This window comes from Desulfocicer niacini, assembly GCF_054657595.1.
This window is the reverse complement of record NZ_BAAHYK010000008.1, coordinates 115,344-160,481: the sequence shown is the minus strand read 5'-3', so window position 1 is coordinate 160,481 and position 45,138 is coordinate 115,344. Positions and strand designations below refer to the sequence as shown.

The window sequence follows — 45,138 nt, the reverse complement described above, 5'->3', positions numbered from 1 at the left end:
TGCCATTTGGCTCCGCGTCTACAACCCTATCTTCGTTGTGTCCGACAGGACATGTGGGTTATATGAAACAGCAGGTGCTGGGGGGTAACACAAATGGCTTTTCCGGGCTTGGTTAGAAGATGCAGCCATCAGGACCGGAGGCGATCTCTTGAAAAATAAACGCCTTCACTGAAGGAAGAAGCCGTCAAGCGGGATTCAGTGAAGGCGGTGCGTAAGGAAAACTGTTTTGCAGCACTCCTTGACAGCCCGTATCATATATCAGTAAATTCAAGCAGGGTCAACGTGAAGGGGTGCGAAAACCACAATTGTTCCTGTCGGTGGCAGGGGTGATGATAAAAAATAAATTTGATTTTGGGTCTGTGGGCGTTTTTATGCCCTCCCCACTGTGCCGGTGCATAGGAAATACATGGAAAGAAATCGTTCAATTATTCAGCTGTTTGATGTCTCAAAACAATATGGGGTAAGGTATGCGCTCAAGGATATAACCCTGGCCGTGAAAACCGGAGAGCTGGTGTTTATCACCGGAGCTTCCGGGGCCGGTAAAAGTACCTTGCTTAATCTTCTGTATATGGCAACCCCGGTCAGCCAGGGACAGATTATTGTGGGGGGGATGAACCTGGCCCGCTTGTCTTCGAAAAAAATTCCCTATCTCCGGCGGCGCATCGGTGTGGTTTTCCAGGACTTTAAACTTATTCCCCACAGAAGTGTCTATGATAACATCTCCCTGGTTCTGGAAGCCGCCGGTCAGCCTCCGGGGGTGATCCGCAAAAAGGTGACCCGGGTACTGGAACGAACGGGGATGATGAAATACATGGGGGCGCTGCCCCCCTCCCTTTCCGGCGGGGAACAGCAGAAGGTGGCCGTGGCAAGGGCGGTGGTGGGGGACCCGGATATTATCCTGGCAGACGAGCCCACCGGAAGCCTTGATGCCTGCTCGGCCGAGGTGATTACCCGCTATCTTATGGAGTACCGGGAAAGAGGGACCACCATTATTATTGCCAGTCATAACACAGAATTGATTAATCGCACGGGCTTTGATTCTCTTTATACCCTTGATGCAGGCACATTAAAACCGCGTGGGGAAAACGCAGGCCCTGGCATGAAAAATATCTCCGGCTCCACCTGCATGGAAGGAGGACATATCCTTTCATGATCTCCTATCTGAAACGGGCCCTGGCAAATATGGCAGCCAATGTGTTCCTGACATTTACAACCCTTTTCACCATTGCCCTTTCTGTGTTGATGGCCGGTTCGTTTTTTCTTTTTTCCGAAAATTTTGTCCGGGTGGCATACAATTGGAATCAGGGAATCCGGGTCATGGCCTACCTGGATCCGGCATTTACCCCGGATGATCTGCCCCGGGTGCTGGCGGATATGGAAACCATGCAGGCTGTGACAAAAATTCGTTTTATTTCCCGACAGATGGCCCTGGAGGGGTTGGAGAAAGATCTTAAATCAAGTGGAGTTGTTTTGTCCAGTCTGCGGGAAAACCCCCTTCCCCATGCCCTTGAGATAGTACTTTCTTCCTCCCTTGACACCCTAGAGCAGGTGGAGGCCTTTGTGGCGGATGCTGAAAAAAAGCCCCATGTTCAGGAGGTGGTGTATGGCCATCGCTGGGTGGAGGGCATGCTGCCCATGCTCAATACATTGAAAATGGCTGCCCTGGGGGTGGGAAGTCTTTTTGTTATAACCGCACTTTTTGTGTCTGCCAATACCGTACGCCTGGCATTTTGTGCTAAACAGGAAGAAATTGAAATCATGCGTCTTGTGGGGGCCACCGAGGCCTTTGTGAACACCCCTTTTTATTTAGAGGGAATCATCCAGGGATGCCTGGGGGGAAGCACCGGCATCATGGTGCTGTTTTTGCTGTTCCGGTGGGTGAAGGGGGCTATCCCACCGGAGATGGCTTTCCTGTCACCGGCAAGCATTGAATTTCTTTCTCCGGCAATGGCGGGGGGAATCATGGGGGTAAGTATTTTTCTGGGATGGCTGGGATGTTTTATCTCATTAAAGCAGCATTGAAAAAAATGCCGGTTTGCTGTGGGTGTCTTGTGTTTTGCCTGATTTCGGGGAGAATCACAGACGCGTTCACCGGGGCAGATGCCCTTGCCGCAGAGCAGATTGTGTCTCATAAACTGTCTTTGAAAAAAAAGACCCGCAATGAAGACCTGGTGGAGACCTCCCGGCTTGAAGCGCATATCCGTCATCTGGAAAAGGATGCGCATGACTTAACCCGGGTGCAGACAGATACCTTGCGAAAACTGGATGAGGCCAACCACGAGATCAATCAAAGGCAATTGCGGATTTCTATTCTTTCCCAGGAAATCAATGAACTGGTGGATAAGATAGCAGGCCTTGATCAGCGACGTCAAATCCTGATGGATGGCCTTGAAATCAGGCGTTCCCATGTCAATGAACGCCTTGTTGCCCTTTATCGCATCAAGGGCACCGGTTATTGGCAGCTGTTTTCCAGACCCGGGTCTGTTTTTGATTTCTGGAAACGTCAACAGGCACTTACAAGAATTATTCGATGCGATGTTCGCCTTCTAGAAGAACAGACGATAGCCATTAAGGCCCTGGAAGAAACGGGTCTTTTGATAGCCGGGGAAACCGGAGAAAAAAAGCTTCTGGAGGCCAATTTGGTTCTGGAAATTGAAAATCTTGAAATAGAGCAGAAAAAACGTCGGAAGCTGCTGGATGGTGTCCGGGAAAAAACAGCCCTGACCCTGGCGGCCATGGCCTCTGCCAGAAAGGCCCTGGAACAGACACTGAAGAAACTTGAATCCCGTCCTGAAACCTCTGTGTCAGCGCAGAAAAAGACCGGGAACACAGGCAGTATCTCCTTTGCAAAAAATGAATTTTTATCCAGTAAAGGTGATTTGGCCATGCCGGTGAAGGGCTCGGTGATTTCAAAATTTGGCAGTCGCACCGGTACGGACGACAACACCTTCACTTTTCAAACGGGAATTGATATAAAGGCCGAAAGGGGGGAGCCGGTGCGGTGTGTGTTCAGGGGCGAAGTCCTTTATGCAGACTGGCTCAAAGGCTATGGCAATCTGATTATTATTAACCATGGTGATAACTATTATACCCTGTATGCCCATATGGAAGAATTTTTCAAAAAAAAGGGAGACGTGGTGGAAGATCACGAGGTAATTGCCACGGCAGGCGATACGGGATCCATCCGAGGTCCGTCGCTTCACTTTGAAGTCAGACACCATGGAAAGCCAGTTGATCCCCTTAAATGGTTGAAAAAAGGAGTGTAAAATGAGAATGCGTTTTGCAGGAGGACCCGTCCGAACCTGGCTGGTATTAATGTCAGTGACCCTGGTCCTGATACTAGCCGATGGTTTCGGTGCCCACCTGATGGCGGAAAAGGAGCAGACCTATGAGTCATTAAAGCTTTTTTCAGACGTACTGCAGGAAATAGAAGAAAACTACGTGGATGAGGTGGATGTAAAGGCCCTGATCCAGGATGCCATAAAGGGCATGGTGGATAATCTTGATCCCCACTCCAGTTTCATGCCCCCGGAGGCCTTTGATGAACTCCAGGACGACACCAAAGGAGAATTTGGCGGTGTGGGGATTGTCATTTCCATGAAAAAGGGTGTCCTTACGGTGGTGTCTCCCATTGAAGGTACACCGGCATATCGGGCCGGAATTATGGCAGGTGATATTATTGTCCGCATTGACGGCAAGGATACTGCAGAGCTTGCCCTGTGGGAATGCGTTAACAGAATGCGGGGGGCCAGGGGTGACACCGTGGAGTTGACCATTGTTCGAAAGGGCCATGAAGTCCCCCTTGTATTTACCCTGAAAAGAGATATCATCCCCATGACAAGTGTGCGAAGCACCACACTTAAGCCGGGGTATGGGTATCTGTGGGTAACCAACTTCAGAAACAATACCGCAGATGAAATGATCGAAGCTTTGAAAAAACTCGAATCCGCAGAGGTACCCCTGAGGGGGTTGATCATGGATTTAAGGAATAACCCCGGGGGACTTTTGAACCAGGCTGTGTCGGTGTCGGATGCCTTCCTTGACCAGGGAATCATCGTTTCCATCAAAGGACGTCAGGCCAGTCACACCGAAGTATTTGAGGCCCATTCCAATGGTATGAAACGAAAGTATCCCATGGTGGTGCTCATAAATGGAGGCAGTGCCAGTGCCGCAGAAATCGTTGCCGGAGCCCTGCAGGATCATAAGCGGGCCATTATTCTGGGAACCACCTCCTTTGGCAAGGGCTCTGTGCAGACAGTTAAGCCCCTCAAAGATGGTTTTGGGCTTAAATATACCATTGCCCGATATTATACGCCCAATGGTCGTTCCATCCAGGCCCAGGGCATCACCCCGGACATTGAGGTGATTCTGCAGCCCCTGGCTGAAAAAACAGAAAAGGAGGATGAACAAAGCGATGTCATGGGGCGCATGCTCCGGGAAAAGGATTTGAAAAATCACCTTGAACCGGAAAAGGCGGTTCAGGATCAATCGGTCAGTCCGGCAGATAAAAAAGAAAAAATGTTTTCACCGGGGGGGCCCATCGGTCTTGAAGGCCTTGCCAAGGATTCCCAGGTCCAGGGAGCCCTTGACATCCTCATGGGCTATACCCTGTTGAGCCATGGCAGGGAAAACAGATAATCGGATGGTGTCATGGCAGTAAAAAAGAAAAAAAAAGGGGAGCCTGCATCCCCCGGGCCAAAAAAGGCCAAGGTTAGAAAAAAAAGGCGAAAAAAAACAGAAAACCTCTCGAAGGAGGCAGGGCCTTCCATTGCCTTTGAATTGAAAAAGGCCGTGGTTGTTATCCTTGTTCTTGTTTGTTTTATTGCATCGGCAGCCATGCTGGCGGATTTTTATCTGGGGGATCGGGGGCGGTCAATATCATCAAGTGCCCCTGAAACCATGGATTCCACCCTGGGTCTTAATACCCCGAACCCGCCTTTGGTACCCCCGCCCGAAACCTCCTTTGACCCTGGGACCGACATGCCAGCCAAAAGGCCCCTGCAGGGTTTACGGCAAAAGTCGGTGGAGGGAAGTCAATATCCGGTGGATACGCCTCCCGGAGTTTTTGAGGAAATCCACCTACGGCCCGTTGTCGGGAAGGCCCGTGTGCATACGGCAGGGCAGGGGGATAAACCGTTGTATGAGGTGTTTGATCAGGAGCATGGCATCTCCCCGGGCCGGGCGGATGCCCCATCAACCCCGGGTGGGGATGGCTTGCCACTGGTGGCCATTATCATCGATGACTTGGGTTTTGACAAGGCCATGGCCATGGCCTTTGCAACCCTTGATCCACACATCACCATGGCCATACTGCCGGGATCTCCCTTTGGAAAGGTCATTGCCAACCGGCTTTATGTCAGAGACATTGAGATCATGCTGCATCTGCCCATGGAGCCCGTGCAGTACCCGGAGGTGGACCCGGGACCCGGAGCCCTCATGGAAGGCATGTCACCGGACTTGCTTCTGGCAACCCTGCGGCGCAATCTGGACAGCATACCCTACATAAAGGGGGTGAATAATCACATGGGCTCCCGGTTGACGACCTTGTCTGATCAGATGCGCCAGGTGTTCACCGTGTTGAAGAAAAGAGATTTGTTTTTCATTGACAGTGTCACGGCAGTTCATTCCATGTGTGGGCCTTCGGCCCGTCTGTTTAAACTTGCCTTTGCCCGGCGGGATGTCTTTCTGGACAATGTCCAGGAGCAGGATTATATCACCGGGCAATTCCAGGAGTTGATCCGCATCAGTCAGCGCCATGGCACGGCCATTGGTATCGGGCATCCCTATCCGGCCACGCTTAAAACCTTTAAGGTCGTCTTGCCTGAGCTTCGCAAGAAGGTTCGCATTGTCAGGGCATCTGAACTGGTTAGGGCATCGGGTTAAGGGCGCAGATGGCAACCCATTCGCCTTCTTCCCGGACTTCCGTGAGGGTGAATCCATGCTGTAGGAGTTTTTCCACGATGCTCTGTTTTTTTCCCGTGATGATGCCGGACAAAATGACAATGCCGCCGGGCTTCACCCGTTTTTTTATGTCCCCGATGATGTCTGAAATAATTTCGGCAATGATATTGGCCACCACCAGATCAAAGGAGCCGCTGCCCTGATCTTTGTATTGATCCAGGGTTGTTTGTTCCAGATGATAAATACCAGGGGAGATGTTGTTTTTTTCAAGGTTTTCACCGGCCACCTGCACTGCCACTTCGTCGGTGTCAATGCCTGCCATGGTGGCGGCCCCCAGAAGTCCGGCGGCAATCATGAGAATTCCGGATCCGGTGCCCACATCCAGCAGGGTCTGCCCCGGCTTTAAGTAATCTTCAATCAGGGCAATGCACATGGCCGTGGTGGGATGGGTGCCCGTTCCAAAGGCCATGCCAGGATCAATGTGGATTATCAGATCGTCACGGCCAGCCTCAAATTCCCGCCATGCCGGTTTGATGATGATGCGGTCGGTGATGCGGGTGACAAAGAAAAATTCCTTCCAGGATTCCGCCCAGTCCTCCTGATCCACCAGATCCGTGGTAATGATGACGCGGATACCAGCGGCTGCAAGTTTCCGGCCCTGTTGTTCAATGGCTGTTACAAGTGGCCGGGAGGCATCGGTGTCAGGGATATACCCGGAGATGGCGGATTCCTCCGACAGAGGCAGGGCATCACTGCCAAACCCCTCAGCAGGCGGTGGCAGAGGTACTTCGCACACCACGCCTTTTAATCCAAGGTTTAAAAAAATGTCGGTGACCAGTTCTTCCGCCAGCTCGGGATCATCGCCGGTGAAGGCGGCTTTAACATGTATCCATTTCATGGGTTTCTTCTTTTTTTATATGGTGTTTTATATGAAATTGCGTATAAACGACTGCAATGGTTAGGGTTTTGTTCTTTGTTGTGCCAGGTGCTTACTGGCACGTATGTTATATGAATATGGGACAGCATGGAAGGCATGGCCGAGGTCATGCACATTCCCAAAGGTGAATCCATGATTAAATACCATGGAAAATGGCGTTGGTACAACCTGGAAAAAGGTATGGCTCTTATTTTATTGTGACCGCGGCATTTGAGCCTTGTGGGGGGGGCTTTCCCATGCGCCTGGAGATGGGATTCAATATGAGGTCCAGGGCATTAGTATGCGCACAGACCTTCCCATGCGCCCGGGATAATTTTGCGTGCTTGCACTTTTGCTGGAATTTTGCTTTAACTCCATGCATTTAAACACATGGCAAGAACAAGGGGTTTGGCATAACATGGGCCATCCGTCCCAATTGATGGCCAGCGGGGTCAGGCTATGGGGTGGCAAACCGGAGAATTTATGACTGACAAAATAAAAAAGAATAATACATATTCCAGGAGGTAAGTTTTTTGTCCAACCCTTATGAATACCTTTACATTTATTATCTGGAGGGCATTCCCACCAGTCTTTCCCCGGTAATGGAAAAAAGTACCTTCATCGGCAACTGGGAGGAGGATGGATTTTCCTTTTTGTTTTTTTCCTACCCCCATGATGATTTGGTGGCACAGATGGTGGACCGCGACGATCATCTTAAGATGATTGATAAATATGAAATGACCAGTGACCAATGGCACGGAGATAAGATTGAATCTTACACCGCCGGCAGTCTTGTGATCTCTCCCCCCTGGAAAATTGCCTTTGTAAATGCACCGGGAATGAAGCATATTCTGCTGGATCCCGGTGTGGTGTTCGGCACAGGCCGTCACCAGACCACCGAAGATTGTCTGGGGTACATGGAATACCTGTGCTGCAAAGAGAAGATTTCAACGGTGGTGGACATCGGCACCGGCACCGGCATATTGGCCCTGGGAGCAGCGGCCCTGGGGTGTGAGCGGGTGCTGGCCCTGGATTTTAATCTTTTGGCAGTTCGCACCACCCTGAAAAATATCCGTTTGAATCATTTTGATGACAGCATTCTGGCCTTCCAGGCCCGGGGGGAGGACTTCATGGATGTACCGGCCCAGCTGGTGGTTGCCAATATCCATTATGATGTCATGAAAACCCTCATTGAAGCCCCGGCATTTGTGGAAAAGCCATGGCTGATTTTGTCAGGGCTTTTAAAAAGCGAGGCGGATAAGGTGTGTGGTCGCCTGGAGGAAAAGCCGGTGACCTTGGTGGAGCGTATCAGCCCTGACGGAGTGTGGAACACTCTGCTGGTAAAAGGGGCAGCGCCCCCAGGTCAATCTACCTCACCGGAGGATTGAAATATCCGTGGATGAGACGGGGAAATAGACGTGTAAGCTCCTGGATGATGAATTCCATGCCCAGGGCCGGACTTTTTCCCCCGGCAGTTTCCATGACTTTAAAATAGCCCAGGGGATCATAATTCAGATTTCGCCACTGGATCATGTGTACCTGGTGCGTGGATAAAAATTGAATCAAGGCTTCAAATTCCAGCTCAGAATCGGTAACGCCGGGGCAGTTCAGGTAATTGATGGAGATGAATTTGTCTTTTGATGCGGCAGTTTCAAAGCTTTGAATTACATCTGCAAAGGTGTAGTTCCTGGGCCTGAAATAGGTGGTGTAGCAGATTTTTCGGACGGAATTCATGCTCACCCGCATGGAATCAAGGCCGGCATCAAATAGCTTTTCCAGCCGACGGGGTATGCCGGCATTGGTGTTCATGTTGATGGTGCCCTGGTCGGTGGCCTGTCGTACCTGGCGGATGGCAGGTTCAATGACATCAAAAGCCGTCAGGGGATCTCCTTCACATCCCTGGCCAAAGCTCACCACGCTTTTTTTCACCTTGGGAATATGTTCCAGGCACACCTGGGCGATTTCATTGGGGGATGGCGTAAAGGAAATGCGGTCCTGGCAGGCTGCAAGGTTATCGGTTTTCTGAAGGGAGATGCAGCCCATGCAGTTGGCGTTGCAGACCTGGGAGGTGGGAAGGGGCGCTTCAAACCTGCCTAGAAAAAAGTTTTTTGCCGCTGGGCAGCCGTATACCAGAGCGCATTTTTCCAGGTGGCGCATGAGGCGGTTATCGGGATATTTTTTCTGCATGGCCTTGACCCCGGCCACAATACCTTTTCGGGGCATGAGGCGTAAGTCCTGACGTCTTTCCTTGTCCACGAGCAGGGCCGCGGACCGGAATCCCCCCTTTCCCCAGCCCGTGGCCCCATAGGAAAAGAGAGGCAGAAGGGCACCTTCAACGGCACTTTCATAGGCGGCAACATATCTGTTCACGTACCCTGGCGAATTGAATACTGAAACGGCATGGATCGGTTCTCCGGGGTTGTAGGGGTTTGTTTTAAGGGTTTCAAAGCAGAACTTGTCAAAGTTAAATACAATGGGAAACCGATCCGGCAGCATCATCATTTCACTACCATGGGGTATTTCCACGGTTTCACCCTGGGTGAGCAGCACCGGTTGATCGCCAGCCATGGCGGCGGCACCAAATCCTTCAAGTTCAAAGATTTCCCCTTTTTTATTGGCCACCACCGGTGTCAGGGGGGCTTTACTTATGGCTTTTGTCTTGGGTCTGTGCGGTTTTGATTTTTTCATGGGTTTTTTCCCTTAGGGCTTGATCATGCCATTGGCATCCCGGAACAATGGCGCCGGGGGGGCAGGTGGTAGTTTAAGGTCTGGCTGTGCTGCGGGCCATTTTGTCAGGGGCAGGCACTGGTACCAGGCCAGATTCATCAACGACGACGAGTGACCCAAATTATGACCAAGCCCCATCCATTAAAGCAGGGGCGGTTATAGCAGAAAAACTCCATGCTGTCATTATTTACATTCCAGTGTCGACATGTTAGGTTCTTTGGGCTTGATCGCAACGTGGGGCACAGGTCACTGTTATGACCAGGCCAGATTATTTGCGTTGATTGCCCTGTTGGTTTTGAAAAAGAATTACGGCATATTGTGGGACCTGACATGGGAATGTCAGGGCAAAAAATTTTTGATTCAGACAGGCCTGTTTCAGAGGTGTTATTGTCAAAAAGCAGCATTTGAGGGGAAGCCTATGTCATCAGCGGTTCATCATTTCGGCGTTCAGGTTTATTACGAGGACACCGATCACTCAGGCGTGGTGTATCATGCCAATTATCTTAAATATTTAGAAAGGGCCAGGGAGGATGTCATCGGTATCGGGGAATTGTCCCGGCTATGGCATGAAGAGGGCGTGGGGTTTGCCGTTTACCGGGCAGATCTATGCTTCCATGAAGGTGCCATATTCGGTGACTGCCTGGATATCCGAACCCGCTGGGATAAAGAAAGTCTTTACCGGGTCATCTGGCACCAGGAAGTGTGGCGGCCCGGTGGGGAAAAGCCCGCCGTTACGGGAGAAATTCATCTGGTGTGCCTTGATAAAAATAAAAAACTAAGACCCCTTCCGGAGATTTCCCCCCGTTAAACCTCCAGGGTGCAGGGGAATGTAAGACCCTGGTGATCTGGCTCAGGAAAACGCCTGTTTTGCTTGCCGCTCTCATGCCATTTCAGTCGTTCCACTTCATATCGTCCCATGTCTGAAATTGCATATTCTGTAATCATTGCCCTGTGATTATCCACAGGGCTGATGTGATTTGCATAATCGTGTTGTTGTATGCGCACATTGATCCAGGCGTGTTTCTGGGTCTTTAAAACCATTTTAAGCATGCACATGAAGGGATATAGATAGGTTCTGTGAAGGAAGTCTGCTACATTTCTTCCCGGGAGGAGAACTCCGTCCAAGGGGTTTGTCACTGTGGATTGCAAAATGATGCCCTCCCGAGACAGCAGATGGTGGAAACATTCTTTTTTTATTTTTTTAAAATGTTGCTTTACCTGCTGATATTTTTCCCTTGACGTTTTAGGGGCATCGTTGAAAAGCCATGATTCCCCCTGGAAAATTGAGTGAAAGGCCCTTTGCTCGTGGGCAAGGGGGCTGGCATTGGTTTGCCACAGTTTCTTTGCCATTAATCCATCGGAAGGGTTTAACACAATGGCTGCGCGGTGGTAAAGATTTTGGCGCTGAAGCATAAGATACTCACTGGCTTTTTTGATATCCTGTGGGTCGATGCTGCTGAAATCAACCCCCTGGTAATCAATTAAAACACGAATTCCGGGAACGTAGCGATGATGAGAGGCAATATTGACGACCATATCAATGAATTCTTCTGCATGGAGGGGGCCCATGTGTTTTACGTAGGCAAGACAAAGATGGGTATCAATGATAATCATTTTTTCCCTTATACAACACAATATTAGTGTATTATTGTTACATCAGAATCTTTTAGTACATGTTGCGCTGTCTGTCAATGAAAAAGTGTAAAAAGTACCAGCAATTCAGGCATGATCCCATTGCACCAGAAATGATGATGGCGACCTGTGCCATGTCACCGGCACTTCATTGTTGACTCATGTGGTCTGCAACTGTAGTATGGTTGGGTGTATGTCCTTTATCATGCAGGTACCTTGATTGCCCTGATAATGGGCCTGATTCTCACTTCGGCTACTTGGAGATGGATGAAAATATGTGCCTTGCAGTTCCTGCAAAAATTGTTGAAATAAAAGATTTGCTGGCAACAGTGGATGTGGATGGCGTTCGGCGGGAGGCCAGTCTCATGCTCCTTGAGGATGTCAATATCGGGGATTATGTCATTATTCATGCCGGTTTTGCCATAAGCAAAGTGGATGAAGACATTGCACAGCAGGCCCTTGTGGATATGCGCAACATGCTGGATGCGGCAGATGATTTTTATGATAAAATGGCTTGACGTTCCGGCATGGACATCAATACCAGGATTTCAGCCAGGCATATTGATATCACCGGTGTGGTACAGGGGGTGGGGTTTCGCCCGTTTGTGTATCAGCTGGCGCGTTATTATGGCTTGAATGGCCAGGTGTCCAATACCGGCCAGGGGGTTCGCCTGCTGGTGGAGGGGCCGGAAGAAAAAATAGCTGCCTTCAGCCGGGACATCTCCGAAAAAGCTCCCCCCCTTTCCAGTATCACTGCCTTGCAATCGAGGCTGTCGCCGGTGCAGGGATTTGATGATTTTACCATCTGCATGAGCAGTGGGGCAGGCCAGCGCCGGGCACTTATCTCTGCGGATGTATCCGTCTGTACCCATTGTCTGGCAGAAATGCATGATTCTGCTAACCGACGATTTGCCTATCCTTTTATCAACTGTACCCATTGCGGTCCCCGGTACACCATCATTAAGGATATCCCCTATGATCGTGCCAAGACCGCCATGGCAGGGTTTTCCCTTTGTCCAGATTGTCAAAAGGAGTACGATGATCCCCTGGACAGGCGGTTCCATGCCCAGCCCAATGCCTGCCCGGTGTGCGGCCCCAGGGTATTTCTGGTGGATGCCCGGAAAAATTGCGTGGACAATGACCCCGGGGATGCCCTGAAAAAAGCGGCGTTGATGTTAAAAAAAGGACACATTGTTGCCGTCAAGGGCCTGGGGGGATTTCATCTGGCCGTGGATGCCAGCTGCCATGATGCGGTGACCCGCCTGAGAACGGCCAAGAAAAGACCGGATAAACCCTTTGCCCTCATGGCCCGGACCCTCTCATATGCCGCCCGGCATGTGCATATAAGCCCCGAGGAAGAAACCCTTTTAATGTCCCGCCACCGTCCCATTGTACTTTTAAGAAAACGGTTTTTTGCCCGGGAAAAGGATTCCAAGTCATTGACCGGCACCCAGGTCCTTGGAAAACTGGACGATCAGGATTTTCTGAGTGATGCCATTGCTCCGGGCAATCCCCTGCTTGGCATCATGCTACCCTATACCCCCCTTCATTATCTGTTGCTGGAACAAGGTCCCCCGGTGCTTGTGATGACCAGTGGCAACCCCAGCGGGGAGCCCCTTTCCATTGACAATGACAAGGCTTTTACCGATTTTTCTCACATGGCTGATTATTTTCTTTTTCACAACAGGGATATCTATTTCCGGGCCGATGATTCTATTTTGCAGGTACAGGAGAAAATTCCCCGTTTTTTAAGGCGTTCCCGAGGGTATGCCCCTCTGCCGGTATTTTTGAAGAATCCCCTTCCCCAGGTCCTTGCCTGCGGGGGGGGGGTAAAGAGCACCGTATGCCTCACCCGGGAAGACAAAGCCTTTTTAAGCCAGCATATCGGAGATCTTGACAACGAAAAGGTATTTGAATTTTACCGCTCCACCGTGGATCATCTAAAGAAAATTCTGGATATCCGCCCGGGTATAATTGCCCACGATCTCCATTCGGGATATCTTAGTACCACTTGGGCACTGGCACAAGAGGACGTGACCAAAGTGGCGGTTCAGCACCACCATGCCCATGCGGTTTCCTGCATGGCGGAAAATCATGTGCTGGACCCTGTGATTGCCATCACCCTTGACGGTACGGGCCTTGGCACAGATGGGTCCATATGGGGCGGGGAGGTTTTAACCTGTACCCTGACGGATTTTAAACGTTGTGCCCATCTTAAATATACACCCATGCCCGGGGGGGATGCCGCCGTGCGGGAACCTTGGCGCATGGCAGCTGCTCATCTGTGGCAGGTGTGGGGGGATGATTTTGTGGATCTGGACCTTCCCTTGATACACCGGGTGGGACAAGATCGCCTCCGATTTGTGGCTACAATGATGAAAAGGAAGATTAACTCACCCCTGACATCCAGCTGTGGTAGGCTCTTTGATGCCGTGGCAAGCCTTTGCGGTATCCGAGACAATATGACCTTTGAAGGCCAGGCGGCCATGGATCTCCAGGCGGTGAGTCAGCGAAATGAACAGAGAGCCTATGCCATGGATTTCAAGGAAATCCATGACGAAGAAGGTAATACCCTGGTGGAGATGGACACCAGGCCTGCCATGATGGAAATGGTTGAAGATGTGCAAAAAGGTCTGGCTCCGGGGGAGATCGGCACCCGATTCCATGAAACCATTGTACGGGGATTTACCCATGTGGCCCTGGGGGTGAGTGATGAAACAGGTATTGATAAGGTGGTTCTCACCGGCGGGGTTTTTAATAACGGCATTATTGTGTCTGGGCTTTTAAAACGCCTTGAACATCATGGTTTGAGGGTTTATACCCATACAAGAGTGCCTGCAGGTGATGGTGGCATCAGTCTGGGCCAGGCGGTGATTGCAGGCAGTGTTGCCAGGTAAACATAAATTACTCGTCAGTCATGAGTCCTGTGAATTGCCCAATACCCCTCAATGGAAACCATGGGGTTTGGTCACAGCATGGGCCCTTTTCTCAATTGGCGGACCAACGGAGAAATTTATATGGCACTGAAATATGTTCAGGAATATAGAGATGGTGATCTTGCCCGGCAGCTTATTGATGCCATCGGGCGTATCCATGGAAAAAAAGTGCGCCTTATGGAGGTGTGCGGTACCCATACCATGGCCATCTTCCGCCATGGTATCCCAAGTGTATTACCCGATAACATAACCCTTTTGTCCGGACCGGGGTGCCCTGTCTGCGTAACATCCCAGAAGGATATTGATACCTTTGTAGCGCTTTCCATGGAAAAAGGGGTGATTCTAACTACATTTGGCGATCTCATGAGGGTGCCAGGTACCCATTCATCGCTGCTGCAGCAAAAGGCCATGGGCCGGGATATCCGCGTGGTTTATTCTGCCTTTGATGCGGTGAAACTGGCAGCGGAAAATCCCCACAGCCAGGTGGTATTCTGTGCGGTGGGATTTGAAACCACCACCCCCACGGTGGCGGCCTCCATTTTGGCGGCAAAACACCAGGGACTCACCAATTTTTTCATTCATTGCGCACATAAACTCACCCCCCCGGCCCTTGGTGCCCTCATGGAAAACCCCGGAGTGGACATTGATGGCTTCCTTCTTCCCGGCCATGTTTCTGTTATCACTGGTACCCATGCCTATGAACCGGTCTTTGATCAATATCAAATTCCCTCGGTGATTGCAGGGTTTGAACCAGTGGATATTTTAAAGGCCATTCTCATGCTGGTAAAACAGAATGATTCCGGGGTGCCGGCCCTGGAAAATGCCTATCCCAGGGCAGTGTCAGACAAGGGTAATCCCAAGGCGTTGTCCATGATGGCCCAGGTGTTTGAAACCGCAGATGCCGTGTGGCGGGGGATTGGCCTGATTCCGGCAAGCGGGCAGGTGCTGAAATCTGCTTTTTCTCGGTTTGATGCCCTGGAAAAATTTGATATAGATATCCAGGATACCCCGGAGCCCGCCGGGTGCGCCTGTGGAGAAATATTAATGGGACTAAAAAGCCCTGAGCAATGCAGGCTTTATAAGAAACGATGTACCCCCATGCATCCTGTGGGGCCCTGCATGGTTTCCAGCGAAGGGGTATGTGCGGCATTTTACAGGTACAGTTAATGGCAGGGTGCATTCCCATTTTTCCGGTTCGACGCTTAATCAGGGAGATGTCAGGCGTGCGCTATTGGCGCTTTTGTTTGAAATTGCCTTTAAACACAGCCTCTTGACAAAATCACAATAACACAAGCCTGACCCCCGTTGGCTTTGCCAACTATGACACATACACCATATTGTGATCAAGCCGGGAAAATGGGAATTCCCCCTAATAGAAAGGCTGTACTGCATGAGCCTTCACCAATCAGTTCGCATCGAAAGTTGAGCAGATAAATATATGAAGTATGGGAAAAAGGTTTCACCCCAGCACTTATCAATACAACATCCGAAAAAGGATACATGAACTATGTGCAATGAGAAGGTATTACTGGACCATGGCAGCGGGGGCAAGATTTCCCATGACATGATTTCCAACATGATTCTTCCCGCCTTTGATAATCCGATTCTGGGCCGTCTGGACGATGGTGCTGTCTTTGATTTCAATGGCATAAAAATGGCATTTTCCACGGATTCCTATGTGGTGGATCCCATTTTTTTTCCCGGTGGAAATATTGGAGATCTGGCCATAAACGGCACGGTGAATGATGTAGCCATGTGTGGGGCGGACCCCAGGTATGTCAGTGTGGGGCTGATCCTGGAAGAGGGCTTTTCCGCAGCATTGTTATCAGAAATCCTTGAATCCATGGCTCTGGCTGCCAGAAATGCCGGCGTTCAGGTGGTCACTGGGGATACCAAGGTGGTTCCCCGGGGCAAGGTGGATAAAATTTTTATCAATACCTCCGGGTGCGGTCTTCTTTATCACGGGGTGCACGTGTCAGGCAGTAACGCCCGCCCTGGAGATCACGTTATTATAAGCGGCACCATTGCCGATCATGGCATAACTGTATTAAGCGCCAGGGAGGGCCTGGGGTTTGATGCCGCTATTCAGAGTGACAGTGCCCCCTTGAACCATATGGTCAGACAGATTCTGGCCGTTGCCTCCGGGGTACATGTGCTCCGGGACCCCACCCGGGGGGGGCTTGGTACCACCTTAAACGAAATTGCCGGGCAGTCCGGGGTGGGGATTCGCATGAAAGATAAGGACATTCCTGTGAAAGACGCGGTCCGCAGTATGTGTGAACTTTTGGGGTTTGATCCCCTGTATATTGCCAATGAAGGAAAACTTCTTGCCATTGTTGCACCGGAGGACAGCGATGCTGTGCTCTCTGCCATGAGGCACAATGTCTTTGGCAGGGATGCTGCCATAATCGGAGAGGTGACAAAGGAAGATCCTGGCCGGGTGTTTCTGGAAACAAGCATCGGCGGAACCCGCATGGTGGATATGCTGGCAGGAGAGCAGCTGCCCCGGATATGTTGAAGTCGGCATTAAAAAGGCTTGACTCTGGGGTGCAATGGGTGTAAACGCTGCGGTTCTTATCTGGAAACATCCCATGTTTTCGGGAAAGGTTTTTTCATATACTGCCATGCCTGTTTTGGGCTATTAACTGGAAATCATCCCATGACCATTGAAAAAAAACAATTGCTGTCATCCGTATTATGGAACCTGTTTCTTCTAACAACAGGCTCCATTATTGCTGCCATTGGCTTTAATTCCATCATTATTCCCCACGGGTTTGTCACAGGGGGGTTGTCCGGGCTGTGCCTGCTGTTTTACTATGTTACCAATTTGTTTTCCACCGGTATCTGGTATCTGCTTATCAATATCCCCCTGTTCCTTGTCGGATGGGTGAAGATCAGTCGACGGTTTTTCTTTTACAGTCTTTACGGCATGATCGCCTTTTCCCTTTCACTGGAATTTATCTCCTTTGAAATCGCCATAAAAGATCCATTTTTGGCCATTCTGGCCGGGGGAACGATTATGGGGATTGGCGGGGGTATGGGGCTACATTCACTGGGCTCCATGGGGGGGCTTGATATTGTCAGTATCATGCTAAATCAGAAGTATGGCATCGGCATTGGTAACTTTCTGTTTGCCTTTAACATGGTGCTGTTTGCCTTCAGTTTCACCATGCTGGATACAGACCTTGTGTTGTATTCCATTGCATTGAGCTATGTCTCCTCACAGGTGCTGGACTACGTGTTGACTATGTTCAACCAGCGAAAGATGATAGTTATTATTTCAGACTTTCACAACGAGATTGCCGATACCATCAAGCAAAAATTGAACAGGGGAGCAACCTTCCTCAATGGCTCCGGTGCGTACTCCGGCAGAGAGAAAAAAGTTATTTTAACGGTGGTCCATAATTATCAGCTCAAGCGCCTTGAAGAGGCGGTGCTTCTGATTGATCCCAATGCCTTCATGATCACGGAAAATACCTTTAATGTTCTGGGCCTGGGATTTTCAAAGCCCAAGACCTACTAGTACAGCGTCATATCTTAATTTTAGGATAACTGATTCTGAACAGCTCAGAGATACACTGTTCCGGGAGATGCAGTATCCTAAATTTTAGCCTTGACCATGCGCTAGTGGTTACTGCCATGTATGTTTATATGAAACCACTGCCTCAAAGTACCGATAGCAGCGCCCCCAACGGTCGGACCGCTCACCCATTGGGGGCAGCATAATGCCATTTTTAATATTTGTTGTGTAAGCCGACATTACCGTTATGAAAAAGGGTAAATATTTCGGCCAACACCCCATTTTTATCCATTTGGGCATGCTCTCATAGCCTTATGTATGCTATGCAGTCGCCAATAGGCGAATATGGGGCACTGGCCAATCCTTTACAATACCAACCCGAATATTTACAAAAAAGGAAATATAAATTGAAAGCGTTAAAAGGATCACAGCGGAAATATTTAAGGGGACTTGCCCATGGTTTGAACCCTGCGGCATTTGTGGGACAAAAAGGTCTCACCGATGCCCTTGTCAGTGAAGTCAACGAGGGACTGGAGGCTGCTGAACTGATCAAGGTAAAGTTTGTTGATTATAAAGAAAAAAACACAAAGACCGCATTGGCCGAGGATATTGCCCGGCGCACCGATTCTCATCTTGCCGGGCTCATAGGCCATGTGGCCATATATTACAGGGAACACAGAGACCCTGAAAAACGAAATATCAAAATCCCCTGACCCCAACTATTCGGGTGGTCGATGTTGTGACCGGGACCCGTATTCGTAATTAACAGATCTGATCAGATCCTTCTTCTGACTCATATCTGTCAATTTCACTGGTTTCATGGCCCAGGGGCCGTGTCATTAAGCGGGTGATGGCGTTTTTCGGGGTGCTGTTTTCATACAGTGCCCGATAGACTTCGTTGATGATGGGCAGTTCAATGTTGAGTTTTTTTGCCAGGTGGTATATGGATTTTGTGTTCCTTACCCCTTCTGCCACGCTGCGTCGTTTGTTCTGGATGTCCGCCAGGCTCATACCCTGGCCCAGCTGTTTGCCCACGGTGTAATTTCGGCTTAAATCCCCGGTGCAGGTGAGGATGAGATCCCCCACCCCGGAAAGTCCGGAAAAGGTGTGGGGATTGGCCCCCATGTGCATGCCCAACCGTCTGATTTCAGCAAGCCCCCGGGTAATCAGCGCCGCCCGGCTGTTCAGTCCCAGCCCCATGCCGTCCACAAAACCTGCGGCAATGGCAATGACGTTTTTCACCGCTCCCCCAAGTTCAAGCCCGATGGGATCCTCATTGACATAAATTCTGAAATAATCTGTGGCAAAAATATGCTGAATTCTGGTGGCCACGGCATTGTTTTTTGCCCCCACACTGATTGCGGTGGGAACTTTCTGGGCCACTTCCCGGGCAAAACTTGGGCCTGATAATACCACAATATTGTCCGGGTTCAGGCATGGAAGCACTTCTTTTAGCACTCCGTACATGGTCAGATATGTTCCGTCTTCAATGCCCTTGGATGCTGTGATAACGACGGTATCGCTGGCAATGTAAGGTGCCATGCGGATACCCATGTCCCGCATGGTGTGGGAAGGTACCACCACCAGCAGAATTTTGTTGCTTTTTACCACCGTTTCAAGGTCATTGGAGGGCAGCAGGTTCGGTGAGAGCTCAATGTCCGGGAGGAACATTTTGTTTTCCCGGTGGGAGACAATGTCTTGCACCACTTCTTTTTCATAGGCCCACAAATTCACTTTATATCCTTTCACGGCCAGAAGGTTGGCAAGGGCTGTGCCCCAGCTTCCGGCCCCGATAACACCTATCTGCTCTACCTCTTCAATTATTTTGTCCATGATATTCTTCCTGAATTGTATTCATTTGATAGTTATTGCTGATTTTTTATAGTACCCACATGTCCTGGTGGCCACAGGGAATGATGAAAATGGCAATATGCCGCCCCCTGGGGCTTGCCATTCCACGGCATCCTGTTTATAACTGTTATCTGGGCTGTAGTCAATTTTCAGATTTTGATGCCTTGTCAGATGTCCCTGCTAATGGGTGGAACATACAAAGAAATTTCTTTAAATGTTCCTTCTGGTGGGAAAATTGGAAAATCGACAGGAACGATTTAAGGTCCTTTTGCAGGGGGCAGTGAACCCGATGGAGTGTAAATATGGATAAAGCAAGTATCTGGGATATCAATTTTACCATGCACAACAGCGTGTTTGATTCTCTGTCTGCCCATCTTGCAATTCTCGATGAGAACGGTACCATTATTTCCACCAACCGGGCCTGGAATGAAAGTGCCCAAAAAAGAGGAAATCCCTGCGGTGATGATGTGCCCGGGGAAAATTATCTGAAGGTGTGCGCCAATATCATGGGCCATAATCGTCAGAAAACCCTGGAGATCATTGAGGGCATCCAGGGGGTGATCGACGGCTCCATTGGGGAATTTTGCATGGCGTATCAGGTGCATACCCCCGGTGAGCGTATCTGGTTCCAGATTCGGGTGCTGCGCCTCTCAGGGCAGGAGGATTTAAAACTCCTGGTGAGTCATGAAGATATCACCGGCTTGAAACTGGCTGAGGAAGCCCTTCGTCTTGGTAAAGAAGACCTGAAAAAGCAGAAACAGCGTCTGGAAGAAAAGAACATTGCCTTGAAGGTGCTGCTGGAACAGCGAGAAGCAGATAAAAGGGATCTGGAACAGAATGTGCTGGGCAATGTCAAGGAAATGGTGCGTCCCTATCTTGATCGTTTGAAGGCCGCTCCCCTGAGGGCAGAAGATCGGAAAATTGTGGAACTTATCGATTCCCAGCTCATGGCGATTGTTTCGCCTTTCATGAATCGCTTAAGCCATGCCGGGATTTTCTTAACCCCCCAGGAGCTCCAGGTGGCCACCCTGGTCAAAGAGGGAAAGCCCAGTAAGGAGATTGCCGATATCTTGTATCTTTCCGATGCCACAGTGCACTTTCATCGAAAAAATATCCGGAAAAAACTGGGCCTTTCCCATCGGAAAAAAAATCTTCGTTCCCATCTGATGTCATTGTCCTGAAGCCATTGCCCGGGCCCAAGTGATGACCGCTTCCCACGGGTTCATGTAAGAATTTCCTGTAATGCCGGCTTAAGGCAGGGAAATTTAAATTGAAATCCCGCCTGGGTCAGTGCCTGGGGAACGCCTTTTTGACTGCTCATGAGGGCATGGCTCATTTCTCCCAATAATAGTTTCATCATAAATGCCGGAGCCGGCATGATGCTGGGTCGGTTTAATACGTTGCCAAGTGTTTTTGCAAAGGTTTTTTGTCTCACCGCCTCCGGTGCACAGAAATTAAAGGGACCGGAAAGATTTGGTGTGTCCATGAGAAAAAGGATGGCCCCCACAAGGTCATCCATGTGAATCCAGGGAAACCAGTGCAGTCCCCTGCCAAGGGGGCCCCCGGCAAAGTATTTAAAGGCTGGAAGCATTTTGACAAGGGCGCCTCCGTTTTTGCCCAGCACCACCCCAAAGCGCATACGGACCACTCGGCATCCGGTTGCCTCTGCCTTTATGGATTCTTTTTCCCAATCTATGCACACCGATGCCAGAAAATCATTTCCCGGTCCCCTGTCCTCTGTTAACAGTGCTTCCCCGCCGTCTCCATAATATCCAATGGCCGAGGTGTTTAACAACAAAGAGTGATTGTTTTTGGGTAGTGCGTCTACAATGTGCTTTGTGGTCAGAATCCGGCTGTGATAAATTTGGAGTTTATACCTCTTTGTCCAGTAGCCGAAAATATTTTTGCCGGTAAGATTAATGATGACATCTGCATCCGGCACTGCATCCTGCCATGGGCCGGGCCGGGTGGTGTCGGCAGGTATCCATTTAAGCTTGTCTGTGGTGATCCGGGGATGTGTCCTGGATGTGCCGATGCCTGTCATGGTATGCCCCCCGGCAAGCAAGGTTTCGGTGAGGCGAGTGCCCACAAAGCCAGATGCTCCTGTTATGATTATGTTCATATGTGTTCTCCTTTTTTATATGAAGTGCCATACAAAAAGCTGCAATTATGAGAGTTTCAATCTTCGTTGTGCCAGAGATTTGCTGCCATTATTGTGTTGATTTGCTGAATACATTACTTAATGATTTAGGAGTCTTATGGTTATACGCAAAAAAAAGACTCCGGAATCCAACAAGAACCTTTGTGTTTTTGTGGCTGACGTTATGATTCATTTCGTTTCTAGCACATATTCGTGACAAAAGCATGCTGCCCGATAAAAAAATAACCCTCAATAAACAATAGCTTCGTCAACTATATTCTTGATCAGGTTGCCAGCTATATGATGCGTTCTCAAAATCATAAATGTACAACACATTGACTCTTGCGCTCCTGATCAAAGCTCATTTTAAAAATTGACGAAGGTATTGATAAAACATGCCGGAGCAGTTCTGGGAAAACCGGCCAACAAAAACTTGAACATCGCGTTATGGTCTTGGGAAAATATATGCCAGCGAATGGGACAATTGCCCCAGAAAATGCCAAACGCAGAGATGATGGCTGCTGTTTTCACTTTCTTTTTTATTATTCTCTTGACACAATATAAAAATATGTGAAGAGTAGTGTATTCAAGGAATACGATAGAAAAAATGAATGAAGTTCATGGGATTACCCCGTCACTGCATTCCATATCCATTTGGAATGACAGGAGCTGTACAGCCCGGTCACCCATTGGGAAATCCCTCGGAATGCAGAAAAATTATTTGAAACAATAATGAATTCCGGTTTGTCCGGATGGGGAAACTTTTATATGAAAAAAACCGGTTATTTGCATGACAACAGATATATGCTCCATGATACAGGCCCCTATCATCCCGAGATTGCCGATCGACTTCTGGCCGTATACGAGGGTATTAAAGCCCAGGGGATGCTGGAGCATCTTACCATGATACCAGCCTCCCGGGCGGACGTAAACTGGATTGAAGCAGTCCATGATCCCGATTATATCCGGCGGTTTGAAGAGATCTGCCTCTCCGGTCACAATACCTTTGATGACCCGGACAACTGTATTTCCATGGATTCCTATGAGTCTGCCTTTCTGGCAGTGGGCGGTATCCTGGACACCATTGATCTGATGATGGAGGGGGATATTGATAATGCCTTTTGTGCCGTTCGTCCTCCGGGTCACCATGCGGAACGGGACAAGGCCATGGGCTTTTGTTATTTTAATAATATTGCCATAGCCGCCCGCTATCTCCAGGAAAAATGGGGTATAAAAAAAGTTGCCATCATTGACATTGATGTACACCATGGCAATGGGACCCAGCATATTTTTGAACGGGATCCATCGGTGTTTTATTATTCCATCCACGAACACCCCTCCTTTGCCTACCCCGGCACCGGAAGGGATTTTGAAGTGGGGACCCTGGGGGGGCATGGATTTACCAAAAATTCCCTGGTACTTCCCGGGCAGGGAGATGATACCTATTACATGTTGATCCAGGGTGATCTTATGCCCGCCATGAACCAATTTGAGCCCGAAGTGATTCTGGTGTCCACGGGATTTGATGCCCATATAGATGATGAAATGTCTGATATTAAAGTTACCACACCTTGTTTCTCATGGATCATGCAGACCATCATGGATCTGGGGGAGCGCCATTGCAACGGGCGGGTAATCTCCATCCTGGAGGGGGGATATTCTCTGCAGCGATTGCCGGAGCTTGCCAGAAATCATATAAAGATTCTTCTTGATTTATAAAAAACCGGAGGGAAAATATGTTTGTCAGCAATCACATGAAAAGAAAAGTGATCACCATCGATGCGGATGCTTCCGTGTTGGAAGCACAGCAACTCATGGCAGAAAAACAGATTCGCCATCTGCCCATTGTGGACGCTGAAAATAAACTCATTGCCATTGTAACGGACCGGGATATCAGAAGTGCCATACCCTACAGTCTGCTCAAGGAGTCGGGAAACACCCAGACAAAGGAGAATTTGAGCAACTTGAAGGTCAAAGATATCATGAGCGTAAACCCCAAAAGCATTTCTCCCATGGATACCATCCAGGATGCGCTACTTTTGATTCAGAAGTACAAGGTGGGGGCATTTCCTGTCATTGATGAGAATAGAAAACTGCTGGGGGTTCTTTCCGTCAGGGATCTGCTCAGCTCATTTATCAATGTGCTGGGAATCAATGAGCCCGGAACCCTTTTGTGCGTGCTCATGGAAGAAAAGGTGGGGCAGTTGAAAAAGATTGTGGACACCATCACCGAAGAGGGTATTTCCTTTGGCAGCGTGCTGGTCAATCGCCATTGGGATCCCAATCAGCGGGCGGTGTTTATTTATCTTTTAACCAATAATGTCATGCGGGTGAAAAAGAAAATAAAGGCGCTGGGATTTTCCCTGCTGGACCCCATGTCGTGGTACATTGACAGCATTTCCCAGAATCATCAGCAAGATTGATTTCGCCTGCATAAACGGTGAAATTTATTAACTGATTGCGATTTTTGTCATTGATGATTTATTTCGGCCGGAGACGACCACATTTCCTGCCCAATTTTTATGATCACATCATAAAAATTGGGCAGCGACCTTGACAATTCTTCCCATCGTATATAATATATGCTCATAATTGCGGCACATTTTTTCCTCCAAATACCTGATTTCAGGGCTGAGTGCTCCCCTTGGAATTTAACATGATAGTTGGGGGAATTTTTCTTGGTTTTAATTCTGAAGGCAAGGCCTTGCAATAAATTTTTTGTTACTGTGATGTGTCGTGAAACTGTTTTAAGAAAGGAGATTCTCACTATGGAAAATGTATGTAAATCATGTGGTGTAATACTTTTGAGGCATCAGAAGACTTGCCCCTGTTGCGGATCGGTAAAGGCGTATGAAACCCATCATGATACCATCCCCTATCCTGAAACTGAATTGAACGATTCTTTAAGCGATCCCTTTATTGGCGATCGCCATGTCGGTTACTGAGCTGGCATTTCCCTGTTTTATCCCCCTTCAGAAAATCTGTTCTGACTCTTTGAGGATTTATCTGTCAAGTAAAGAAGGATGACAATCTCTTTTATCCTTGTTATTTTTGCCTGAAAGTTGACCACATCCTGCCTGGAGGCTGCGCCCTTTGGCCCACCGTTTGACCACAAACAGGCCAGCAGCCTCCAGAATTGCTGCAAATTGATGCAGTGCCTCGTCGTCAACGGAGTTTAAAGACAATTCTTTTTTTTCCCCACTTTTTTTCGGATCTTTCGATGCTTTGGTGGCGGAGGGGCCGGGATTGTAGGCGATTAGATTAACCCGCACCATTAAGCCTGAGAGATAGTCCACAAGTTGCTCGGCGTCTTTTTTTGCGTCATTGATGCCTTTGATGAGAATGTACTCAATAAAGATAACCCGCCGGGAAATCAGGGGATGTGCCATCAGGGCTTCTTTCAGATCTGTCAGGGAATGGCGCCTGTTGATGGGCATTAGCATTGAGCGGATGTGATCATCAGCACTGTTGATGGAAACTGCAAGGTTCAGCTGGGGCAGGTCCTGCCGGGCCAGGGCTTTAATGCCTGGTATTACACCGCATGTGGAAACCGTCATGTGCCTGAGGGCAATGTCAAATCCCCGGGGCTCGTTGAATACCCTGATGGCCTGGAACAGGGCTTCCAGGTTATCAAAGGGTTCCCCCATCCCCATGAATACAATGTTTTTTATGTTTTTTCCCAGGATGAACCGGGCGGTGAAAAGCTGACCGGTGATTTCATGCACGGCAAGATTCCGGAAAAAGCCATGTTTTGCCGTTTCGCAGAACACACATCCCATGCGACAGCCTGCCTGGGTGGAAACACAAAGCGTGTTGTAGTGCTTCATGGGTATGACAACCGATTCAATGGCAAGGCCGTCTGCAAGTTGAGTCACAAACTTCAGGGTGCCGTTGGTTTCCTGCTGTTGCTCGACTATGTCCATGGATGGGAAAAGTACCTGTTCAAGCAGTCGGGCTGTTAGTCGGGGGGAGTCTTGAAATTCTTGCGCCAGGGAAAATGACGGGTTGCCCTTTTTGATGATTTCACGGATTAGTGCCCTGGCATGAAAGTCTCCCTTGGCATGGTTTGTTTTCAGCCACTGGGCAATGTGACAGCATGTCATTTCAAGAATATTTAAATGCATCGGTAGGTGTCTGCGACGATGTCAAATCGTTTCATTATCTGTTGCAGGGCCTGGCGTTCCAGACCGCATTGCCGGGCGGCCTGGGTGACATTCCCGCTGGTAAGCGAAAGCAGACTGCCAATATAGTTGTGGTTAAACTGATGGAGCAGGGCTTCTTTGGCCTCTTTGTACGGAAGGGTAAAAAGGTTCGCCGGATCAGTCAGATGGGGTTGTATTTTTGGTCTCTGGGCCGGTAATACCATGTCCCCGGGGGAAATGGTGCTATTGTCACTGTGTAAAATACCCTGGATCAGTACATTTTCAAGCTCCCGGACATTGCCTGGCCATTGTTGTTTCAGTAACAGGTCCATCAAAGCTGGATCTATCTCTTTTTCAGGCTTATTGAGTTTTTTGCAGTGTTTGGCCACCAGATGACGGGCAATGGGGGGGATATCGATGATGCGATCCCGTAATGGGGGCAATGTGATTGTGAACACGCTGAGCCGGTAGAAGAAGTCTTCCCGGAATTCACCCAGCTCTATTTTCTGGGCAATGTTGCGATTGGTGGATGCAACGATGCGGACATCCACCTTTCTGGATTTATTTTCTCCCAGGGGTTTGATTTCTTTTTCCTGGAGTACCCGAAGCAGTTTGGTCTGAATGCCGGGGCCTATGTCACCGATTTCATCCAGGAAAATGGTGCCGCCGTGGGCCTCCTGAAAAAGACCTGTTTTATCCATGGCCGCATTGGTAAATGCCCCTTTTTTATATCCAAACAGCTCACTTTCCAGGATGGATTCAGGAATGGTGGGGCAGTTCACTGCCACAAATTTTTTTTTCCCCCTGGGGCTCAAGGCGTGGATGGACTGGGCTGTAAGGTCTTTGCCTGTGCCGGATTCGCCGGTGATAAGAACCGTGACATCACTCTGGGCCACCATGGAAATTTTTCCATAAACGTCCTGCATGGCAGGGCTTTCGCCGATGAGTTTTCCAAAGGTTTCCGATTTTTCCCGGTGCAGTGTCCGGTTTTCTTTGATGAGCCGCCCCCGTTCCAGGGCTTTTTTTACCCGGAACAGGATTTCATCCTGCTCAAAGGGTTTGGAAACAAAATCGTAGGCTCCGTTTTTAATGGCCTTGATAGCCACATCAATGCTTCCAAAGGCGGTGATCATAAGAACCGTGAGATCCGGGTAATGGGTGCTGGCATGCCGAAGGAGTTCAAACCCGTCCATACCCGGCATTTTAATATCGCATAGCATGAGATCAAAAGGCTCCCGTGCAAGAATGGTTACCGCGGTTTCCCCGGAAAAAGCCATGGTGACCCGGCAGTTCAGCTCCATTTCCAGCGTGCGTTTTAGCAGGCGGGTCATATCTTTTTCATCATCCACAACAAGGATGTGGTCAGACATTAGTATACTCCTTTATCCAAAGCTGAAGGCAGGGTGATGCTAAAGGTTGCACCTTTGTTTTCTTCGCTTTGCACCCGGATGCGCCCCCCATGTTTTTTGATAATACCATAACTCACCGAAAGCCCCAGGCCCGTGCCCTGTCCCACGGGTTTGGTGGTGAAAAAGGGATGAAAAATCCGGGTGATATTATGCGGGCTGATGCCTTTGCCATTGTCTTGTATCACAATTGTCGCCTCGTCTGAACGGTTTTTCTGGGTGCTTAGAAATATTTTTCCTTTTTTGTCCACGGCATGGCAGGCATTGATGAGCAGATTGATAACCACCTGCCGGAATTCCTGCTCATTGCCCATGACATTGAGGGGGCCCTCCTTAAAAAGATCAAGGACAATGTCACTGTTTCTGAAATCAGCGTGGTTGTGGACAAATCCCACCACATCGCTCACCACCCGGTTAATGTCGATGATACCCCGCTCCAGGGAATCTTTCCGGGCAAAGGCCAGCATGTCCGACACCACTTTTTTACAGTTTTTGACATGTTTTTCAATGATTTTAAGATCTTCGTGATGCTGTGATGGTTTTTCACTGCCAGCCTCGGCCTTGAGCATCAGCTGGGTATAGCCCAGAATAATGCCCAGGGGGTTATTGATTTCATGGGCCACCCCAGCGGAAAGTTCCCCTAAGGCAGCCAGCTTGTCTGCCTGGGCAATTTGTTCTTCCATTTCCTTTTTTTCATTGATGTTCTTGATGATGAAATGAAAGGTCTTTGCACATCCAAAGGCCCCATAATCAATGCCGCCGGTGATGATGACATAAAGGGCATTGCCCTTTGCGCCCTTGAAATAGGTCTCTTCGTTGAGGATAAATTCGTTTTCCATTATGAGTTGACTGATACGTTGCCATTCCGTTTGGGATGCAAACAATCGGCCCATGGACATGTTTTCCATAACCAGGGTATCTTTTTTATATCCGGTCATGGCCACCCCGGCGGGGTTGATTTCCCGGATGCGCCAGTTTTCATCGGTGACCAGAATGGTGTCCAGGGACTGCTCAAAGATACGGCGGCATTTATGTTCCGAAGTGGTGAGCATTTCGGTGCGTTCCACTACTTTTTGTTCCAGGGTCTGGTTTAGTGATACCAGCTGAGCATGGGTTTCTTCAAGTGCCCTGCGGCCGGAAAGAATTTTGGCATTAATGTTCCAGCTTTGGTTGAAAAAAAGGGTGATGAGCCCCACAAGCATAAAGGAAACCGTATTGATGGTACCGCTGTAAGGAGCAATGGCGGACCAGAGATGGGCCTGGGATGTCAGCAGCAACACCTGTTTGAGAATATGACCAAAGGAGCGGGACAGGGCAAAAAGGGTAAGTCCAGAACAGATCCACATGAGATAGAGAAAGATGGCGTTGTCCGGTTCCTGGGCTCTGAGTTTATGGGTTTTTAAAAGGGAGAGGACCGCAAACAGGATCATTCCAAGGGAGCCCAGGACATCAATGGCCAGGATGGATATATATGGAAAGATCATGGTAGGTGTTTCCTTTTTACAAGGAGGGAAATTCCCCGGTAAAGCAGCATCATTGCCGGCAGGCACAACAGGTGATCCAGTCGCAGCAGGTAGTAGAGTTGTGCCAGTCCTTCATGGTGATTGCCTGCCTTAATTTCAATATGGGTCATGGATAAAAGGGTGGTGGAAATAAAAGATGTCTGGTTATCAAGGAGGTGGACTCCGATGGCATCCATATTCCACAGGATGAAAAAAAGGGCACTGTACTGGATCAATCGCCATCCCTTTTCCCGTTGAAGTTGCTTGCCCTGGATGGTGACAATAAGAATACCCATGGAAATGAGAAAGAACAGATGCCCCAGCTGATGCACAAGAATGCCTTCCGATGCACTGTGCATCTGGGTGGCATGGGCCGGGTCGGGCAGCAATACCACCAACAGCGAGATCATCCATGGCAGGATCGGCATGGACTGAATTTTTATGAATAACTGCCATGGGCAGCGCACTCTTTTCATGCTTTTTCCCCACATCATCGATTGGATTTTTTTGCAAGGCAACGGTGCAGCCAGGTAAGTGTTGGAAACAGGGCATAAACAATGAGAAGAGAAACGAAAAACCAGAGTATGGCGGGGATGTTCCAGGGCAGCAGCGCTTGTCCGTTGGGCATGAAAAGTGCCGGTCTGCCAAAGTACAGATCAAGCATCTGGGGCGTGAAGGTGTGATTCACATAGGCAAGGGTGCACAAAAGGGGCAGCCAGGTGGTTATCAGACTTTTTAAGAGGGATTCAAAAAAAAAGTCGTAATAAGCTCGGTTGAGTTCAGCCTGGTCAATATTTTTCGCAATGGCACGTCCTTTCTGTGTTTCTTCATGGTTCATGGCTTCCTGACGCAGAAGATACCAGTGATCAAAATTTTCCTTTAGCCGGGTGTATCTCCGGGTGTTGAAGTGCTTTTTAAAAAAACGGGAAAAGAGAATGCAGACCAGTACCAGAAGGAAAATAATTATCTCCGGTCCCAGAAAATGCAAAGGAAAGATGGCAGCATCCACCAATCCAGCTGTTTTGAAGATGCCAGCTTCAATCCAGAACCATACGTTGTCCAGTGCTTCGTCCATTGACAGTCCTTTGGGGGCTATTGAAAAAGGGGCCATGATCCGGGCCGTTGAAGCGAGGTCTGTGGCTTGAATTCCCGTTTTTTCATCCGGGAAAGCGTTGAAATACTCCTCGGATGTTTATTGGCTGAAAGGTCCTTGACCGTACAAGGACCTTTGGTGTTGTTTCGGGTTCTGCCGGGGCCTTAAAAATTAAATTTGTCTGGACCCCGGAGAACGCTGTTATGTACGAAAAAAAGCGAACACGATCAGATCCAGATCTCAATTTTAAAAAATCTGAAGAACAGGAAGAACAGGGTGATGGCTAGTATCCATTTGAGCTGGATTTCAGAAAAAAGCGTCTGGAGCCGGCTGCCCAGCATACCACCTGCAAATCCGCCGATGATGATGCTGATGGCCAGCCATAAATCCGGCAGATAACCGTTGAGCAGGTATCCAATGAAGGAGCCGATACTGCTGAAGCAGGTACCCACAAGGGCAATGGGAACGGCAACGTACATGGGAAGCGCCCCTAGGCTTGTCATGGCCGGAACCAGGAGGAAGCCTCCGCCGATACCGAAACTTCTGGACACCACACCGATGCCTAGACCCAGGATGGCAAACAGCAGGGGATTGATTCTGAACTCTTCACCCCAGAATTTGAAGCGGTAATTGGTCAGGCTGGATTCAATGGGTTCAATGGTGCCCATTTCCGCGGCACTGCCCTCTTTTTTGGCCTTGGCAACGGCGGCATTGAATTTCTGAACCATGGCCTTGATGTTTTTGCGTTTTTCCATGGCTTTTGGGGTCAGTTCCTGGAGGGTTTTTATGCCCATGAGGACCACCAGAATTGCCAGCCATTCCTTGTAACTGCTCATGGGAAGGTATGCAATGGCATATTTGCCCAGCCACACGGATCCGATGAAGATACCGGCACCAAAAGACAGGCCGATGGGCCATGCCACCCGGCGTTCTTTAACGGCAAAGCGGTAAAAGGAGCCCAGGGGAGAAAACAGGGTAAGTGCAATGTTGGAAGGACGAAGAACGTTGGCGGCATTTATACCCACCGGGCCTGCGGTCTGAACCACCATGGCCTGAAAGGCAGCCATGAGAAGTCCACCTGCAGCACCGATCATGGAAAAATAAGCGCCCACCAAGATGGCGCCGAGGATGATCCATAAGGGATTCATGTACCGACCACCTTTGTTGAGCCAGAAACCCTTGGGTGCCAAGGTGTAGCTGCCGGCATTTTGGCCGTTGACATATACGTCAAAGGCGGTGTCCGGGGGGGTATGCCTGAAGCTCTTAAATGAGGCAGTGAATTTTCCTGTGGCCTTGTCCAGCTGGATGGATGTGCCCTTGTCCCAGTAATTTCCAGACGCGGCATGATCGGACAGGACGCTTCTGGCAAAGATGGTTACCTTACCCACCTTGGTGCTTTCTTTGGTGATGGTGTTGATACCATAATCGGTTTCGTGGGCATATTTGTTGAATCGCCATTCGGCTTCATCGGCGATGCCGCCCAGCATGCTTTGGGTGGATTCATCCAGCTCTGACCATTTTTTGAGCTTGAACATGGTGGTGCTGTAAAGCCCCCTTTTTCCTTTCTGGGTGAAAAAGGACGGACCACCGAATTTTTTGTCGATGACGGTTCCTAATTTTTCCGGATTGGTGGTGAGCATGTAGTATAAGATGGGAATACTGGTGTCGGTGGTGAAGCCGAATTTTTTGGCTTCTTTGGCCAGTTTTTTCACCTCGGTTTTCCCGGTGGTATCCTTGGGGGAAAATCTGTTTTTGGCAGCGATGCTCAAATAAAGATCGGTTCCTGGCTCAATGGTACCGCTGATCTGAACCATGTCTCCGGCACTGTAGGTGGCGGCGGAAATCGATGCTTCAATGCCCGCGAATGCGTTTGCCGCGGCAAACAACACGAACATGGAAACAATGATGAAACGTGAAATGATTTTCTGCATACTTTTCTCCTTTTGTTTTTTATAAGAAAGTCCCGGCAAACCAGGAAGGACTTTCAATTTTCGTTGTGGGCAGGCCAGATCCCCAATACGGTCTGCCCGTGGCAGTTTTGTATGAAACTTTGGACCAATATACTGCAATGATTGGAGTTTCATTTTTAGTTGTGGCTGTGGTTACAGCCATGTGGGTTATATAAAAATGGTGACAGCAGGGACGTTAGCGGCCATCTGCGTCTGTTATTTGATTCTTTTGGGCATGTGAGTCCGTTCCGTAAGTGCCTTGTCAGACAGCATTTTAACGCAGTTGGGGCAGTAGTTGTGATGCGCCTTTACATGGGGGTGAGAAACCGTGGCATCTTCCACATGATGAAGAAATCGGGTGGTGGCATACCGACGGCCGCACCCTTCACATCTTTCCAGGGGAAGTTGGCAAAATACCTCTCCTTTTATGGCAATGGATCTCACCGTTTCCCTGTCCGTGGATGTTATGACATGGGTGGGGCAGATGTTGGCGCAGGTACCGCAACCAATGCATCGTGTTGGGTCGGCCACCACCCTTTTCCCGGAATCATCCGATATCATCTTAAGGGCTTTGGCCTTGACAATGTCATTGCATACTCGAATGCACAGTCGGCATTGGATACAACCGTCCGGGGGGGGCGTGACCGGTACATTAAATTCCCGGGCAATGCTTCGAATTCTTTCCGCGTCCGGTGCCATCTGAAGCAGTTTGTTAAAGGCCTTGGCTCGGGCCTTTTGAACGAGGGGGGTGTCTGTTTTGACCTCAAGCCCCGGTTTTACCTTGAGAATACAAGATAACATGACAACGGCCTTTCCCGAGTGAGACGTTACTTCCACACCACACAGCTTGCAGGCTCCCGATGGCTTCAGAGCGGGATGGTAGCACAGATGGGGAATCTTTATCCCATTTCTTTTTGCCACCTGAATCAGTGTTTCTCCTTCGTTTGCGGTCAGGGTTTGTCCATCTATGGTAATGTCAACCATTAAATGTGTTCCTCCTTAATCCTGGGCTGCTTCCTGGAGATCCGCTACATAATCCTGGAGGTAATGAAGCTCCTGTGTCAGAGCACCCACATGGTATTTCACGAGATCTTCCAATCCCAGGATGCCTTTGATAGAAGCATCTTCAATCACAGGTAGATGGCGAATTTTTGCCTTGATCATCATGCCCATGGCATCTTTGATTTCATCAACGGGTTCTGCCACAATAAGATTGTGGGTCATCACCGACTGGATTTTTATGTCTGCAATATGTTTTTCCGGAAAGATCACATGGCAGCGCAGCAAATCTCTTTCTGTGAAAATACCGGCCGTTCGTTGATCATCCATGACCAGAAGGGCGGAAATCCCATACCCGGACATGATTTTCAGGGCCGCTGCCACTGTCTCTTCCTGGTCAATGGTACGAAAGGGCCTTTTCTCTTTTTCCAATAACTCTTTAACCTGCATATATTATCCTTTCATGTATGTGATTCAAGGGCCCGGAGGCAGTCCTGTGGTAACCGGTGGGTCCCCATCCCCTGGAGACTTACTTCAATAAGTGCGTCCGGATCATTAATGGCGGTATCCGGGTCGGTGATGATGCCATGGCAACCGATGAAGTCATCCATGTAGGATTCCCATGCCTCATCTTTGGATGTCTGGTATACTTCTATTTTCTGACCCCTTCGAAATTGCATGTTTCCTCCTTTCTTTGTATGAAAGTGCAGGCATGCCTAAGATCACTTTCATGATTCGTTGTGGGCAGTCCGGGTTCAGAATATGGCCTGCCCATGGCTGTTATTTGGGTGTCACAGGATGGCTTGCAACATTAAAACCGGCGCTTTTTTCCCTTGCACAGCTGTTGCACAATTGGACTTTCTGAGTGACAGGTCTGATACCTTCGGTTTTTTTGTTGACGTAATCCAGATATTTGGCTGGCCCCATGACGGCTCCGCAGGATTCACAGTAAACCAGTTTCTGGCGGTTGATCACGGTGCCGCACAGCATTAAAAGCCGCTCGCCGTTTCGATCTTCCATGGTGATGGCACCATTGGGACAATTGGCCACACAGGCGCCACAGGCAATGCAGTTTTCTGCGGTTTTACGAAAATCTGTTTCACCGGGGTTATCAAAGTCCATGTAACCAAATCTGAGGGCATCAATACCCATCTTATCCCGGCACACCTCCACACATTTACCGCAGCGCCTGCAGATATCACAGCGCAGACAGCGCCGGGCCTCTTCCCTGACCATGTTTTCGGTGTAGCCCAGCTCTGCCTGTTGAAACATGGTTCGTCTTCGATCAATGTTGAGCATGGGCATTTCCGGTCGTTTTAAAACCATTTTGGTGCTGGCGGGCATCTCCAGGGGTTTTTCCCTTCGATAGCGTACGGGAACCTTGGGGATTCTGGGCTGGGGCATGCCGTTGAAATAGCGGTCAATGGCTTCTGCTGCCCGTTTCCCGCCACCAATGGCCTCAATGACCGTGGCAGGTCCGGTGACGGCGTCCCCTGCGGCAAATACACCGTGCTGGGATGTTTCCATGGAGGCTTTGGCCACTTCTATGGTCCCCCTGCGGGTCCATTGAACATCCTGGAACTCTTCCATGCCGTTGGTGTCCACAAATTGTCCAATGGCACTGATAACGGCATCAGCTTCCATGATATAGTCGCTGCCCTCAACGGGCACTGGATAAAGGCGGTCACTATCCTCTTTTTTAACAAGTTCTCCCCTCAGGCAACTGAGACCAGTGACTTTTTTCCCATTTCCCACAATGGCGGTGGGGATGGTGAGAAAAGCGAACTTTACCCCCTCTTCTTCGGCATGTTCCACCTCTTCCTCATCAGCGGGCATTTCGGAACGGGTTCTCCGATAGGCAATGGTCACCTCTTTTGCCCCCAGTCTCAGGCTGGTTCGGGCCGCGTCAATGGCTACATTACCGCCGCCGATGATCACCACCCGGTCTCCGGGAACGGTGCGCTGCCCCAGGGCTACATTTTTAAGGAAGATTACGGAGTCAACAACCCCTTTATCCTTGTATTCTTCTTCACCATTCAGGCCCAGCTGGTAGGACTTATGGGCACCAATGGCCAGGAAGAATGCGCCAAACCCCTCTTTTTCCAGGGATTCCAGGGTAACATCCTTGCCAAAAACAGTGTTGTAGCAGATGTCAACCCCCAGATCCTGGATCATGGCCACCTCCCGGTCAATGATCTCCCGGGGAAGACGGTATCTGGGGATCCCCACCATGAGCATGCCTCCGGGTACGGGAAGGGATTCCAGTATCCGGACCCCATATCCCATGAGGGCCAGGTAATAGGCCGCAGAAAGCCCTGCAGGACCCGCCCCCACCACACATACTTTTTTGCCGTTCAGGGGTTTTTGGGGGGGATTGGTGTACAGGCCATGGGACATGGCCCGTTCCGCAGCAAAGGCCTTTAAAAATTTGATGGACACCGGAGTGTCTATCCTGGCCCGGACGCACATCATTTCACAGGGCCGGGTACACACCAAGCCACACACCCAGGGAAGGGGGTTATCATGGCGGATCACCTCAATGGCCTCAGCGTCTCTGCCCTCGGCAATGAGGGAAAGATAGGTGGGTACATCAATACCGGCCGGGCATGCCATCTGACAGGGGGAGGGGGCCAGCCGGATACAGTCCATGGCTGCGCAGTTACCTGTTTCAATGTGGCTTTCAAACACCGGGCCGTGCTTTTCCAGAACCTTTTTTAAATAGGTACCGGTTTTAAGCCCCTGGGGATTCCCGGGATTTTTAAAAAAATCCGCCACCCTGGTATTCACGCCATTTAGATGGTCCTTGCCGGCATGACCGTTGGAAATTTCTTCCAGTAATTTTAAGATTTCTTCTGAAATTCTTATGGTTCTGGGCTCCGTCAGCGCACCTGAATTAAGCTGTCGGGATAAATGAAGGATGGTGCCATGAACCGGACAGACATTTTCAGCCATGTGAACTCCTTTTTCCATTGAAGATTGCCTGGGATACCACGGTATTATGATACAGAGTTTTCAAGTGCAGCCACCAGTTGTGCATGTCGTTCCCGCCGGATCTGGGTCATATCTTCAACCTTTCCAAAATTGAGACATCCGGTGGTACAGGTGGTGACACAGGCCGGTTTGAGGCCCACATCAATTCTGTCTTTACAGTAATCACACTTGACTACTTTGCCTGTTTCCGGGTTCCACTGGGGAGCACCCCAGGGGCATGCTGACACACAGGTCTTGCATCCCACACACAGATCCGGATCAATGAATACAATCCCGTCTTTGGTTCTTTTCTGCATGGCCCCTGTGGGGCAGGCCGCCACGCACCAGGGGTTTTCGCAGTGAAAACAGGGCATAAAAACATAGGACGTCCGGGGAAGCCCGCCAATGAGTTGGGGGCCTATTTGGATGATCTGACACGGGCGGGGTCCGCTGGGAAGTCCTTTGTTGGTTTTGCACTGGATTTCACAGGTTCTGCATCCAATGCATTTCTTTGTATCCTGAAAAAGGTAGTATTTACTCATTCATTGTCTCCAATAGATTTTGGTTGGGCTTGTTCGGGTAATCAACATTTTCGTTTTGACGGATGTTTTCTTCACACCTGGGTGATTTCCGTTTGTTTTTAAAAGTTCAGAAAAAAATGGAACCATTATGTGTAAAACAACCAGGTGAATGAGCCTGGCCGCTGAATCCAGTAAGCAATGACAATGACAAACTCATAAGCAATAATGATGCCATGTTTCCGCCATGGTCAATAAAAACGGTGTTAGGCATTTGTTTGGCTTCTTTTAATTCCCTGTCAAGGGGAATAATCAGAATATTAATGGCCCTGCAGATGCTTTTTTCCCGGTGGAGTCCACAAACTGGGCCACTTTGTGGCCACGGACGGTTTTTAAGGCCTGAAGGGCGCATTAATAATATTGCACTGCAGGGGTTGTATTGCACACTTTGATTTTTTAAAGTATGAATTTAAGTTCAAGTCTTTCCGGACCGATCTCCCGGGGAACGGGGCTGCACCGGATTTTACCCGGGGGGTGATTTATTTATTCAGATGGCCCCATGCGCATCAGACCCCGTATACCGGCCTGGCAACCGGGGGAATTGCCTTTTTGCGGTCTGGGAGGATTGTGCAATGTTTTTTGTGCACCTGGATACGCTGGAAAAACTGGGTTTGATTCTGTCCCCACCCGGGGTGACTGATGGTGTGATCAAGCCCCTTAAACATTATTGATATCAGAAGGAGGATTCATGGGAGCAGGTGGAACAGAAGGGGGAGCCGGACGTTTTTTTATAGGTTTTATCATGATGTGTGCGGGGTTTTACATGCTGTTGAGTGCCATTACTGTCACCTCCGGGTTTCATCTGGGGCTTGGCATTTACCGCTTTTCCATGATGGGGGCAGGCGTCACTGTCACCAGCGGTATGATTCTTATCCCGTTGATACTGGGGGTGGGCATGATTTTTTATAATTCCCGCAATATATTGGGCTGGCTGTTGTCTCTGGGGGCAATGGTTGCACTGCTTTTCGGGGTGATTTCCACCCTCCGGATGGGGTTTCGGCCCATGAGCGCCTTTGATCTGATCACTATCCTTGTGCTGGCTTTTGGAGGCCTGGGGTTGTTTTTAAGTTCCTTGCGGGGAACGCCTGCTGATTCTGTGAAAGATAAGTAGGCCTACGCCTTGATGATGGCGTGCATTCATGTTAGATATCAAGGATATGTTTGACTCCAGATGATCAATGGTAAAGATTCGGTCAGCACCCCATCTTTGTCAGTTTTGGCATGCTTGCATGGCATTGGTATGCTGCGCAGCCCCAGACTGGCCAATATGGAGCATTGTCCACACATTTACATGGGCAAACCGAATATTTACAATTAATGAACCCATTTTTCCCGCTAAAGAATGGATTACCCGATATGCCCCATACCATGGACATCAATATAAAAGATGAAGTTGCCGCCCTGAATCTTGGGAAAAAAATAAAAAGTCTTAGGACCTTAAGGGGGTTTACCCTCCAGGCGGTGTCGGATATCACCGGATTGTCAAAACCGTTGCTTTCCCAGATAGAAAATAACATTGCGGCCCCCCCCATTGCCACCCTTATTAAGATTGCAACGGCGCTTGGGGTTAAAATCAGCCATTTTTTTCAGGATGAGTCCATGGATCACAGCCGCATTACTGTAGTGCGAAAGGACCAGCGATATGGGGTCAGAAAATTATCCCATCACACCTACAGTTCCGACATCGGCTACCGGTATCAGTCCCTGGCGTATCCCATGGCAGACAAGCAGATGGAACCTTTTATTGCAGAAATTGAGACCCGGCGTGATGACCAGTTACTGTACAACAACCATGTGGGGGAAGAGTTCATGTTTCTTCTGGAAGGAGAGCTGGAGTTTCGCACTGCCAAGCAGACCCATGTGATCAGCAAGGGAGACGCCATCTATTTTGATTCAAGTATTCCCCATGCCGTCCGGGGCATAGGGGGAACTGCACAAATTCTTGTAATTGTCTTTACACCGCGTGGGTAATTATATGTTTTTTGTTTTAAATATTCGTTGTGTCCGTGAGGACATGAGTCTTTTATATGAAAAATTAAGGTGTTGGGTTTTGGCTACTAGGATTTAACAGTAATTACTTTTTCATTGTTTGTGGTGACAGGTGGTTGCAGCCATGTGGATTTTTCATTGATATAAAAACCTGAAACTGAGATTTTTCCCCACCGTCGCCCGGGGATGTCATGGTTTCAGGTTTTTTACATAAGGCCCATGGTGCCCACCGGCCCGATGGTATTTTTCAGGGGTAGAAGCACCGTGAAGATGGTGCCTTTGTTCACTTCACTTTCCACGTTGATGTATCCCCCAAGTTTATCCACAATGCCTTTAACAATGGAAAGACCCAGCCCGGTACCGGTGATGAACCGGGTTTTATCATTTTTGACCCGGTAGAACCGATCAAAAATTTTTTCCATGTATTTTGCGTCAATGCCAAAGCCATTGTCCATGACTCGGACCCGGATATTGTTGCCGGTGACATCACAGCTGACGTTGATTTCTCCACCCTCCTGGGTGTAGTTGATGGCATTGGATATAAGATTGCCGAAAAGGCTTTCCAGGGCCATGAAATCTGCGGTGATGGCCGGGATGGGGCAGGGTGGCGGAACGATATTTAATGCCTGGTTTTTTGCCAATGCCCGGGCCTTTAAAAAATCACCTATGCCTTTGAGTAGTTCATCCATTTTCACAGGGGTGGATTCCCGGGCCGATGAGATGCCGGCCTCAATGCGGGACAGATCCAGAAGGTCGCCGATGGTGGAGATTAATCCGGCGGTTTTCTCCTTTGCCCGGGACAGCATATATTGCTCTTCTTCGCTTGCACCCGGCCTTTTTTCGTTCATCACAATTTTGAGTTGTTCATGGATGGTGGCCAGGGGGGAACGCAGTTCATGGGTGACCTTGGCCACAAACTCTGATTTTAACTGATCCAGGGCCTTCATGGCGGAAATGTCCATGATGTTCACCACAGCCCCCAGGCATTCTCTTTTTTCCCCCAGCACCGGACGGCATCGTGCCAGAATGGATTTCCCATTGTTGACATCCATCTCATGGGCAGGGATATCAGTATAATCAATATATCTTCCCCGGGAAATATCCAGAATCAACTGGCACAGGGCCTCATCTTCAATGAAATCTCCAATGGGCAGGCCTGGTTTCTTGTCCGTGGTGATGTCCAGATGGTGGTAGCAGGTCGGATTGATTAGGACCACATTACCACTGGCATTGGTTACCAGAACTCCGTTGGGAAGCGATTCAATGATGGTATGGGTCCGGCTCTGTTCTGTGTGCAGGTCTGCCAGGGTTCTTTTTCTGTCTTGGGCAAGTTTTTCTGTTTCCAGGGCCAGCTCTATTTTTTCCCTGGCCCTGGATACGGCAATCCGAAGCTGTTCCGGTTGATAGGGTTTGGGAATGAAGTTGTAGGCCCCAAGCTTCATGGCTTCAATGGCGGTTTCCACGGTGGCATACCCGGTGATGACAATGACAATGATACCCCGGTCCATGGCCATGATGCGTTTTAACACCTCCATGCCGTCCATGCCGGGCATTTTCATGTCTAAAAGCACAATCCCTGCCGGGTGGTCCTGGAGCAGGGCCAGCCCCTCGTCCCCCCGGGAGGCCAGCAGGACCTCAAAGTTCATGCGCGTAAGGATGCGCTGGGCACCTTCCCTGAGACTCATTTCGTCATCAATGACCAGAATTTTACCGGGGTCCAACTTGTTCATGGCAGGTTCTCCTACGCTTATATTACTGCTTGGTGCGGGTATGTCCATTGGATTCTGTGGGCTACCTTGCCTTGTAGGCGCTTTTGTGACCAGGGCCTAAATTTCCCTTAATGCCTTCATGAATTCAGGCGGAGGGATATCCACCCGGGTCCACAGAATCAGGGTTCGACGGGCCGTGTGGGCCAGGGGGATAAGCCCGTCAATGAAGGGAATATCCAGGGATTTTGCTTTTTCTTTCCAGAAATTGTTTTTTCTTCCATAATTAAGATCAATGATCAACCGGCAGGATTTAAAGGGCTGGCGCTGTATGAATTCATGGAAGGGAAGGGAATCTTCCGGGCTGGAGATGGGGGTGGTGTTGACGATGATTTCGGCCTGGCTGGAATTTTTATCAAGGAACTCAAGGGTGGTGGGCGTACCGCCTATCCGTGAAATGATATCATTGACTCTTGATTCGGTGCGACCGGCGATATTTATTGCATCGGCCCGCAGCCAGTTGAGAATGAAAATTACGGCCCTTGCACCGCCGCCGGAACCAAAAATTAATGCTTTTTTACCGGTGACATCAAATTGGGCCTCCTCCAGGGTATCCATGAATCCGATGGCATTGGTGTTATATCCCTTGAGTTCGTCACCATTCCTGATAATGGTGTTTACGGCACCGATGATGTTGGCCCCTTCAGACATGATATTCATGTAGGGAATCACCAGGGATTTATAGGGAATGGTGATATTGGCACCGCTGAAGTTCAATGTCTTTAAACTCTGCATGGCGGCACCCAGTTGATCCGGAAGGACCTTTAGGGGGACATAGGCCGCACTGATGCCGATTTTTTTAAAGATGGCATTGTACAGGGCCGGTGATTTTGATCGAAATGCCCTTTCATCACTGAGTATGCAAAAAATTTTCATCGTATGAACTTATTTTAAGGACCCTTTGTCAAGGTGTGCAGTGCAATAACACCTGCCTGACCCTTTGGGTGCAACAGGGCCAGGCAGGTGCTGCCATCAGGGGTGGAACAAAATGCCGGAATCAGGACAGAAGGGCTTTTACGCTTGCCGTGATCTCTTCTGCCGAAGCGGGTTTTGGAAGATAATCGTCGGCTTCCGTGCTCATGCCGTCGGCATGGGAATACCGGGTAGATCCCACATGATCTGCCACGGCGGTGAGCAAAATAACCGGAATCTCCCGGGTTTTCTCGCTCCCCTTAAGTTCTGCGCATACTTCATAGCCGTCTTTTTCAGGCATCATCACATCCAGAACCACGGCATCTGGTGGATTGGCTTTTATTTTTTCCATGGCCTCCACTCCATCGTAGGCCACCTCCACCTGGAATCCTTCCCTGGCAAGATTGGATTGGACAATTGATGCAAAGTCGGGCTCATCGTCAACAACCAGTATTCTTTTTTTTTCGCTCATAAGTAATCTCCCTGGTAAATGATTAATGAAAAATGATGATCTGTTCTTTTCGCTTTTAATCAAGAAATCCCCTTTCTGAATTTTTAATCGGGTGGGGGGATGAAACATGACAAACCGCAGGGTTCAGCATCTGTGCATCCTTCTGAAATGCCTATACATTTTTAAATAATGTGCCGCATCCGGCTGAATGTAGTCAACGTGGTTTCGTATACAATCCTTCTGAATGTCTCATTCAGAAGGAGGTTGACTGATTTTGATGATGGTGGCCTAAATGGAATTTAAAAAATGATCTATAATTATTTTATATAGGTCGTCGTTCGTCATGTCAACCAAAAACTTAGTAAAAAATATCGTCTACGTTTTCGGCAGTTTCAGGGGAAGTCTGATGTGAAACTGTGCACCGGAATCGGGCATGTTTTTCGCCATGATCTTACCATGGTGACTTTCAACAATGCCGTAGGCCATGCTGAGGCCCAGTCCTGTTCCCTTTCCCTCCTCTTTGGTGGTGAAAAAAGGCTCGAAAATGCTGGACAATACGGTGTCGGGGATGCCGGGGCCGGTGTCTGTGATGGTGACGTTCATCATATTGTCACCGGCCTCCATAAAGGTTTTCACCCACAGGTGTCCCTTGCCCTCCATGGCATCTGCAGCATTGAGGATAATGTTCATGAAAACATGGTTCAGTTGCTGGACGTCTGCGGGGATTTCCGGAATCGACTTGTCATAATCTTCAACAATAACAATGTTCTGGAACAATGACTGGTTGCGCAGCAGAAAAAGGGTCCGGGCAATGATTTTGTTGATGTTCTGGGGGCGAACCTCTCGCTGGGTCTGGCGGGCAAACTCCAGAAGTTCTTTGACGATGGCGCTGCATCGCTGGGCATCGCGCTGGATCCTTAACAGATCATGGGTGGCCTCCCGGGATAGTTCATGTTCTTCTAGCATGAGCTGGGTAAAAAGGGTGATACCACCCAGGGGATTGTTGAGCTGGTGGGCCACCCCTGCGGCAAGTTTGCCCAGGGAAGACATTTTTTCCGCCTGGAGCAGTTGGATCTGGGTTTTTTCAAGCTCTGCCTCCATGCGTTTTGTTTCTGTCAGGTCATGGAAAAAACCGATGCTGGCCACCTCATTGTTATCCTCATAAACGATGGATGCATTGAGCCGGATGGGGGTGGTGCTGCCGTCCTTGCGTATGGCCAGTTGCTCAAGGGATCGCACGATGCCTTTTCCGTCAACCTTTTCGCTTCTCATTTTTTTCATGATTTTCTGTGCATCCCCGGGGGGGTAAATCTGGCGGATATTCAGGCCTTCAATGGCATCTTTTTTGCTGTAACCGGCTATCTGGGTGGCTGCTTTGTTGAAAATAAAAATTTTGCCCTTCATGTCTGCGGCAATAACGCCATCCACGGCATTTTCAATGAGATTTCTCAGAAAAACGTTGGAGGTTAGTCTTTTTTCGTCGAACCTGGCCAGGGGAGGAAGGTCAAAATCAAGGACGACAATGGATTTTTCCTGGCCATCGCCCGGGGTAATGGGAAATGCATACAGGCAGGAACAGACGTTTTCATTGTTTTTCAGGGAAATCTGTTTTAGGGCAGGGGTGCCCGTTCTGATAACTTCCGTGGCCGGACAGTTGATACAGGGTATGTCGCTGTTAAAAATCAGTTGATGACAAAAAACGGCATCGGTGTCAGCGGCCCATTGTGGGTCTCTTTTGCCGGTTCTTTCGTCCATGGCCAGCAGTTTATAGTCCTGGGAAATCACGATAATCTGCCTCTTAATGATTTCCATGGCCTTGTCAAAATAGGACTTATGTAACTGGCATTTGTTATCCATGACATCACCTAATGCCTCTGTGAGGAGTTGATTTTCAGGATAAATTCGTATTTCTTCGCAAGATTGAGATTGTATTGCGCTTGGCCCGGAGCATGGGGAGGAAACACAGATCGTGATGGCCATTTTTGGGTAGTCTTTTTATAAGATATCTCTGTTTGTATGTCAAGTCATTCATTGATCGAAAATAAAGAAATGAATTTAATTTACTTTGTATTGTTCATTTTTTTGAATAATGACTCATTACCCTTGACTTTTTTACTTTAATCTGGAAATGTGGCCGTATTTTATATATAAGGAGATGGCCGTCGTGTTATCCAAAAAAATCAATGGGGTGTTCAGGGACCGTTGAAAACAGGATGGCAGGAATGCAAGTGTTTTAGTTTGTTATTGTTTTCTTTATACCGTGGGTCAGCGTTCCCCGTGGATGGATTTGTTTGCAGCTAGGCGTGAATTCTTGGGTTTTCTTGTCTGGACGGGGTGCTTTGTATTAATTAGAAAGCACAGGAAATGATTGTCTGTTCCACAGTAGAAATTGTCAGGTTTGAAAGTTGAATTTATAGATTATCAGGGATAAAATCATATGTTGTCTGTATAACAGGAGGATTCATGATTGTAGCAGAGAGAAAACCCTTTGATGAGATCAAAAATATGGTGTCAGGCTATAAAAAGATTCTCACCGTGGGATGTGGAACCTGTGTCGCCGTATGTCTGGCCGGAGGATCCAAAGAAGTGGAAACCTTGAATGCTGAGCTTAATCTGGCATGTGGCAAGGAAGGCATTGAGTTTGGTGCCGAAACGCTGGAACGTCAGTGTGACATGGAATTCCTAGACGAGCTGGAGAGCAAGGCCGGTGAGTATGATGCCTTTCTTTCCATGGCCTGTGGTGCCGGAATTCAATTCCTGGCCCAGCGCTTCCCGGATAAACCCGTGCTGCCGGCAGTTAACACCAGTTTTATCGGTGTAAACCTTGATGTGGGCTGGTATGAAGAAAAATGCCGGGCCTGCGGTAATTGCGTTCTGGACATGACCGGCGGTATCTGCCCTGTAACCATGTGTGCCAAGGGCCTTTTCAACGGTCCCTGTGGCGGTACCAACCAGGGTTCCTGTGAAATTGATCCCGAACAGCCCTGTGCATGGTTTCAGATCTATGAACGACTGGCAGGCCAGGGACGGTTGGATCAGATCATTAAATTATCCCCTCCCAATGACTGGAGCAATCAGAAACCTCGAAAAGTGATTCAGCCAGGCTACGAAGCGCGTGTTAAGGCCCGTGGTTAAAATGATCCGGTGATGAACCATATTAAATATTCAGGGAGAAAATCATATGAAATCAGGAAGTAATCTGGAAAAAGTACTCAAGGCCGGACACTTTGCCTTCACCGGGGAGGTGGGGCCGCCAAGGGGAGCCAATGTTGAGGCCCTGCGGGAGAAGGCAAGACATCTTAAAGGCATGGTGGATATGGCCAACATTACGGACAACCAGACCGCCATGGTCAGAATGTCCAGCTGGGCCGCCTCCATGATCTGCATGGAAGAAGGGGTTGAACCCAACTTTCAAATGGTATGCCGGGACAGAAATCGACTGGCCATGCAGGGCGATATCCTTGGTGCCTATGCCCATGGTATTCGTAATATGCTGTGTTTATCAGGCGATCATCAGACCTTTGGTGATCATCCCCAGGCCAAGGGTGTTTTTGATATTGACTCCATGCAGCTCATCAGCATGGTGAAAAAAATGCGTGATGAAGGTAAATTCCTGGGCGGTGCCGATATTGATGTGCCCCCCCAAATTTTCATTGGTGCAGCAGCCAACCCCTTTGCAGAACCCTTTGAATGGCGGGTTCATCGACTGGCAAAAAAGGTTGCCGCCGGTGCAGATTTCATCCAGACCCAGTGTGTGT

40 protein-coding genes (1 of these 40 cut by a window edge) are annotated in these 45,138 nt (G+C 49.1%); 20 read left to right on the top strand and 20 right to left on the bottom strand.

The genetic code is table 11. The features are described from left to right. Positions 1-406: 406 nt before the first annotated feature. From ACYQ2M_RS06260 to ACYQ2M_RS06240, 5 genes are read left to right on the top strand one after another with little or no spacing between them, the layout of a single operon-like run. The gene (locus ACYQ2M_RS06260; protein ID WP_459915468.1) at positions 407-1,153 is read left to right on the top strand and encodes a cell division ATP-binding protein FtsE; all 747 of its coding nucleotides are present in this window, start codon (positions 407-409) and stop codon (positions 1,151-1,153) included. Then, on the top strand, positions 1,150-2,022 hold the full coding sequence (locus ACYQ2M_RS06255) for a cell division protein FtsX (protein WP_459915467.1): 873 nt from the start codon (positions 1,150-1,152) through the stop codon (positions 2,020-2,022). Before ACYQ2M_RS06260 ends, ACYQ2M_RS06255 begins: the two co-directional genes overlap by 4 nt. Continuing rightward, on the top strand, positions 1,995-3,266 hold the full coding sequence (locus tag ACYQ2M_RS06250) for a murein hydrolase activator EnvC family protein (RefSeq protein ID WP_459915466.1): 1,272 nt from the start codon (positions 1,995-1,997) through the stop codon (positions 3,264-3,266). Before ACYQ2M_RS06255 ends, ACYQ2M_RS06250 begins: the two co-directional genes overlap by 28 nt. Before the next feature lies 1 nt (position 3,267). Continuing rightward, positions 3,268-4,638 (top strand): S41 family peptidase, encoded by a 1,371-nt coding sequence (locus tag ACYQ2M_RS06245; protein WP_459915465.1) that lies wholly within the window; start codon positions 3,268-3,270, stop codon positions 4,636-4,638. Positions 4,639-4,650: 12 nt separating this feature from the next. Further along, entirely contained in the window at positions 4,651-5,883 is a 1,233-nt protein-coding gene (locus ACYQ2M_RS06240) for a divergent polysaccharide deacetylase family protein (RefSeq protein ID WP_459915464.1), read from the top strand. Here ACYQ2M_RS06240 and prmA read toward each other — a convergent pair. Then, positions 5,867-6,799: a 50S ribosomal protein L11 methyltransferase gene (prmA, locus tag ACYQ2M_RS06235; protein WP_459915463.1), complete on the bottom strand. Its 933-nt coding sequence runs from the start codon at positions 6,797-6,799 to the stop codon at positions 5,867-5,869. The two genes, ACYQ2M_RS06240 and prmA, sit on opposite strands and share 17 nt — an antisense overlap. Positions 6,800-7,350: 551 nt before the next feature. Here prmA and ACYQ2M_RS06230 point away from each other — a divergent pair. Continuing rightward, positions 7,351-8,205 carry a 50S ribosomal protein L11 methyltransferase gene (locus ACYQ2M_RS06230; RefSeq protein WP_459915462.1) on the top strand — a complete coding sequence of 285 codons (855 nt, stop codon included), beginning with the start codon at positions 7,351-7,353 and terminating at the stop codon, positions 8,203-8,205. Here the strand turns inward: ACYQ2M_RS06230 and ACYQ2M_RS06225 are convergent. Then, a complete protein-coding gene (locus ACYQ2M_RS06225) occupies positions 8,186-9,505 on the bottom strand; it encodes a radical SAM family protein (RefSeq protein WP_459915461.1) in 1,320 nt (439 codons plus the stop codon). The two genes, ACYQ2M_RS06230 and ACYQ2M_RS06225, sit on opposite strands and share 20 nt — an antisense overlap. Before the next feature lie 457 nt (positions 9,506-9,962). Here ACYQ2M_RS06225 and ACYQ2M_RS06220 point away from each other — a divergent pair, with 457 nt between their 5' ends. After that, entirely contained in the window at positions 9,963-10,352 is a 390-nt protein-coding gene (locus ACYQ2M_RS06220) for a YbgC/FadM family acyl-CoA thioesterase (RefSeq protein ID WP_459915460.1), read from the top strand. Here the strand turns inward: ACYQ2M_RS06220 and ACYQ2M_RS06215 are convergent. Beyond that, positions 10,349-11,158, bottom strand: a complete 810-nt coding sequence (locus ACYQ2M_RS06215; protein WP_459915459.1) for a hypothetical protein — start codon at positions 11,156-11,158, stop codon at positions 10,349-10,351. The genes ACYQ2M_RS06220 and ACYQ2M_RS06215 overlap by 4 nt on opposite strands. A 293-nt stretch (positions 11,159-11,451) precedes the next feature. Here ACYQ2M_RS06215 and ACYQ2M_RS06210 point away from each other — a divergent pair, with 293 nt between their 5' ends. The 6 genes from ACYQ2M_RS06210 (at position 11,452) to ACYQ2M_RS06185 (ending at position 18,345) form a co-directional block, all read left to right on the top strand. Continuing rightward, positions 11,452-11,694: a HypC/HybG/HupF family hydrogenase formation chaperone gene (locus ACYQ2M_RS06210; protein ID WP_459915458.1), complete on the top strand. Its 243-nt coding sequence runs from the start codon at positions 11,452-11,454 to the stop codon at positions 11,692-11,694. A 9-nt stretch (positions 11,695-11,703) separates the two neighbouring features. After that, entirely contained in the window at positions 11,704-14,073 is a 2,370-nt protein-coding gene (hypF, locus tag ACYQ2M_RS06205) for a carbamoyltransferase HypF (RefSeq protein ID WP_459915457.1), read from the top strand. Between the two features lie 120 nt (positions 14,074-14,193). Continuing rightward, positions 14,194-15,279: a hydrogenase formation protein HypD gene (hypD, locus tag ACYQ2M_RS06200; RefSeq protein WP_459915456.1), complete on the top strand. Its 1,086-nt coding sequence runs from the start codon at positions 14,194-14,196 to the stop codon at positions 15,277-15,279. Positions 15,280-15,619: 340 nt separating this feature from the next. After that, positions 15,620-16,630 carry a hydrogenase expression/formation protein HypE gene (hypE, locus tag ACYQ2M_RS06195; protein WP_459915455.1) on the top strand — a complete coding sequence of 337 codons (1,011 nt, stop codon included), beginning with the start codon at positions 15,620-15,622 and terminating at the stop codon, positions 16,628-16,630. 141 nt (positions 16,631-16,771) lie between these two features. After that, positions 16,772-17,635 carry a YitT family protein gene (locus tag ACYQ2M_RS06190; protein WP_459915454.1) on the top strand — a complete coding sequence of 288 codons (864 nt, stop codon included), beginning with the start codon at positions 16,772-16,774 and terminating at the stop codon, positions 17,633-17,635. 404 nt (positions 17,636-18,039) lie between these two features. Further along, on the top strand, positions 18,040-18,345 hold the full coding sequence (locus ACYQ2M_RS06185; RefSeq protein WP_459915453.1) for a YhbY family RNA-binding protein: 306 nt from the start codon (positions 18,040-18,042) through the stop codon (positions 18,343-18,345). A gap of 49 nt (positions 18,346-18,394) precedes the next feature. On the opposite strand, the gene ACYQ2M_RS06180 is transcribed toward ACYQ2M_RS06185, so the two are convergent. After that, a complete protein-coding gene (locus ACYQ2M_RS06180; protein ID WP_459915452.1) occupies positions 18,395-19,465 on the bottom strand; it encodes an NAD(P)H-dependent glycerol-3-phosphate dehydrogenase in 1,071 nt (356 codons plus the stop codon). Positions 19,466-19,785: 320 nt separating this feature from the next. Here ACYQ2M_RS06180 and ACYQ2M_RS06175 point away from each other — a divergent pair, with 320 nt between their 5' ends. Beyond that, entirely contained in the window at positions 19,786-20,664 is an 879-nt protein-coding gene (locus ACYQ2M_RS06175; protein WP_459915451.1) for a LuxR C-terminal-related transcriptional regulator, read from the top strand. Positions 20,665-20,705: 41 nt separating this feature from the next. Here the strand turns inward: ACYQ2M_RS06175 and ACYQ2M_RS06170 are convergent, their stop codons facing one another. Next, entirely contained in the window at positions 20,706-21,605 is a 900-nt protein-coding gene (locus tag ACYQ2M_RS06170) for a TIGR01777 family oxidoreductase (protein ID WP_459915450.1), read from the bottom strand. Between the two features lie 786 nt (positions 21,606-22,391). Between ACYQ2M_RS06170 and ACYQ2M_RS06165 the strand changes: the two genes are divergently transcribed. Together ACYQ2M_RS06165 and ACYQ2M_RS06160 are read left to right on the top strand one after the other, a co-directional pair. Beyond that, the gene (locus ACYQ2M_RS06165) at positions 22,392-23,342 is read left to right on the top strand and encodes a histone deacetylase family protein (RefSeq protein WP_459915449.1); all 951 of its coding nucleotides are present in this window, start codon (positions 22,392-22,394) and stop codon (positions 23,340-23,342) included. Positions 23,343-23,359: 17 nt separating this feature from the next. Then, complete coding sequence (locus ACYQ2M_RS06160) at positions 23,360-24,046, top strand: CBS and ACT domain-containing protein (protein WP_459915448.1); 687 nt, start codon at positions 23,360-23,362, stop codon at positions 24,044-24,046. Positions 24,047-24,625: 579 nt separating this feature from the next. On the opposite strand, the gene rlmN is transcribed toward ACYQ2M_RS06160, so the two are convergent. The 11 genes from rlmN to ACYQ2M_RS06105 all read right to left on the bottom strand — a co-directional run bounded on the left by rlmN (position 24,626) and on the right by ACYQ2M_RS06105 (position 36,226). Beyond that, positions 24,626-25,747, bottom strand: a complete 1,122-nt coding sequence (gene rlmN, locus ACYQ2M_RS06155; RefSeq protein WP_459915447.1) for a 23S rRNA (adenine(2503)-C(2))-methyltransferase RlmN — start codon at positions 25,745-25,747, stop codon at positions 24,626-24,628. Then, positions 25,738-27,135 carry a sigma-54-dependent transcriptional regulator gene (locus ACYQ2M_RS06150; RefSeq protein ID WP_459915446.1) on the bottom strand — a complete coding sequence of 466 codons (1,398 nt, stop codon included), beginning with the start codon at positions 27,133-27,135 and terminating at the stop codon, positions 25,738-25,740. Before ACYQ2M_RS06150 ends, rlmN begins: the two co-directional genes overlap by 10 nt. Then, positions 27,135-28,655, bottom strand: coding sequence for a sensor histidine kinase (locus tag ACYQ2M_RS06145; RefSeq protein ID WP_459915445.1), 1,521 nt, complete (start codon positions 28,653-28,655; stop codon positions 27,135-27,137). The genes ACYQ2M_RS06150 and ACYQ2M_RS06145 overlap by 1 nt, the downstream gene beginning before the upstream one ends. Beyond that, a complete protein-coding gene (locus tag ACYQ2M_RS06140) occupies positions 28,652-29,149 on the bottom strand; it encodes a hypothetical protein (protein ID WP_459915444.1) in 498 nt (165 codons plus the stop codon). The genes ACYQ2M_RS06145 and ACYQ2M_RS06140 overlap by 4 nt, the downstream gene beginning before the upstream one ends. A 14-nt stretch (positions 29,150-29,163) precedes the next feature. Continuing rightward, positions 29,164-29,748, bottom strand: coding sequence for a hypothetical protein (locus tag ACYQ2M_RS06135; protein ID WP_459915443.1), 585 nt, complete (start codon positions 29,746-29,748; stop codon positions 29,164-29,166). A gap of 245 nt (positions 29,749-29,993) precedes the next feature. Beyond that, a complete protein-coding gene (locus tag ACYQ2M_RS06130) occupies positions 29,994-31,697 on the bottom strand; it encodes a sulfite exporter TauE/SafE family protein (protein WP_459915442.1) in 1,704 nt (567 codons plus the stop codon). A gap of 234 nt (positions 31,698-31,931) precedes the next feature. Beyond that, positions 31,932-32,699, bottom strand: coding sequence for a 2Fe-2S iron-sulfur cluster-binding protein (locus ACYQ2M_RS06125; protein ID WP_459915441.1), 768 nt, complete (start codon positions 32,697-32,699; stop codon positions 31,932-31,934). A 15-nt stretch (positions 32,700-32,714) separates the two neighbouring features. Continuing rightward, positions 32,715-33,164 (bottom strand): CBS domain-containing protein, encoded by a 450-nt coding sequence (locus ACYQ2M_RS06120; protein ID WP_459915440.1) that lies wholly within the window; start codon positions 33,162-33,164, stop codon positions 32,715-32,717. 11 nt (positions 33,165-33,175) lie between these two features. Continuing rightward, positions 33,176-33,394 (bottom strand): hypothetical protein, encoded by a 219-nt coding sequence (locus ACYQ2M_RS06115; protein ID WP_459915439.1) that lies wholly within the window; start codon positions 33,392-33,394, stop codon positions 33,176-33,178. A 100-nt stretch (positions 33,395-33,494) separates the two neighbouring features. Continuing rightward, positions 33,495-35,666, bottom strand: a complete 2,172-nt coding sequence (locus tag ACYQ2M_RS06110) for an FAD-dependent oxidoreductase (RefSeq protein ID WP_459915438.1) — start codon at positions 35,664-35,666, stop codon at positions 33,495-33,497. 44 nt (positions 35,667-35,710) lie between these two features. Next, positions 35,711-36,226 carry a 4Fe-4S dicluster domain-containing protein gene (locus ACYQ2M_RS06105; RefSeq protein WP_459915437.1) on the bottom strand — a complete coding sequence of 172 codons (516 nt, stop codon included), beginning with the start codon at positions 36,224-36,226 and terminating at the stop codon, positions 35,711-35,713. Between the two features lie 724 nt (positions 36,227-36,950). Here ACYQ2M_RS06105 and ACYQ2M_RS06100 point away from each other — a divergent pair. Then, complete coding sequence (locus ACYQ2M_RS06100; RefSeq protein WP_459915436.1) at positions 36,951-37,373, top strand: hypothetical protein; 423 nt, start codon at positions 36,951-36,953, stop codon at positions 37,371-37,373. Between the two features lie 245 nt (positions 37,374-37,618). Continuing rightward, a complete protein-coding gene (locus ACYQ2M_RS06095) occupies positions 37,619-38,233 on the top strand; it encodes a helix-turn-helix domain-containing protein (RefSeq protein WP_459915435.1) in 615 nt (204 codons plus the stop codon). Between the two features lie 224 nt (positions 38,234-38,457). Here the strand turns inward: ACYQ2M_RS06095 and ACYQ2M_RS06090 are convergent, their stop codons facing one another. From ACYQ2M_RS06090 to ACYQ2M_RS06075, 4 genes are all read right to left on the bottom strand, one after another. Then, positions 38,458-39,981 (bottom strand): sensor histidine kinase, encoded by a 1,524-nt coding sequence (locus ACYQ2M_RS06090; protein WP_459915434.1) that lies wholly within the window; start codon positions 39,979-39,981, stop codon positions 38,458-38,460. 96 nt (positions 39,982-40,077) lie between these two features. Further along, positions 40,078-40,893, bottom strand: a complete 816-nt coding sequence (locus ACYQ2M_RS06085; RefSeq protein ID WP_459915433.1) for a shikimate dehydrogenase family protein — start codon at positions 40,891-40,893, stop codon at positions 40,078-40,080. Positions 40,894-41,014: 121 nt separating this feature from the next. Further along, positions 41,015-41,401, bottom strand: a complete 387-nt coding sequence (locus ACYQ2M_RS06080; RefSeq protein WP_459915432.1) for a response regulator transcription factor — start codon at positions 41,399-41,401, stop codon at positions 41,015-41,017. A 354-nt stretch (positions 41,402-41,755) separates the two neighbouring features. Further along, positions 41,756-43,237 (bottom strand): two-component system sensor histidine kinase NtrB, encoded by a 1,482-nt coding sequence (locus ACYQ2M_RS06075; protein WP_459915431.1) that lies wholly within the window; start codon positions 43,235-43,237, stop codon positions 41,756-41,758. A 606-nt stretch (positions 43,238-43,843) separates the two neighbouring features. Here ACYQ2M_RS06075 and ACYQ2M_RS06070 point away from each other — a divergent pair. Beyond that, positions 43,844-44,515 carry a methylenetetrahydrofolate reductase C-terminal domain-containing protein gene (locus tag ACYQ2M_RS06070; RefSeq protein WP_459915430.1) on the top strand — a complete coding sequence of 224 codons (672 nt, stop codon included), beginning with the start codon at positions 43,844-43,846 and terminating at the stop codon, positions 44,513-44,515. Between the two features lie 46 nt (positions 44,516-44,561). Beyond that, positions 44,562-45,138: the 5' portion of a methylenetetrahydrofolate reductase gene (locus tag ACYQ2M_RS06065; RefSeq protein WP_459915429.1), read on the top strand. Its footprint extends 347 nt past the window's final position; only the first 577 of its 924 coding nucleotides appear in the window; the start codon lies at positions 44,562-44,564; its stop codon lies beyond the right edge, outside the window.

Bases quoted from the DNA above. Each gene is read 5' to 3' on its own strand.
- ACYQ2M_RS06110 (WP_459915438.1), bottom strand. From the start codon at position 35,666: ATGGCTGAAAATGTCTGTCCGGTTCATGGCACCATCCTTCATTTATCC.
- ACYQ2M_RS06120 (WP_459915440.1), bottom strand. From the start codon at position 33,164: ATGCAGGTTAAAGAGTTATTGGAAAAAGAGAAAAGGCCCTTTCGTACC.
- prmA (WP_459915463.1), bottom strand. From the start codon at position 6,799: ATGAAATGGATACATGTTAAAGCCGCCTTCACCGGCGATGATCCCGAG.
- ACYQ2M_RS06135 (WP_459915443.1), bottom strand. From the start codon at position 29,748: ATGGACGAAGCACTGGACAACGTATGGTTCTGGATTGAAGCTGGCATC.
- ACYQ2M_RS06170 (WP_459915450.1), bottom strand. From the start codon at position 21,605: ATGAACATAATCATAACAGGAGCATCTGGCTTTGTGGGCACTCGCCTC.
- ACYQ2M_RS06140 (WP_459915444.1), bottom strand. From the start codon at position 29,149: ATGAAAAGAGTGCGCTGCCCATGGCAGTTATTCATAAAAATTCAGTCC.
- ACYQ2M_RS06090 (WP_459915434.1), bottom strand. From the start codon at position 39,981: ATGAACAAGTTGGACCCCGGTAAAATTCTGGTCATTGATGACGAAATG.
- ACYQ2M_RS06190 (WP_459915454.1), top strand. From the start codon at position 16,772: ATGACCATTGAAAAAAAACAATTGCTGTCATCCGTATTATGGAACCTG.
- hypD (WP_459915456.1), top strand. From the start codon at position 14,194: ATGGCACTGAAATATGTTCAGGAATATAGAGATGGTGATCTTGCCCGG.
- ACYQ2M_RS06075 (WP_459915431.1), bottom strand. From the start codon at position 43,237: ATGGATAACAAATGCCAGTTACATAAGTCCTATTTTGACAAGGCCATG.
- ACYQ2M_RS06245 (WP_459915465.1), top strand. From the start codon at position 3,268: ATGAGAATGCGTTTTGCAGGAGGACCCGTCCGAACCTGGCTGGTATTA.
- ACYQ2M_RS06160 (WP_459915448.1), top strand. From the start codon at position 23,360: ATGTTTGTCAGCAATCACATGAAAAGAAAAGTGATCACCATCGATGCG.
- ACYQ2M_RS06180 (WP_459915452.1), bottom strand. From the start codon at position 19,465: ATGGACAAAATAATTGAAGAGGTAGAGCAGATAGGTGTTATCGGGGCC.
- ACYQ2M_RS06080 (WP_459915432.1), bottom strand. From the start codon at position 41,401: ATGAGCGAAAAAAAAAGAATACTGGTTGTTGACGATGAGCCCGACTTT.
- ACYQ2M_RS06115 (WP_459915439.1), bottom strand. From the start codon at position 33,394: ATGCAATTTCGAAGGGGTCAGAAAATAGAAGTATACCAGACATCCAAA.
- ACYQ2M_RS06240 (WP_459915464.1), top strand. From the start codon at position 4,651: ATGGCAGTAAAAAAGAAAAAAAAAGGGGAGCCTGCATCCCCCGGGCCA.
- hypF (WP_459915457.1), top strand. From the start codon at position 11,704: ATGGACATCAATACCAGGATTTCAGCCAGGCATATTGATATCACCGGT.
- ACYQ2M_RS06215 (WP_459915459.1), bottom strand. From the start codon at position 11,158: ATGATTATCATTGATACCCATCTTTGTCTTGCCTACGTAAAACACATG.
- ACYQ2M_RS06100 (WP_459915436.1), top strand. From the start codon at position 36,951: ATGGGAGCAGGTGGAACAGAAGGGGGAGCCGGACGTTTTTTTATAGGT.
- ACYQ2M_RS06085 (WP_459915433.1), bottom strand. From the start codon at position 40,893: ATGAAAATTTTTTGCATACTCAGTGATGAAAGGGCATTTCGATCAAAA.
- ACYQ2M_RS06255 (WP_459915467.1), top strand. From the start codon at position 1,150: ATGATCTCCTATCTGAAACGGGCCCTGGCAAATATGGCAGCCAATGTG.
- ACYQ2M_RS06150 (WP_459915446.1), bottom strand. From the start codon at position 27,135: ATGTCTGACCACATCCTTGTTGTGGATGATGAAAAAGATATGACCCGC.
- ACYQ2M_RS06130 (WP_459915442.1), bottom strand. From the start codon at position 31,697: ATGCAGAAAATCATTTCACGTTTCATCATTGTTTCCATGTTCGTGTTG.
- ACYQ2M_RS06165 (WP_459915449.1), top strand. From the start codon at position 22,392: ATGAAAAAAACCGGTTATTTGCATGACAACAGATATATGCTCCATGAT.
- ACYQ2M_RS06095 (WP_459915435.1), top strand. From the start codon at position 37,619: ATGCCCCATACCATGGACATCAATATAAAAGATGAAGTTGCCGCCCTG.
- ACYQ2M_RS06225 (WP_459915461.1), bottom strand. From the start codon at position 9,505: ATGAAAAAATCAAAACCGCACAGACCCAAGACAAAAGCCATAAGTAAA.
- ACYQ2M_RS06210 (WP_459915458.1), top strand. From the start codon at position 11,452: ATGTGCCTTGCAGTTCCTGCAAAAATTGTTGAAATAAAAGATTTGCTG.
- hypE (WP_459915455.1), top strand. From the start codon at position 15,620: ATGTGCAATGAGAAGGTATTACTGGACCATGGCAGCGGGGGCAAGATT.
- ACYQ2M_RS06220 (WP_459915460.1), top strand. From the start codon at position 9,963: ATGTCATCAGCGGTTCATCATTTCGGCGTTCAGGTTTATTACGAGGAC.
- ACYQ2M_RS06260 (WP_459915468.1), top strand. From the start codon at position 407: ATGGAAAGAAATCGTTCAATTATTCAGCTGTTTGATGTCTCAAAACAA.
- rlmN (WP_459915447.1), bottom strand. From the start codon at position 25,747: ATGCATTTAAATATTCTTGAAATGACATGCTGTCACATTGCCCAGTGG.
- ACYQ2M_RS06145 (WP_459915445.1), bottom strand. From the start codon at position 28,655: ATGATCTTTCCATATATATCCATCCTGGCCATTGATGTCCTGGGCTCC.
- ACYQ2M_RS06250 (WP_459915466.1), top strand. From the start codon at position 1,995: ATGTTTTATCTCATTAAAGCAGCATTGAAAAAAATGCCGGTTTGCTGT.
- ACYQ2M_RS06105 (WP_459915437.1), bottom strand. From the start codon at position 36,226: ATGAGTAAATACTACCTTTTTCAGGATACAAAGAAATGCATTGGATGC.
- ACYQ2M_RS06070 (WP_459915430.1), top strand. From the start codon at position 43,844: ATGATTGTAGCAGAGAGAAAACCCTTTGATGAGATCAAAAATATGGTG.
- ACYQ2M_RS06175 (WP_459915451.1), top strand. From the start codon at position 19,786: ATGGATAAAGCAAGTATCTGGGATATCAATTTTACCATGCACAACAGC.
- ACYQ2M_RS06125 (WP_459915441.1), bottom strand. From the start codon at position 32,699: ATGGTTGACATTACCATAGATGGACAAACCCTGACCGCAAACGAAGGA.